This is a genomic window from Ochrobactrum sp. SSR, from assembly GCF_030067775.1.
Classification (GTDB): Bacteria; Pseudomonadota; Alphaproteobacteria; order Rhizobiales; family Rhizobiaceae; genus Brucella; species Brucella teleogrylli.
The window spans coordinates 1,027,672-1,085,342 of sequence record NZ_CP125970.1 but is presented as its reverse complement, the minus strand read 5'-3'; the positions used below and the strand labels follow the sequence as shown (position 1 = coordinate 1,085,342).

Here is a 57,671-nt window from a genome sequence, read left to right as displayed (position 1 = left end):
AAGATGCGTCTGGGGCGCTGGCTGAAGCTGATCGCGCCGCGCGTGGTGGACCGCATGGCGCTCAAAGCGCTGAAGCCCGAATTTCGGCCGAAGCCGATCAAACCCGCGCAATAAAAGCTGGCTATTCCGGTTGCGGATTGACCATTTCATCTGTCTGTACTGAATATACCGGTTTCAGATCTGGCCGGAAGGAAGCAACTTGCGATGTTTTCCTGCGGCAGCAGATGCATGCTGACAGGTGAACTATGCCAACCGACGACCGTAAGAAAAGCCGGGTTACGCTTCTTGACGTGGCGCGCCATGCGAATGTTTCGCGGGCCACGGCATCGCTTGTCATCCGCAAGAGCCCGCTTGTCGGCGCGGCAACGCGGGAGAAGGTCGAGAAGGCGCTGCAAGAACTCGGCTACGTCTATAATATGGGCGCGGCGAGCTTGCGCGCCGACCGGTCCAACACAGTCGGCGTGATCGTTCCGACACTGGGCAATCCGTTTTATGGCGAGCTTCTGGCGGGCATCGACCGCGTGGTGGGCGAGGCCGGTATGGTCGTTCTTTTGGCCAACAGTCATGAAAATTTCGCCAATCAGAACACGCTGATGCAGCGCATGCGCGAGCATGGCGTCGATGGCGTGATCGTGTCGCTGACGGCTGGAACCGAACCCGGCTTCATCGAGCAGATTGTCGATTGGGGCCTGCCAGCCGTTCAGGTGCTGCGCCACGTAACCGACCGGATTGACTATGCCGGGGTCGATTATGCAGGCGGCATGCGGCAGGCGGTCAATCACCTGTCCGGGTTGGGGCACAAGACCATCGCCTTTGCGGTGCACGGGCCGGTGCATTCCGCCTATCGCGAACGCGTCGAGGGTTTTCGCGAGGCCATGCTGGAAAAGGGGCTGGACCCGGAACTGATCGTGCATCTGCCCAGCACGATGCCGGAAATTGCCCGGGCCGCGCCGCTGCTGTTTCAGCAGGAACCGGAACCAACGGCGGCGATCTGCTTTAACGATGTGATAGCGCTCGGTCTCTCCGCCGGGCTTTATGATTGCGGGCGGAAAATCGGCGAGGATTTTTCGTTGATCGGCTTTGACGATGTCAGCAATGCCGAGGCGACACGCCCGCGCCTGAGTTCAGTCGCGACGCGTCCGGTTACGGTTGGCGAAAACGCGGCCAGAATGCTGCTTTCACGGCTTGCCGAACCGGAAAAACCGGCAGAGCGGATCGTCAGCGAGACCTATTTGCAGGTTCGCCAGTCCTGTGGACGCCCCGTGGGCTGACGGTAAATTTGATCGTCTCATCCGAATTAATGATTGACGAGACGGGTTAAACGAATTTAGATCGATCTAAATTTGGTTGGTCTGGAGGAAGACCAGTCAATTCGCCGACCGGGAGGTTCCAGCATTGTACAATTTCAATTTCGCGCCCGTGTTCGCGTCGATGGACAAGCTGCTTCTCGGCGCCTGGCAAACGATTGAGCTTTCCGTCGCCGCGATGGTGCTCGGGCTGGTCGTTTCCATTGTGTGCGCCTGGGGCAAGACATCCGGCTCGAAGCCGGTGCGCTTCGTCATCGACGCCTATATCGAGATCATTCGCAACACGCCGTTTCTGGTGCAGATTTTCTTCATCTTCTTCGGTCTGCCTTCGGCGGGCTTGCGCCTGTCGCCCAACAGTGCGGCGCTTTTGGCGCTGGTGGTGAATTTCGGCGCCTATGGCACGGAAATCATCCGCGCAGGCATCGAGTCCATCCATAAGGGGCAGGTGGAGGCGGGCACCGCGCTCGGCCTCTCGCGCCTGCAAGTCTTCCGTTACATCATCATGAAACCGGCGCTGCGTACGGTCTATCCATCGCTGACCAGCCAGTTCATCTATCTGATGCTGACGTCGAGCGTCGTGTCGGTGATTTCGGCCAATGAACTCGCCGCCGCCGGTAACGATCTCCAGTCTGCGACCTTCGCCAGCTTCGAGGTCTATATCGTCATCACGCTCATGTATCTCGTCATGTCCATCGGTTTTTCGGCGGTGTTTTCGCTGATCGAGAAACTGGCGTTCAAATATCCCCTGAGCCGATAGGAGCAAGGCCATGATCAGACCTTTCGGCTGGAACGAATTTCTCATTATCGTCTATGCGGCACAGTGGACCATCGCGCTCTCGGCCATCGCCTTTGTGGGCGGCGGCATTGGCGGCATGATCGTGGCGCTGATGCGTGTTTCGGATAATCGTGTGCTGCGCTATATCGCGCTTGGCTTCATCCGGCTGTTTCAGGGCACGCCGCTTCTGATGCAGCTTTTTCTGGTGTTCTTCGGCCTCAATATTTTCGGCCTTGGCATCAATCCATGGATTGCAGCGGCCATCGCCTTGACCCTGCATGCCAGCGCTTTCCTCGGCGAAATCTGGCGCGGTTGTATCGACGCGGTGCCGCCCGGCCAGCGGGAAGCGGCAACGGCGCTCGGCCTGCGCTACTACAACCGCATGCGCTATATCATTCTGCCGCAAGCTGCACGCATTTCGGTTGCGCCAACGGTGGGCTTCCTTGTGCAGCTGATCAAGGGCACCTCGCTTGCCGCCATTATCGGCTTTACCGAACTGACGCGTCAGGGCCAGATCATCAACAATGCAACCTTCAGCCCTTTCATGGTCTTTGGCACGGTGGCGGTTGTCTATTTCATTCTGTGCTGGCCGCTTTCGATACTAGCCCGCAACATGGAAACCAAATTTTCTCGCGCAACCGCTCGGTAATCGGGGGCTTTTGTCGAGATAAGAGCACATCCCGAAAAGTGTGAAACGGTTTTCGGATAAGATGTGCGTCAAAAAGGGATTAGAGCGCGCTCTAATCTGCCGGCGAGGAGTCCGGTCTAACAATAGGGAAGGGAAAAACATGAATATCACCAGACGTATAGCGATGACACTGATCGGCGCGGGCGCGCTTGCCACTGCCTTTGCGCCAGCCGCATTCGCGCAGACCGTCGAAGGCATCAAGTCGGCGGGCACGATCAAGATCGGCATGCTGGTCGATTTTCCGCCATTCGGCATCATGAACACCAGCAACGAGCCGGACGGCTACGATGCCGATGTGGCCAAGTTGCTCGCTGCCGAGCTGGGTGTAAAGGCGCAGATCGTGCCGGTCACCGGCCCGAACCGCATTCCATATTTGCAGAGCGGACAGGTTGACGTGCTGGTGGCTTCGCTGGGCATCACCGAAGAACGCGCCAAGAGCGTCGATTTCTCCCAGCCTTATGCCGGTATTTCCATCGGCGTTTTCGGGCCGAAGGATGCCGCAGTCGCCAAGCCGGAGGACCTGTCAGGCAAGACCATCGGCGTGGCGCGTGCCTCGACGCAGGATACCGCAGTAACCAAGGTTGCGCCGAAAGATGCCAATATCCGCCGCTTCGATGACGATGCCAGCGCCGTGCAGGCTCTCCTGTCGGGTCAGGTCGATTTGATCGGTCTTTCCAATGTCGTTGCCGCCGAAATCGAAAAGGCAGCACCGGGCCGTTACGAGCAGAAAATCCAGCTCAGCCAGCAGGTGCAGGGCATCGCGGTGCGCAAGGGTTCGACTGAAATGCTCGAATTCGTCAACAAGTTCATCGAGAAGGTGAAGGGCGACGGCGAGTTGAACAAGATCCATGAAAAATGGCTCGGTTCTCCGTTGCCGGATTTCGTTTCCAAGGCGAAGTAATTTTTGACCGGCGCCATGCCCTGCATTGGCCGGGCATGGCCGCAAACGCCGCATCAGGCGATCACGTTCAGCAAAGCGAGTTCTCGACATGACTAAGACGGCTCAGAACACGGCTCACGGGGCATCGCAGGACTCCGGTACTGCGGTGCTGATGGAAGGCGTCAACAAATGGTATGGCACCTATCACGCGCTGCGAAATATCAATCTGACTGTGGCGCGCGGCGAACGCATCGTCATTTGCGGCCCGTCCGGCTCGGGCAAGTCGACGCTGATCCGCTGCATCAACCAGCTTGAAACCATTCAGGAAGGGCGCATTGTTGTCGACGGCTTCGACCTCACGGCGGGCGGCAAGAATGTCGATATCATCCGGCAGGAAACCGGCATGGTGTTCCAGCAGTTCAATCTTTTCCCGCATATGACCGTTCTGGAAAACTGCACGCTGGCACCGATGAAGGTGCGCGGCGTCGCCAAAGCGGAAGCCGAAAAGACGGCGCGCAAGTTTCTGGAGCGCGTGCGCATTCCCGAACAGGCGGACAAATATCCTGCCCAACTTTCCGGCGGTCAGCAGCAGCGCGTGGCGATTGCACGCGCATTGTGCATGAATCCGAAGATCATGCTTTTCGATGAGCCGACTTCGGCGCTCGATCCGGAAATGGTCAAGGAAGTTCTGGACACCATGATCGATCTCGCCAGAGAGGGCATGACCATGCTCTGCGTCACCCACGAAATGGGCTTTGCGCGACAGGTTGCCGACCGGGTGATCTTCATGGATCAGGGTCAGATTCTCGAAATGGCGGAGCCGGAGGAATTCTTCGGCAATCCGAAGCATGAGCGGACAAGAGCTTTTATCGGCCAGATTTCCTGACCGCCCGAAATGATATGTTCTGACGCATGGCGCGAAAGCTATTTCCCACCTTTCGCGCTGTGTTCCCCCCAATCTGGAACTGGAGTTTGACGTGACGAACGAAATTCTGCTCGTGGAGCCGATGATGCCTGCAATCGAGGAACGCCTCGATGCGGCTTACAAGGTTCACCGGCTTTACCAGGCGGACGAAAAAGCGGCGCTCGCTGAGGCTTTGGGTTCGATCCGCGCGGTAGTGACCGGCGGTGGCTCGGGCCTGTCGAATGAATGGATCGAGCGTCTGCCGTCGCTTGGCCTGATTGCCATCAACGGTGTCGGGACGGATAAGGTCGATCTGCCCTTTGCGCGTGGCCGCAATGTGCATGTGAGCACGACCCCGGGCGTATTGACCGACGACGTTGCCGATACCGGTATTGCTCTGATGCTGGCGGTCCTGCGCCATGTAGCGCTTGGCGATAGATTTGTTCGCGAAGGCAAATGGGCTGAACGTCAGGCCTTCCCGCTGGGCACCAGCCCCAAGGGCAAGCGCATCGGCGTTCTCGGCCTTGGCCAGATCGGCAAGTCGCTGGCAAAGCGCGCCGAGGCTTTCGGCATGGAGGTGCATTACTGGAACCGCTCGCCGGTGACGGGTGCGAACTGGATTGCCCATGCATCGCCGGTGGAACTGGCTGAACACAGCGATGTTCTGGCGGTTTGCGTGGCGGCCAATGCCTCCACGGCCAATATCGTCAATAAGGATGTGCTGGCGGCGCTTGGCAACAAGGGCTACCTGATCAATGTCGCGCGCGGCACGGTCATCGATGAGGACGCGCTTCTGGCCGCACTCAAGGATGGCGTCATTGCCGGTGCCGGTCTTGATGTCTTCGTCAACGAGCCGACAATCCGCGAAGAGTTCTTCACTGCTCCCAACACCGTTTTGATGCCGCATCAGGGCAGTGCAACTGTCGAAACGCGCATCGGCATGGGTGAGCTGGTGCTTGCCAATTTGCAGGCCTATTTCGCAGGCGATGTTCCGCCCACCAAGGTAAATTGAGTTTTCCGATGATTGTCAGACAGGCTTTCTTCGAAGGCGCTATTCATGCCGGGCGCGAGGATGCGTTCAAGGCTTATGTCGCGAAAACCCTGATGCCGATGTGGCTTCAGTTTCCTGGCATCCGCGATGTGCGCGTGCTTTACGCCGTGGAACGGGACGAAGGCGCGCCATCCTACCCGATGGTGCTATGGACGGTGTATGACAGCCGGGAAGCATTGGCGGAAGCGCTTGCTTCACCCATCCGCTATGAAAGCCGGGAGGCCACCAAGGGCCTTTTGGCCATGTTCGACGGCCATATCCACCACCATGTTTTCGACCTCGCTCTGGTGGGCGAGGTGACGGGTTAAACGCACTTCGGCCAGCGCTGGATGCGCTGGCCGAGTGAGTCTCTCTTAGCTTTTTGTTATTTGTCCAAGCGGTAAAATTTGCAGTTTCGCCCCGATATTCGAGTATATGAGGATGTGATCACATAGATGTGATCACATAGACGATAGCGGGCTGGATTTGGCCATTTTCCGGCATTTGGCGGGCAGTTTCTTTACCGGAGGCGCGGCTTTGCGGCCCTGAATTCCCTCATGTTTTGCACAGCTAGGGTACAAGTTATTTGAACTGTTCTAGTCTGGTGTGTATCGAACGCTATGTTTTTCTTAATCGCGCCATGCGGTTTCATTTCAGAAAAGCATCCCTCCGTCTTACCCACCTAACTGGCAGGAAACGACAATGACTGACCTCCCCGGATATCCGAGTCGTCGCAGTTTTCTGAAAGCCTCCGCAGCAAGCGTCATGCTTTCAGGACTGGCTGTCTCAGCCCAGGCTGAACCGAAGACGCCCCCGGTTCCGCTCGAAGACCATGAACGCCAATATTTTAACGATCTCGAATGGGCATTTATCCTTGCCGCGACGGCGAGGCTGATCCCGTCGGATGGCGATGGCCCCGGTGCCCTTGAAACCCGCGTCCCTGTCTTCATCGATCTCCAGCTTGCCGGAGATTATGGCCGTGCCGATGACTGGTACATGGTTGGTCCGCACGATCCGTCGGCTGATCCGACCCGCGGCTGGCAGACCCCGCTCAACCCGGCGCAGATTTACCGTCAGGGCATCCCGGCCTTCAATGGCTGGTGCGAGCAGAAATATAGCGCCGCTTTTACCGCTTTGACCCCTGAACAGCAGGATGAAGCGCTGACCGCTCTTCAAAAGGGCGAGGTTGGTTTGCAGCCGGAACTGCGCGAGTTCTTCGCGCTGCTGCTCCAGAACACCAAGGAAGGCTATTTCGCCGACCCGATGTATGGCGGCAATCACGGCATGCAGGCCTGGACCTATATCGGCTTCCCCGGTGCGCGCGGCAGCTACAAGGAATGGGTTGAGCGCTACAATGTGGCCTACCCGCTGGGTCCGGTTTCGATCAAGGGCGAAAGGGCTTAACCATGGCACGTCAGGAAAAGAAGAAAGACGTGGTCATTGTCGGCCTCGGCTGGACCGGCTCCATTCTGGCAATGGAACTGGCGCAGGAAGGCCTTGACATCGTCGCGCTGGAACGTGGCCACGATCAGAATACCGTGCCAGATTTCAAATATCCGAACATGATCGACGAACTGAAATACGGCGTGCGTCTGAAGATGATGCAGCGCGCCAGCCAGCAGACCGTCACCGTGCGCCGCCATGCGGATGAAAACGCGCTGCCTTACCGCAGCTTCGGTTCGTTTCTGCCGGGCAACGGCGTGGGTGGTGCGGGCACGCACTGGAACGGCCTTAACTGGCGTCCGCAGGCCGAAGAACTTAGACTGCGTTCTCACGTGCGCGAGCATTGGGGCGAGCAGATCATCCCGGAAGACATGCTTCTGGGCGATTATCCTGTCACTTATGACGAGATGGAACCCTTCTTCGACCGCTTCGAGCGCGTCGCCGGTATTTCCGGCAAGGCCGGTAACATCAAGGGCAAGATCGTTGAGGGCGGCAACCCGTTTGAGGGCTGGCGTTCGAACGAATACCCAATGCCCCCGATGAAGACGACCTGGGACGGTCGCAAATTTGCCGATGCGGCAAAAGCCGCCGGTTACCACCCGTTCCCATCGCCGGGGGGCATTGCTTCGACGGCCTATGTCAATGAATATGGCATGCAGATGGGACCGTGCAATCATTGCGGTTTCTGCGAGCGCTATGGCTGCTATCAATATTCGAAGTCGTCGCCGCAAACGACGATCCTCGATGCGCTGAAGCGGATGCCAAACTTCTCCTATCGCACGGAATCGGAAGTGTTGCGCGTTGAAATGGCCCCGGATGGCAAGACCGCAACCGGCGTAACCTATTTCGACGACAAGACGCAGGAAGAAGTCTTCCAGCCTGCCGATCTCGTCATTTTGTCGTCGTTCCAGCTGAACAATGTGCATCTGGCGCTGCTGTCGGGCATCGGACAGCCTTACGATCCGGCAACGGGCGAAGGCGTGACGGGCCGTAACTACGCCTATCAGCTGACCGGCGGCGTGACGCTGTTCTTCAAGGATGAGGAATTCAATCCGTTCATCGGTACTGGCGCTAACGGCATGTGTATCGATGATTTCGGCATCAACCAGATCGATTTCGGTCGTGAGGGCTTCATCGGCGGTGCCTATTGGCGCACGGGCCAGACCAACGGCCAGCCGATCCGCAGCATGACGCTGCCCTCCGGCACGCCTGGCTGGGGCGCTGGCTGGAAGAAGGCGATTGCCGAATGGTATGGCCATTCGATGAACATCGGAACGCATGGTTCCGTCATGTCCTACAAGACCAACCATCTCGATCTTGACCCGACCTACAAGGACCCGCACGGTCGTCCGCTGATGCGCATGACCTTCAACTGGAATCCGAATGATATCCGGATGACCCAGTTCATGAAGACCAAGGCGGAAGCGCTGGCCAAGACCATGAATCCGGACCTGATACAGTCCTCCTTCAAGAAGGAAGGTGCGCAGTTCGATGTTCGTCCCTATCAGACGACGCATACGACCGGTGGGCACATCATGTCGGAAAATGCACGTGAGGGCGTCGTCAATCGCTTCTCGCAGGCATGGGACAAGCACAATGTGTTCATGCTTGGCGCGGGTAACTTCGTGCAGAACACCCAGTACAACCCGACCGGCTTGCTCGGCGGCCTTGCTTACTGGACCGCACATGCGATCCGCACGCAGTATCTTTCCAATCCGCGTCCGCTGGTTTGAGGAGAACGGTGATGAAAACTTTTCTTCGCATAATCGGTGTTCTCGTCGTTCTCGGCATCGTCGCGCTCCTGGCATTCCTGTTCGTTCCCGTGCAGCTTACCAAGCCGACGAAGGAACTGGCCGCTGACTGGAAACCGGCCAAGGGTCAGGGCGAATATGTCATGTATGCGTCCGACTGCATGGCCTGCCATACGGCCGATGGCGGCAAGCCGTTTGCCGGTGGTCGCGCCATTGCAAGCCCGATGGGCACTATCTGGACGACCAATATTACGCCGGACAAGGAAAGCGGTATCGGAAACTGGACGCTCGATCAGTTCCGCGCCGCGCTCTATGACGGTATTCGTGCCGATGGCGCGCATCTTTACCCGGCCATGCCTTACGAAAACTATCGCAAGCTGACCGAAGAAGATGTTCGTGCGCTCTACGATTACTTCATGCACGATGTGCAGCCGGTGAAGAACGACGTCCAGCAGACCGAACTGGGCTTCCCGTTCAATATGCGCTTCGGCATCCGCGCCTGGAACTGGCTCGCGCTGACGCACAAGGCTGGCTTCACGCCCGCAGGCAAGAACGAGGTGCAGGAGCGCGGCCAGTATCTGGTCGAAGGTTCGGCGCATTGTGCGGCCTGCCACAGCCCACGCAACAGCTTCATGGCGCAGGATGGTGTCAGTGCGGGCGACAAGAATTTCCTGTCGGGCGGTGTCATCGACGGTTGGAACGCGCCTGCGCTGCGCGGCCCGCAATCGGCTCCACAGAAATGGTCGGTCGAGGAAATGGCCACCTATCTCGCAACGGGTCGCAATTCCTATTCGACCGCAAACGGCGAAATGGGTCTGGTGGTCGAGCATTCACTCCAGCACCTGACGGATGCCGACAATCTCGCGATTGCTGCTTTCCTCAAGGGTGTCGATGGGGCGACTGTCGAGGTTCCGCAGAGCTTCGCGGCCAAGGTTTTCACGGCGCTTCCGGCAGCACCTGCCGATGCCGCTGGCGAAGCAACCGCGAAGATGCTGACGGAAGCCTCTCCGGACATGCCGGTGGGTGCGCGTCTTTATCTCGACAATTGCGCTGCCTGCCACTTCGTGACCGGCAAGGGTGCGCCGGGAATTTTCCCGGAACTGGCTGACAATGATCTGGTGACAGGTTCGGAAGTGAAGCCGCTGATCTCGGTCATCCTGCACGGTGCCGAAGTGCCTTCGACGGCAAAGCGTCCGATGCGTCTTGTGATGCAGGGCTATGCCGATCGCCTGACGGATCAGGAAGTGGCGGACCTCGCCTCCTTCGTTCGCTCCGCATGGGGCAACAAGGCGGGCGCGGTTTCGGCTGGTGATGTGGCTGCGGTTCGCAAGAGCGAAGCAGCAGCGCACTGATCTGTCGCAGAATTTGCAGAAGAATAGGCGGCGGCGCGAAAGCTCCGCCGCCCTATTTCTTTCGGGCTGGCTTTGCGCTGTTGAGCGTGATGGCGGCGCGAACGAGCGCGGTGAGCGCATCGGCGTCGATTTCTTCGCCTTCACGAATATCGATGGCCCGGCGCACATTGCCCTCGAGACTGGAATTGAACAGACCGCTTGGATCGTCCAGCGATGCACCTTTGGCGAAAGTCAGTTTGACGACCTGCTTATAAGTCTCGCCCGTGCAGATAATGCCATCGCGCTCCCATACGGGTACGCCGCGCCATTTCCATGTTTCAATGATTGCCGGATCGGCTTTGGTGATGATGGCGCGAACTTTGGCCAGCGTTTCGCCTCTCCAGTCGGCAAGCTCCGCGACGCGCTTATCGATCAGGCGCGAAGCGGAGATGTTTTCATCAGCTGTCGGCGTTTTGTTCATTTTCGGTCCTCCTCCATTCCACCCGCGAGGATGTTAGAACACGGGAAGCCGAAAAATGAAACGGCTTTGCATTAGGCGCCCCTTATGCTTCAGCGCCAGAATTTCTTGGCGTCGAGAACATTGTCGAGCGCCGTCTGCGCCTTTTCGATCAGCTGTTTTTTATCGGCATGGAAGATCAGCTTCTGAGCCTCCGGCGTTTCTTCAATGCCATATTGTTTCAGCACATCGTGGCCGATGGCCAGATCGTTGAGCGCACCCAGCCGGTCTTGCAGCGCTTCCATTGCCTTGTTGAAATTCTTGTACCGGCGCAGCCCCCGCTTGTCGGCAAAGAGTGGTGCGAAGAATTCTGCCGCATAACGCAATTTCTTCGCGTCTTTTCGAGCCTCATGCCGGTGTTCATCGTCGATTTCAGCAAGGTCGCGACCGTGCTTCTTGAGCTTCTTGCGCATCCGGTCGAGCGCTTTTGCGGCAAAATCTTCGACGGGCTTTCCACCGTCGGGATGTTTGGCATAGTCACCGCAGAGCAACCATTCGTTGAAGTCGAGCATCAGCGCTCGGCTGCGATCCGACGCAAGTGCTTCGACGATTTTGGCATAGCTGCCCTTGCGGGCGGTCTCCAGTTTTTCCCACAGTTCTCCATCGGCGGCCTTCAGCAGAAGCACATCCAGATTGCGGGCATCGCCGAGTGTGTTGGCCAGCCAGCGGAATTCGTCCGAAAATCGCTTTGCATTTTCATCCAGCAGGGGTTTGAAAAGTGACAGCGCCGAGCGCAGCCGCCGGATGGCAACGCGCGCCTGATGCAGGCTGCCCGCATGTCCCTTTTGCAGCAGCAAGGTCTCGTTCAGGCGAAACTGCCGAAAGCAGGAAAGCGCAATCATGCGGAAACCTTCATCCGCAGTCAGGCGCGGCTCCAGACCGATTGCTTCGGCCTTGGCGGCATTGCGCATGGCCGACAATAAACGGTAGCCGCGTTCCGATTTGGATTGAACGCCAATCTTCACCGGAACGATTGCGTTGACCTTGCGGGCGAGGGCGAAAAGCTGGCGTGGATCGCCGCCTTTCAATTCCAGTTCGATCTCGTGAAAGGGCGCCTGCCTGTCACCCGCCATGACGATTCCGGCATCGGCAGCCACTTCGATCCTGGAGGTGCCTTCAGTCAGGTTCCAGATGCGGCGGTTGGTGACAACTTCAAACTGCACGACAAGATCGCGTTCGATCGGGCCGAAGCGGTTGAGAAGTGGGCTGTTATAGTCGAACACGGGCGTGTTTGTTCGCGCCGGGGTTTCCCATTCGGAACGGGCGAAAAGCGAGGCGTTGGAGCCGGTCGCCTTTACGGTCTGGATGGTTTTCTCGCCGGAGCGGCGGATGCGCAAGGTGAAACCATTATCGAAAAGCCGGCGATCGCCAGTGTCGAAATAAACCGAGTGCAATTCCCGCGTGGCGGCAGGCTGCCCCAAAAAGCTGGAGAGAGCGATCTTTTCGAGATCGGCAGGGGAAATTTCGAGCTTCAGTTCGATTTCGGTCAATGGCGAACTCCTTATAGCCAGCCCCGACGACGCCTGTTCCGACTAACTAATAGAAACTTCTGTCAGTCTCATGACGAAGATTATGCCAGATTCACTTGAACCTCGCCTATGATGTTCTGTGTATTGGCTCTATCAGCTGTTTTCAGGAACCCGCGTGGCGGAATCTCTTAAGATCAGTTCAACCGGCCAGAGTTCGTGGATATCGGTCGCGGCGCGACCGTCGAGAATGTCCATCAGAAGGTCGGCGCAGCGTTTGCCCGCCGCCCGCATGGATGAGCGCGTGGCCGCCAGCGACGGCACCATATTTTCGGCACTGAGGAAGGAGATGACATCGTCATGGGCGATGACTGAGATATCCTTGCCGATGGTCAGCCCGAACGAGCGCGCCGCGCGATAGATGCCAAGCGCCGTCATCATCGATCCGGCAACAAAGGCGGTCGGGCGCGGGTTGCGCTCCAAGAGCTTGAGTGCAAGGCGATAGCCGATTTCGTCGGTAAAATCGCCATGCTCCACCAGATCGGGATCGAAGGGAACGCCTCTGCTTTCCAGCGCCTTGCGATAGCCTTCGTCGCGGTGGAGCGAAAATGTGAAGCCATAGCGCCCGTTGATCATCGCGACACGGCGATGCCCAAGATCCAGCAGATGCGCCGTCGAGCGACAGACCGCGCCTTCATTGTCGATATCCAGCCAGGCATGCGGAATGTCGGTTTCCGAACGTCCATGCACCAGAAACGGCATGCCGAGTTCATGCAGCAGCCGAATCCGCTCATCATTCGGCTTCGGTGAGGTCACGATGATTGCATCGACCCGGCGACTTGTCGCGAGGCGGCGGCAAATCTGAACTTCATCATCCGTACCATTGTGGGAAATTGGGCTGACGAGAATATCCACCTCATCCTGACTGAGCCGCTCGGCCATGCCGCGCATGAATTCTGCAAAATGAAATTCGCTGTTGCGCCCCATCACGACGCCGATGGCTCCGGCACGCCCGGTTGCAAGCCTGACCGCATTTTCATTGGGGCGATAACCGAGACGAACGGCTTCATCCATCACCCGCTTGCGCGTGCTCTCGGCGACTTCAGGATAGCCGCTTAATGCACGACTGACGGTCGTGGCTGAAAGCCCCAGTTGTTTGGCAAATTCACGAAGTTTCATTTGGCATGTCGAGTTGAGAGGCGGGCAAGGCGGCGGGATTATAGCCGCTTCCTTGCGATTAACAATCGGCGTGCCCGTCGCAGAGCGACGTGGCTGATTATCATTGTGCTATAAATCCAAACCGCTTTCAAGTTCGTTTCAAAAAGAAGCATCAAACCGCGTTCGCGTCAGGCGCGCAAGGCCATCGTCCGACGAACGTGTCTTTCTCAAGATATTGAAAGATATAGAGATATATGAAGAGGTCCAAACCCTGTTCATTTTGCGAGAATCTGTTGCTTGACAGAAATGCGGTCCTCTGCAACTTTTTGCTATCCAAACCGTTTTCGATTTTGAACAACCGCTTACAGAATGGATGGGAGGAGGGAACAATGAAATCAATAAAGGGAATGCTCGCGGCCTGCGTGGCTTTGGGCCTTGCGACAGTCAGCGCACAGGCGGTGGAAATTTCGCTCGCTGCCAATTCGACGGGCAACAACATCAAGTTCTTGCAGGACCAGATCGTCAAATTCGAGAAGGATACCGGCAACAAGGTCAATATCGTTTCGATGCCGCCGTCATCGAGCGAGCAGTTCAGCCAGTATCGCCTGTGGCTGGCGGCAGGCAATGCAGATATCGACGTCTATCAGACCGATGTGGTCTGGGCACCGCAATTGTCCGACCAGTTTGTTGACCTCACCGAGGCAACGAAGGATGTTACTGCTGCGCATTTCCCATCGATCATTGCATCGCAGACCGTCAATGGGAAGCTGGTCGCGCTGCCGTTTTATACGGATGCGCCCGCCTTGTTCTACCGCAAGGATCTTCTCGAAAAATACGGCAAGACGGTTCCCAAAACCTGGGATGAAATGACGGCGACCGCCAAGGAAATCATGGATAAGGAGCGGGCCGACGGCAAGTCCGATCTCTGGGGGTTTGTCTTTCAGGGCAATGCCTATGAAGGGCTGACCTGCAACGCGCTTGAATGGATCAAGTCGTCGGGCGGTGGCCAGATCGTCGAGGCCGACGGCACGATTTCGATTAATAATGAGAAGGCCGCCGCAGCCATCGACCGCGCCAAGGGCTGGATCGGATCGATCTCGCCGCAAGGCGCGCTGGCCTATCAGGAAGAGGAATCGCGCGGTGTCTGGCAGACCGGCAATGCGGTCTTCATGCGCAACTGGCCCTATGCCTATGCGCTGGGCAACAGCGCCGATAGCGGCGTGAAGGGCAAGTTCGACGTTGCTCCACTGCCTGCTGGCGCCGATGGAGATGCTCCATTCTCCACACTTGGCGGCTGGAATCTTGCAGTGTCCAAATATTCGACCAAGCAGGAAGCAGCCATCGCTCTGGTGAAATATCTGGCCTCGCCGGAAGTGCAGAAGGTGCAGGCGGTCGAGATTTCGCGCCTGCCGACCATCGAAGCGCTTTACGACGACAAGGATGTCATTGCGGCGCAGCCTTTCATGGCCAATTGGAAGCCGATTTTCCAGAATGCCGTGCCGCGTCCGTCGGCTGCGACGAAGGTGAAGTATAATGAAGTGTCGTCAAAATTCTGGACGGCGGTTCACAAGACACTCTCCGGCAACGGAACGGCTGCGGAGAATCTCGAAATGCTTGAGGTCGAGCTGACCGAGCTGGAAGGTTCCGGCTGGTAAGGACCGATCAAGCCGCGTTCGGGTTGTCCTCCCAAGCCCCGCCCATCCCCTAGGTGGGCGACCCGAACGCTCATATTCCTCTGGGCAGGACCAAGAGCTGGATCATGACAGAGACTTCTTTCGATCGTGCGGAGGCCGCGCCGTCAAAGCTGCGCGTGCATTCCGATCTGCGCAGCCAGCGCATCCGGTCTGCATGGGTGTTTCTCGCCCCGACATTGTTCGTGCTGGCGCTGGTGGCCGGTTGGCCACTGCTTAGAACCATTTATTTAAGCTTCACCAATGCCTCGCTGACCAGCCTTGGCACAGCAGAGTTTGTCGGCTTCAATAATTATCTGTCCTGGGTGACGCTCAAGAGCGGCCGTACCATCTATCGTGGACTTTTGGCCGACCCGGCATGGTGGGGCGCGGTCTGGAACACGGTAAAATTCACGCTGCTTTCGGTCAGTCTGGAAACGGTGTTCGGACTGATCGTGGCGCTGGTGCTCAACGCCAATTTTCCGGGGCGCGGTCTGGTGCGCGCGGCGATCCTGATCCCGTGGGCGATCCCCACAATCGTCTCGGCCAAGATCTGGCACTGGATGCTCAACGACCAGTTCGGCATTCTCAATCACATCCTGCTCAATCTCGGGCTTATCAGCCAGAAAATCGCCTGGACCGCCAATCCGGACACAGCAATGATCGCGGTTTTGATTGTCGATGTCTGGAAAACGACGCCCTTCATGGCGCTGCTTATTCTGGCCGGTTTGCAGATGGTGCCGACGGATATTTATGAAGCGGCCAGGATCGATGGCGTGCATCCGCTGAAAGTGTTCGGGCGCGTGACGCTGCCGCTGATCCGCCCGGCGCTGATGGTGGCGATCATCTTCCGCATGCTGGATGCGCTGCGCATATTCGATCTTATCTATGTGCTGACGCCCAACAATGCGCAGACAAAAACCATGTCGGTCTTTGCGCGTGAAAATCTGTTCGATTTCGACAAGTTTGCCTATGGCGCGGCGGCATCGACAATGCTGTTCCTCATCATCGCTGCCATCACCTTGCTCTACATGTTCTTCGGGCGTGTGAACATCACCAGCAGGGGAGACTAGAAGATGCGGTGCATAAAGTTAGCTGGCTTCTATCTTCTTGTGGCGATCATTATTCTGGTTGCAGTGTTCCCGTTCTATTATGCAATTATCACCAGTGTGAAATCGGGAACGGCGCTATTTCAGGTCGATTACTGGCCGACCAATTTCTCGATTGAAAACTATACCAGCGTGCTGACGCAGGGCAGCTTTCTGCGCAGTCTCGGCAATTCGCTGCTGGTGGCAACAGTTGTGGTGGCGATCTCGCTTCTGTTGGCGATAACGGCGGCCTATGCGCTGGCGCGGGTTCGCTTCAGGGGCAGGGGGCTGCTGCTGCTCACCATTCTTTCGGTGTCGATGTTCCCCCAGATCGCCGTGCTGGCCGGTCTGTTCGAGCTGATCCGTTTCTTGGGCATTTTCAACACGCCGCTGGCGCTGATCTTCTCCTACATGATCTTCACTTTGCCTTTCACGGTGTGGGTGCTCACCACCTTCATGCGCGATCTGCCGGTGGAGATCGAGGAAGCCGCCATCGTCGACGGCGCGTCGCCTTGGGTCATCATAACGCGGGTGTTCATGCCGTTGATGTGGCCCGCCTTGGTGACGACAGGTCTGCTTGCCTTCATCTCTGCATGGAACGAGTTCCTGTTCGCGCTCACCTTCACCTCGTCCGGCGGTCAGCGCACCGTGCCAGTGGCTATCGCACTGTTGTCCGGCAGCAGCCAGTTCGAAATCCCCTGGGGCAATATCATGGCGGCTTCGGTCATCGTCACGGTTCCCCTCGTCATCCTCGTGCTCATCTTCCAGCGGCGGATTGTCTCCGGTCTGACGGCGGGTGGCGTAAAGGGCTAGGAGTATAGTCATGGCAGAACTTCAATTGCGCGATGTGCGCAAGTCTTTCGGCAACTTCGATGTCATCAAGGGCGTGGATATGGATATCCGCCCCGGTGAGTTCATGGTCTTTGTCGGTCCATCGGGTTGCGGAAAATCCACCTTGCTGCGTTTGATTGCCGGGCTGGAGGAGATCACGTCCGGCAGTCTTGCCATTGACGGAACCGTGGTCAACAGTTTCACCCCGTCGAAGCGCGGTATTGCCATGGTGTTCCAGTCCTATGCGCTTTATCCGCATATGACGGTCTATGAAAACATGGCCTTCGGCATGCAGCTTGCAGGCAAAAGCAAGGACGAATGCAAGAGCCGCATTCATAAAGCTGCGGAGATGCTGCAACTGACGCCCTATCTGGAGCGTCTGCCGCGCCAGCTTTCCGGCGGCCAGCGCCAGCGCGTGGCCATCGGCCGGGCCATCGTGCGCGATCCCAAGGTTTTCCTGTTCGACGAACCCTTGTCCAACCTCGATGCGGCGCTACGTGTGGCTACAAGGCTTGAGATCGCCAAGCTCCACCAGAGCATGGAAGACACCACCATGATCTATGTGACGCATGATCAGGTGGAGGCGATGACACTGGCCGACCGCATCTGCGTGCTGCGCGATGGACGTGTGGAGCAGGTGGGTACGCCGCTTGAGCTTTACGAAAAGCCGAACTCGCTTTTCGTCGCCGGGTTCATCGGATCGCCGAAGATGAATTTCCTGACCGGCCAACATGCCGAGCCTTTCGGTGCTCATACGGTGGGTTTGCGTTCGGAGCATCTCGCCGTTGTGTCCGAGGGCGGCCACTGGACCGGTCAGGTGATCCACACCGAAATCCTCGGTTCCGACACCTATGTCTATATCGATCTTGGCCTGGAGGAACCGCTGGTGGTCCGTGAAAGCGGTGTCGCGGTGCGCAAATCCGGCGAGACGCTCTCGGTTTCCCCCGCAGGAGACAATATTCATCGCTTCGATGAAAAGGGCCGCGCCGTTTGACGCCGACCTCCCAAGCTCAATGAGATGAAACAACCGGGCCGTGATGCCCGCAGCAAGGAGAATATCCGTGCCTATTCGCACAATCGTCTGGGGTGAAAACATTCACGAGCAGATCAACGAAACGGTGCGTTCGGTCTATCCGAACGGCATGCACAACACGATTGCCGATGCGTTGAATACCGACAGCGCCATTCAAGCGACGACCGCCACCTTGCAGGAGCCGGATCATGGCTTGCCGGAAGCGCGTCTGGTCGAGACCGATGTACTGGTCTGGTGGGGGCACAAGGATCACGGTGCCGTCAGCGATGAGGTGGTGGAGCGCGTGGCCAGGCGCGTCTTCGAAGGTATGGGGCTGATCGTGCTCCATTCCGGCCATTTCTCCAAAATCTTCAAGCGGGTCATGGGCACGCCCTGCGCGCTGAAATGGCGTGAGGCGGGCGAGCGCGAGCGCGTCTGGGTTGTCAATCGCGGCCATCCAATCGCGCAGGGACTGGATGAGAATTTCGTGCTCGAGAACGAAGAAATGTATGGCGAACAGTTCTCCGTGCCGGAGCCGCTGGAAACGGTGTTCATTTCGTGGTTCGCGGGCGGCGAAGTGTTTCGCTCCGGCATGACATGGCGGCGCGGCGCGGGCAATGTGTTCTATTTCCGCCCCGGACATGAAACCTACCCGACCTATCACGATGCCAATGTGCAAACCGTTCTGCGCAATTCGGTCAAATGGGCGTACAATCCGCAACCGGCATGGACGGGCATCCACGCCGCGCCGAATGTTCCGGTCGAAAAAGCGCTGGAGCCGATTGTCGAGCGTGGACCCAAGCTGCACAAGGCCGGTGAAGCCGGCTATCGCTGAGGTGCAAGATGCGTCTTCTTATTCTGGGTACTGGCGGCATGGCGAAAAACCATGCCGAAGCCTTCGGGGCGATCCATGGCGTAGAGGTTGTCGCGGCCTGTGATGTGTCGGCGGAGCGCGTCGATGCGTTTTCGGAAAACCACGACATTCACAACCGCTTCACGCGGCTTGAGGATGCGCTGGAATGGGGCCGTTTTGATGCAATCGCCAATGTGACGCCCGACGCCATTCATCACCCGACCACGCTGGCGCTGGTCGGCGCGGGCAAGCACGTCTTTTGCGAAAAGCCGCTGGCGGAAAGCTATGAAAAGGCCGCCGAAATGGCCGATGCCGCCGAGCAGGCCAATGTCGTCAATATGGTCAATCTGACCTATCGCAATGTTGCGCCCTTGCAGAAGGCGCGCGAAATGGTGCTGGCCGGAGAAATCGGACAGGTGCGCCACTTCGAGGCGTCCTATCTGCAAAGCTGGCTGGTGTCGAAGACGTGGGGCGACTGGAAGACCGAGAGCAAATGGCTCTGGCGGCTTTCCACGCGCCATGGGTCGAATGGTGTTCTGGGCGATGTCGGCATTCATATCCTCGACTTCGCATCCTATGCCATCGGCAGCGATGTGCAGCGGGCGTCCGCTCGGCTCAAAACTTTCGACAAGGCGGAAAACGACCATATTGGCGAATATGTGCTGGATGCCAATGACAGCTTCGTCATGATGGCGGAATATGCCAATGGTGCGCTGGGTGTCATTCATGCCAGCCGCTGGGCGACCGGCCATCTGAACGAGCTGCGCTTGCGCATCCATGGCGACAAGGGCGCGCTGGAAGTGCTCCATACACCCACCGGATCAAGCCTGCGCGGTTCTATCGGCGAGGATATCGAAACGCCGGTCTGGCGGGATATCGATGCCGGTATCGTTGAGACGAACTATCAGCGCTTTGCCCGTGCCGTGGCTGACGGTGTCGGGCTGGAGCCGAGTTTCCGCCATGCCGCCAACCTGCAACGCGTGCTCGATCATGCCATGGTCGTGGACAAGCCCTTGCCGGAAGTGGTCGAAAACTGACCATCGTAACGCCGGTCTGTCGCAAACAGGCCGGCGTTTTGCGCCTGGCAATCTCTCTACCGCAGAGTGCGGGATATTTCCGCCTGTGCCGCTTTCAGCGCGGGAAGGTAACGTGTGATGACGTCGGCCATCGGTTCATCGGTCAAAGCCAGGCCGACATTCAGCGCCGCAACCACCTTGCCATGAAAATTGGTCAGCGGCACCGCCATGGAGCGCAGGCCGATTTCCACTTCCTGATCAATGCCTGCATAGCCCTGCTCGCGGACGCGGGCCAGTTCTTCCATGATGCGTGCCAGATCGGTTTCCGTCCGGGGTGTGCGGGCGATGCGCTGGCTCGCATTCAGCGTTTCAAGCGCCTCTTCATGAGGCAAGGCCGCCAGCAGCACCCGCCCCATCGAGGTGCAATAGGCTGGCAATCGCGATCCCGGCATCAGCATCACCGACATGACGCGCTGCTGCGCCGCACGGGCGACATAAACGATTTCCGTCTCATCAAGAATGGAAACGGACGTGCTTTGGCGGATTTCGTCCGACAGGCGGTCGAGAAATGGCTGCACGATACGCGGAAGCGGCATCGAGGCGAGGCATCCTGTGCCAAGCCGCAGGATGCGCGGTGTCACCGTAAAATATTTGCCGTCATAGGCACAATAACCAAGCTCGGCCAATGTCAGCAGGCAGCGCCGCGTTGTGGCGCGATCATAACCGGAAATCTCCGCTGCATCGGAAATGCTGAGCCTCGGATGATCGAAGGTGAAAGCCTCGATAACCTTCAGGCCTTTGGCCAGCCCGCCCATCATGTCGCGATCCTTGATCTGCACGCAGGCAATCTCCGTATTTGTGCGATTATCGAACAAAGTAAGCATAACGCACAAACCTATTGTGGTCGAGGGGGCATCGTTTTATTCAATCTCGAGCGCATTTTTGAAAGACGGTTCCCCAATTTTCGGCATGCGTACTGCCCGGCCCGAGTTTGGCGCTGCGGTCGTCTGAGGAGAAAAATATGGACAAGACAATAGGAAGCCTTGCGGAAGCGGTTGCTGGGATCGGCGATGGCGCGACCGTGATGATCGGCGGGTTTGGTGGATCGGGCGCGCCGATTGAACTCATTCACGCGCTCATCGACAAGGGGCCGAAGAACCTGACGGTCATCAACAACAATGCTGGTAACGGTCGCATCGGCATTGCCGCCATGATCGACGCGGGACTGGTCAGGAAGATGATCTGTTCGTTTCCGCGTTCGTCCGATCCGCGCGCCTTCACGGACAAATATCTGGCTGGTGAAATCGAGCTTGAGCTGGTTCCGCAGGGAACGCTCGCCGAACGCATCCGCGCTGGTGGCGCTGGCATCCCGGCCTTCTATACGCCAACTGCCTATGGCACTGAGCTTGCCGAGGGCAAGGTGATCGCTGAATTCGATGGCCGCTCTTATGTGCAGGAACGCTGGCTGAAGGCCGATTTCGCGCTGATCAAGGCGCACGTGGCTGATATTCACGGCAATCTCAATTACCGCATGGCGGCGCGCAACTTCAATCCGCTGATGTGCATGGCTGCCGGCAAGACCATCGTGCAGGCGTCGCAGATCGTGCCGCTCGGCGGCATCGAGCCGGAGAACATCATCACGCCGGGCATCTTCGTCGACAGCATTGTCGAGGTTACAAACCCGCAGCAGGAAGAAGAACTCATTCGGGCAGGAGTGGCCTACGTATGACCGTCGATACTCGTGAGGACATCAAGCTTTCCAACGCCCAGATCGCCTGGCGCGCGGCGCAAGATATTGCCGATGGCGCTTATGTGAATCTTGGGATTGGTTTTCCTGAAATGGTTGCCCGCTATCAGCCGGAAGGCCGCGAGGCGATCTTCCACACCGAAAACGGCATTCTCGATTTCGGCGAAGCGCCGCCGGAAGGCGAGGAAGACTGGGATCTCATCAACGCAGGCAAAAAGGCGGTTACGCTGAAGCCAGGTGCTGCCTTCTTCCACCATGCCGACAGCTTTGCCATGGTGCGCGGCGGCCATCTCGATGTGGCGATCCTCGGCGCCTATCAGGTTGCGCAAAACGGCGATCTCGCGAATTGGCGCGTCGGCGCCAAGGGTGTGCCTGCCGTCGGCGGCGCGATGGACCTCGTCCATGGTGCCAAGCAGGTGGTGGTCATCACCGAGCACGTCACCAAAAAGGGCGAGCCGAAGCTGGTGGAAAAATGCGCTTTTCCGCTGACGGGCGTCGGCTGCATCACGCGCATCTACACCAGCCATGCGGTGATTGACGTTGATAAGGGCCGTTTTGTGCTGCGCGAAAAGCTTGCCGCGATGACACTGGAAGAGCTACAGGCTATGACCGGCGCTAAGCTGCATATCGATGGCCCTGTCGCCGATCTCGTTGTTCCAGAATTGTGAGGCCTGTCATGACCGAAGCCTATATTTGCGATTATATCCGTACTCCCATTGGTCGTTATGGCGGCGCGCTTTCTGCAGTCCGTGCCGACGATCTCGGTGCCGTTCCGTTGAAAGCACTCATGGCGCGCAACACGTCGGTCGATTGGGAAGCCGTCGATGATGTCATCTTCGGTTCGGCCAATCAGGCAGGCGAAGACAACCGCAATGTCGCGCGTATGTCGCTGCTGCTGGCCGGTTTGCCGGTTGGCGTTTCTGGCACCACGATCAACCGTCTGTGCGGTTCGGGCATGGATGCGGTCGTCGCCGCTGCCCGCGCGATCAAGGCAGGCGAAGCGGAACTGATGATTGCCGGTGGCGTGGAAAGCATGAGCCGCGCGCCTTTCGTCATGCCAAAGGCTGATAGCGCCTTTTCGCGCAAGGCGGAAATCTTCGATACCACCATCGGCTGGCGCTTCGTCAATCCGTTGATGAAGAAGCAATATGGCGTCGATTCCATGCCGGAAACCGGCGAGAACGTTGCCGAAGACTATAAGGTCTCGCGCGCCGATCAGGATGCTTTCGCCGTTCGCAGCCAGAACAAGGCCGCTGAGGCGCAGGCCAATGGCCGTCTGGCCAAGGAAATCGTGGCGGTCACCATTCCGCAGCGCAAGGGTGATCCTGTCGTCGTGGACAAGGACGAGCATCCGCGTGCCACCAGCATCGAAGCGCTGGCCAAGCTGCCGACGCCTTTCCGCGAAGGCGGCACGGTCACGGCGGGCAATGCGTCGGGCGTCAATGATGGTGCGGCCGCATTGATCGTTGCTTCCGAAGCGGCGGTAAAGAAATATGGCCTCACGCCTATCGCCCGCGTTGTGGGTGGCGCGACGGCTGGTGTGCCGCCGCGTGTGATGGGCATCGGCCCGGCTCCGGCAACCAGGAAGCTCAGCGCCCGTATCGGCATTGCGCCCGATGCTTTCGACGTGATCGAGCTGAACGAGGCGTTCGCTTCGCAGGGCCTCGCCGTGCTGCGCGAACTGGGCATTGCCGACGACGACAGCCGCGTCAATCCGAATGGCGGCGCGATTGCGCTTGGTCACCCGCTCGGCATGTCGGGTGCGCGCATTGCGGGCACCGCGGCGCTGGAACTGTCGCTGAACGGCGGCAAATATGCGCTGGCTACCATGTGCATCGGCGTCGGTCAGGGCATTGCCATCGCGCTCGAACGCGTTTGATCGAACTTCTTCATCTCCAGCGAAGTTGTGAAGCAGCTTTGCTGGAGATGTGCGGGAATGATGGCGGAAGGAAATGGGGGTCGAACCCACCAGAGACCGTCTATCAGCCCCTCCCGGATTTGAAGTCCGGACATGCCACCGGGCATGCATCCCTTCCAGATATTGAATTCGTCCCATACTTTCGCACGGGCTAACTGTAGTAACGGGTTATCACCGCGTCAATCTGCGCCGCAGCGTTGGGTGCTATTTGTGCTAGTGCCTTCGCGATAGATAGCAGCATGGAATATTCAGAAGATGGAATGGATTCCTGTATTCTTGATAGCGTTCAAGGTTCTCGTGTTGGGCGTGGCTATGTTCTTCGCCATCAAGTTTCACTACGACGAAGATAAAAAGAAGAAGAATAGCGAGAAACGCGGGACGTAACGCCCACTTCAGCTGGGCCTGCCCGGTTTACCTCAATCACTGAATGATGCACGTCCCCGGCCAATCGCGGCACGAGCGATTGGCGCAACCGGTGAGGGCTGCCGCCACGATCAGTATGCAAATAGCTGTCGCCAGTGTCTTCATGTTTCGTCACTCATGATCGCTAGGGGGGATTGTTGCCAAACCTCATTGCCAGACTTCGCTGACACTGGGCGTAACGCTACACCAAGCAAGCGTTCCCACCAAGTCTTGATGGCATCCGCGCAGCATGGAATTGTCTGGCTTAAGGGTCCCGCGCGTTACTCACTCAATCATTCGAACGGTCGGGATAAGGTTCTTTGGGAACCTGGATATGCGGGTTGCCCGGCGCATTTTATTGTTCATGAGTGGGCTTTTCCTGATGGTCACTGGGTTCAACAGGAGATGGATCGATAGCTTCTTTCTCTCGTACCAGATCCGGGTCGGACCACGGATTTCGCTTTTGTGCCATTTTCTTCCCTCCTGGGTCATTGGTCTTGCCGGTTGACGTCGACTTCTTGTTGTCGGGACAGATATCTGGCGCTTGCAATGCCCGCTGCCAGATCAGCGATATATGTCTGATTACGCAATCCGCTCTGGTAGAGACTGATGATACTGGATGCCAGGTCCGAAGCTGAATAGGCGTTGCCGCCTGCCTCGAGCTTCTCGCTGGCTTCGGTAAAACATCTGCGCATCAAATCGACTTCTCCCGGCGCGTATATACGGCTCGCTTCATTGAAGAGCGGCATAGAACCCTCCTTTCAGCCACCAATCAAAAGCCTGCAAGATGCAGTAAAACGGCCATTGAATGCACCAGAGCAAAAATGGTTCCGTTAAAAATGCCCTGTCTTGCGTGGGCAAGACAGGGCGGGCGCCAACTTCCCGAGCTTGGTCTGAGCGGCAATTGACACCAACGACACCGAACTTCGGACGCACGCGAAAGTTCCCCGCCTTTTGGTCCCAGCTATTCGTCGGCCCGGATTTGGGCGTGCGAAATCAGCCCGAAGATGAATGTGCCCCCGACGATGTTACCAAAAAGCGTGGGCAGACCGAATTTGAAGATGCTGTCGAAAGCGGAAACTTCGCCGATGAACAGCAAGAAGAGCACTTCAATCGACCCGACCACGATATGGGTGAGATCACCGATTGCAATGAGATAGGTGATCAGGAAAATAAGAAAAATATGGCCTTGCTTGGTGCTGTGCAGCATCCAGACCAAAGTCGCAATCAGCCATCCAGACATGATGCCTTTGCTGAATAGCTCATTACTTGTGTTCTCCATAAGATGCTTGCCCATATCTGTAAATGTGCGCGTAACCTCAACGGAGAAGATGGGCATCAAGACTATGACGAGGGCGGCAATCGCTCCTCCGATCAGATTGCCCAAAAGAACGATGCTCCACAGCCTTATCATCTTGAAAAAGTGAGACGCAGTCGGCTCTGTCATAAAAGGCAGAACCGGGGTGATCGTGTTTTCGGTGAACAATTGCTGGTTGGCGATGATCACAATTATAAAGCCAACGGTATAGCCGGCTGAACTGAGCAGAAAGAACAGGTTCCCGTCGGGAAGGTAGGCCTCCAGAATGCCTCGGGCGATCATCGAGGTACTCATCGAAATACCACCGGCGATTGCCGACCAGAACAGCGCCATCGCCTCTCTGTTCATTTCCTTTTCGCCTTCGCGGCGAATGAGTTCATGAATAGCAGCGGCTTTGGAGGGAAGACTTTCCTTCAGGACCTCCGCTGATTGGCCGTCTTCTTTCGGTTCAGGCATGAAGGCGTCTCCTCGTTGCGCCCTGTTGTTGCGTCGTTTTGGAACGCATCAGTGGGTAAAAATTAACTAGGGCGCGGATTTTCTGCGTCCAGAGCGCTCAGCCCTCCCGAAATACGACAGATGCCGTATAGCGCCCGGGCAAAATCTACCGTTTCCTGATGGGGGATTGTGTAACAACGCCTGCATGATCTCATCAAATTTCGGCGTCCATACTGGCGAGACCAGTAGAGGAGGAATGATGAAGACCATAGCCGTGTTAGCGATTGGGGCATTCATGGTGTCGGGAACAGCATTTGCGTCAGCGCCCGCTGTGTCGACCACCAAGCAGACTATCAAGCAAGATCAGACATCCGGTCCGGTGGTGGCAGGTGGCCCAGGCAAATTGGGTCGCGTTTCCACATCGACCGGTGGCAAGCGCTTTATCTTTTAAGGCGGATGGTTTGCCCCGTTCAGGCGGGGCATTCATCCGTGAGTCGGGTCTCAGCGAAATCGCCGAACAAGTCCAGCTTGCGACGGTTTAGCCGCCGCAAATCTCCGCGCCGGATTGTGACGCTGTTGCGATCAAAGAACTCAAGGATCTGGATCGCCACCTTGCGGCCACTGTCCACACGATCGCGAAAACGCGCGGCGATAAACCAGCCGCTGTCGAATTCTTCATCCATCACCGAGAGTATGCCGATCATCTCGGCAATCGTATCACGCTTGAAAAAATGATCGTGCGCCACTTCATGCACACGACCCATCCGACCGCCAAGCTTGAGAATGCGGCGGATGTCTTCCTCCTTTTCGCCCACCAAACCGGCAATGTCGCGCACGCGCGGCGGGCGAAAGCGCGCTTCGCCGCCAAGCATCGGCGCGATCCGCTCCCACAGTACCGCGTCGGCGTCACTCATCGTCACCTCATGCTCGCTGAGCCGAAGCCAAGCGCCGTCGAGCTTCACCAGTTGCAAATCCGTCAACGCGGCTATCGCAGCCCGGAAGGCGCTTGCAGGCAGGCGCGGTTTTAAAAGCAGACGCAGTCTTTCCACGCCCATGCCGATCAGGTCCGGGTTCTCGTCATGGAAAATGCCGAGCCGCTCAAGAATGGCATTCCGCAATGCATCCCAGCGCTCCGGCAACAGCAGCAACCGCGCCTGTCCTTGCGGCAGAACCGTCGCATCGAGCGCTTGCGCCAGATATTGCGGTCCATGGCTCAAAGCACGGTCGCGCAGAAAAGCGGTTGCATCCAGATAAAACGGATCGACGGACAGCAGCGCCCGGGCCGCTTGTACTGGGTCATCAATGGCATGGGCGTCGAGTTGCGCCATGCGTTCAGGGCTACGGCGCTTGCGCTGCGGCGGGCGCAGATCAAGAAAGCGACCACCGCCGATTGTCCGCTGCGCGGAGACATCGCGAACGACAAAACGATCACCCGATGCGGCTGCAATCGGGCGATCCAGCACCAGTTGCACACGTCCATGCGCGCCCGGCGCGAGCGCCTCGTCCTGCAAAAGCACGATGCGCGCACCCACTTCCGCCGACGCATGGTGCAGCCGTACTGGAAACCACTGGTCTATCGGCTTGCGTTCCGATGGCAGGATTGAAAGCGAGGCGTCGATACGATCTGTCGGCAGGTGCAAGTCGGGCGACAACACCATGTCGCCACGACTGACAGCGTCCTTGGAGATGCCCTCGCCTGCCAGATTGAGCGCGCAACGGTCGCCCGCCTGTGCAGTTTCGCGTGGCCGGTTTTGCGCATGGATTGTGCGCACGCGCACCGGTTTTCGCGAAGGGCTGATAGTCAGTTGATCGCCGATCCTGGCCGTGCCGGAAAGGACGGTGCCTGTCACGACAGTCCCCGCGCCCTGGATGGTGAAGGACCGATCCACAGCAAGGCGAAAGCGTCCATCGGCAGGGCGATGCGGAAAGCTTCGCGCCTCGGTTTCGAGCGTCGCTTTAAGCTGGTCCAGTCCTTCGCCAGTCACCGTGGACACCGGCAATATGACAGCATCGGCAAGCGGTGTTGCGGCCAGAATGTTGCGGATGTCGGCTTCCAGCTCACTCACGCGCGCGGCTTTGACAAGATCGCACTTGGTGATCACAACGATGCCGCGTTTGATCCCAAGCAGATTGACGATGGCCAGATGTTCGCGTGTTTGCGGCATGATGCCGTCATCGGCCGCCACCACCAGCAGAACGAAGTCGATGCTGGCCGCGCCCGCCAGCATGGTATGCACGAATTTTTCATGCCCCGGCACATCGACGAAACCGAGGATTTCCTGTTCGTCGCCTGTCAGGGGCAGATAGGCAAAGCCAAGATCGATGGAAATGCCGCGTGCCTTTTCTTCCTTGAGCCGGTCAGTGTCGATTTGCGTGAGCGCACGGACGAGGGACGTCTTGCCGTGGTCGATATGTCCAGCCGTGCCGATAATCATGGGCGGCGGCCTCCGGCAGCGCGCGTTTCGGCTGTTCTGCGCTCATCGTCATCCAGCTGTTCGCGAGCCGCTTGCAGAAAGGGCTCGGCAAGGGCGCTGCCTTGGGAACGAGCGCGTAACAGGTGTTCATAAGCCGACAAAGCATTTCGCTCCACACCCATGCCGAGATGAAGCGCGGCACCCAGCATGGCTTCGCCATCGGCATCGCCAGCGTCCGCCGCCTTGCGCCACCAGAACACGGCTTGCGCTGGATCGCGCGGCACACCGAGTGCGTTATGATAGATCATACCAAGCCGCGTCATGGCGGCGGCAACACCGCTTTCGGCGGCTTTCAGCGCCCATTCGCGTGCTTCCACCGGGTCGGCGACAATGGCGTCGCCTTCCAGCAGCATCCAGCTCAGCATGTCCTGCGCTTGCGCGTCGCCCTGTTCGGCAGCCAGCCGATAGAGTCTTGCCGCTTCGGGATAGTTGGGGTCGATGTCCTCGCCCTTGAACAGAAGCGAGGCGAGATTGCGCTGGCCGGAGGCGTCACCCGCCTTTGCAGACAAGGCCAGCCATTGATGCGCGAGATCGATATTTCTTTCGACCCCCATGCCGCCCGCAAAACAGGCACCGATATTGTTCTGGGCGCGGGCATTGCCCTTGCGCGCCAGCGGTTCCCATATCGACAGGGCGGTGGCGTAGTCCCCTGATTTCGCCGCGACAAGCGCCTGTTCCAGCGACTGCGCGTCACTGTCTGGCTTTGGCTTGCGGGAGAAAAGATCAGCGAGCCGCATAGGAAGCCAGGTTCCTGACGAAGCGGGTCTCATCATCAAGGCAGCGCAGATCGAGAATGAAAACGCCTTTTTCGATGCGCCCGATCACCGGCAGCGGCAATTGTCGGAGCGCGGTGGCCAAAGAGGTGAGCGCGGAGCCACTGCCGTTTTTCGGGGCGATGGACAATCCGGCGCTTGGGACGGTTGATAATGGCAGAGCGCCGGAGCCGATCTGGCTGGCGCAATTCGTCACTGTCACATCAAAAGCTGAACCGAGCACCTTTTGCAGTTCCGGCTGCAATCGGGTCGCTTGAATGGCAATGTCGCTTTTCGACCGCGCCAGATAGCGCAGCGTCGGCAGCTTTTCGGCCAGACGTTCGGGATTGCGATAGAGCTTCAGCGTTGCTTCCAGCGCGGCGAGCCTGATCTTGTCCACGCGAAGGGCGCGCTTCATCGGGTTTTTGTTGATGCGGGCGATCAGATCGCGCCGGCCGACGATGAACCCGGCCTGCGGTCCGCCGAGCAGCTTGTCGCCGGAGAAGGTAATGATATCGGCCCCTTCGGCCACCGCTTCGCGCACGGTCGGCTCATGCGCCAGACCGAAAACCGTCAGATCGGCGAGTGTGCCGGACCCAAGGTCGTTGACCAGCGGCACACCGCGCGCCTTGGCGATTGCGGCAAGCTCCGCCGCCGTTACTTCCCGCGTAAAGCCTTCAATGCGGTAATTGGAGGTGTGGACCTTCAAGATCAGCCCCGTATCCGGCCCAATGCCGCCTTCATAATCACGAGGATGGGTGCGGTTGGTGGTGCCAATCTCAACCAGTCTGGTGCCTGCGCGGGTCATGATATCCGGCATGCGGAACGCGCCGCCGATTTCGATCAGTTCGCCGCGTGAAACGACAGACTCCTTGCCCGCCGCAAGGCTGTTTAGCACGATCAGCACGGCGGCGGCATTGTTGTTGACGATGGTCGCATCTTCCGCGCCGGTTAGTTCGCAGACCAAAGCGCGCAAATGGTCGTCGCGTTCGCCGCGTGCACCGGTGGAAAGATCAAACTCCAGCGAAACGGCTTCGCGCATGGCTGCCGTCGCAGCCTCGACGGCCGCTTCGGCCAATATGGCGCGTCCGAGATTGGTATGCAGAACCGTTCCCGTCAAATTGAACAGCGGGCGCAGGCTCGATTGCTCCGAGGCTTCAAGCAAATCAATAACGCGTTGGGTAATCTCTGCGCTGTAGGACGGTGCAGCACCGGATTTCACGGCTTCGCGCACTTCGGTCAGAACAGTGCGGATGGCTTCGGTCAGCGCCGGGCGACCAAAGCGTTCGAGCCCGGGACCAAGTTCCGGCATTTGCAGGAGTGCATCGACGGAGGGCAACTGCCGCAGGTGAGACCGGGTCTGATCCATCGTGCCTCACAATCCTGCAAGCAAGGCCGCAAAACCGCCGCGTCGATAGGGCGTTTCGCGCATCAGCATATCAAGGCCGAGGCTTGCCACATCGTCGGTCATCGGGTCTGCATCGGTGGATTGCTGCTGGTAGATGATCTTGGTCCAGCTTTGGCATTCGTCGCAGGTTTCCGCCTTGATGACGCCGCCGCCGTCTTCAACTTCCTTATAGCCGACGCCCTTGGTGGAGCCGCAGCAGACGCACTTGATGCGGACATAGTGCCAGAGCGTGTTGCAAACCGAGCAGGAACAAAAGCGCGCACCATGTGCGCCTTTCCAGCCCACCACGATTGACCCGGATGGCATGCTGCCGCAAGTGGGGCAGACGCCATCGGCAACGGGCAGCACGGCTTTCGGATCAAGCGCGGATGCAAGCCGCGTGAAATGCAACTGAAGCCCTGCCCAGATATAGATATGTTCGGCAATCGCATCCGGCGGCAGCATACCGGTAAAAACCGCATCAATCATGCTGCGGCGCTCTGCCGGGCTGGCTGCGGCCACACGTGCCAAGGCATCGGCGGCATCTTGCGGTTTGACGATATGGTGCACGCGATCAAACAAGTTGTCGAAGGTTGAATTCAGGGTGCCATCCGATGCTGCCACATCGCGGTCAATGCAGGGCATTTCAGGTTTCCGGCTGGTGTCGCTTGGCGAAACCGGGCCGAGCTCTTTTTGAACCGCAGCCTGCGCACCGCTCAGATCGGCCAAAAATTCGAGATAGGGTTTGAGTGGGCTGACCGAACCCAGCAGCCGCAGGCGCGCGGCTCTTCGGGAAAACAGGTCGTCGGGATCAGGCAATCGTACAAAGGGTGGAGACGATATTTCGCCAATCGCCGTCGGGTCCGGCGCTAGATCTGTCTTACCTGCCATTCTACTCCCTCACGAACCCGCCGGGCCACGTGGACCAGTGCAACCATATTCATTCTCGGTCGATCGCCAGATTTTTCAACCCGGCGATGCGTAAAATCATGCTGCCGGTTTGCCGCTTGCCTGCTTCGCCTTGCGTTTGGCGTTCAACTCGCGCAGCCATTTGCGATGGTGCCGCCATGCCCAGCCGCCGGTCACCGTGCCGCGCGTCATGGCGCTGAACGTGCCTCTGATCCAGATTGCGGCATAGACATGCACGATCCAGACGCAGATGGCGATGACGGCGGCCATGGAGTGGATAAGCAATGCCCAGCGTTGCTGGTCGATGCTGACGATAAAGCCGAAATATTCGTTCCAGATGGCGAGGCCTGAGACGATCAGGATGATGATCAGCAATGACATTGACCAGAAAACGAGCTTCTGCCCGGCATTATATTTGCCGATTTCGGGCAGTTTCTCCTCATTGCCAGCGATCACATCATCGACCTGACCGAGCCAGCGCGTGTCCTCGCGCTTCCAGAGATTGGCGCTCCAGAAACGCACGAAAAGACCAAAGAAGCTGAAGAACAGCACGACGCCGATCCATGGATGAATCGTGCGCGTCCACTGACCGCCGCCGAAAAGACCGGACAGGAAAAACAGCCAAGGGTGGAACATGGCAAGCCCGGAAAGCGCCAGCAGCACGAGGCTGATGGCGGTGATCCAGTGATTGATGCGCGCGCCGCCGGAATAACGATGCACGCGGACCGGCTTGCCCGGTTCTATGTCATCGCTGGCGGAAACATCGTCAAAGTCGGTCTTGCTCATGAGCTTTTTTCTCCCGTGAGCTTTTCGGCCTCTTCCTCATCATGTTCGGTCACGACATTCGGACCCTTGAAAATATAATGCAGGAAGCCGGTGGCGACGGCCAGCCCCATTACCGCCATGCCTGCATATTTGGAGACGCCTTTCCAGACTTCGACAACCGGGCTGATGCGCGGATTGTTCGGCAGGTTGGCGTAAATTTCCGGTTTGTCGGCGTGGTGCAGCACATACATGACGTGTGTGCCGCCGACTCCCGGCGGATCGTAAAGCCCGGCATTTTCAAAGCCACGGGATTTCAGATCCTTGATGCGTCTATCGGCCCATTCCTTCATTTCGTCCTTGGTTCCATAGACGATGGCCTGAGTAGGGCATGCTTTTGCACAGGCCGGGCCTTGTCCAACCGCAATGCGGTCGGAGCACAGCGTGCATTTATAGGCCTTGTGGGTCACTTCCGAGATGCGCGGGATGTTGAACGGACAGCCCTTGATGCAATAGCCGCAGCCAATGCAATTATCGTGGATGAAATCGACGATACCGTTGGAATATTGCACGATGGCGCCAGGCGCCGGACAGGCCTTGAGGCAGCCGGGGTCCTCACAATGCATGCAACCATCCTTGCGAATGAGCCATTCCAGATTGCCGGTGTCGGGATTATCCCATTCCGTATAGCGCATCAGCGTGAAGGTGTTGGGCGTCAGATCATGCGGGTTGTCATAGACCCCCACATTGATGCCCACCTCCTCATGCGTATCGTTCCATTCGGCACAGGCCGACTGGCACGCCTTGCAGCCGATGCATTTCGACACGTCGATCAGCTTGGCCACTTCTGTCTGGCGTTCAGCAGGTGGCGTCACGGATGACGCCGACCGCCGCATCAGGTCACTGTCACCGAAGCGCGGAGCTTGCGGCTGGACACTGGGATTGGGAACGGGTGGAAACATTCTTCAATCCCTTCTAAGCAACAGGCGCGCTGCTGCGCTCGATATTGACCAAAAACGCCTTGAATTCTGGCGTCTCGATGTTTGCGTCACCGACGAACGGGGTCAGTGAATTGGGGCCGAAGCCCTTGCGGGCAGCGCCCATGAAGCCCCAGTGCAGCGGAATGCCGACCACATGCACCGTCTTGCCGTCGCAGATGAGCGGCTTGATGCGTTTGGTCACCACCGCCTTGGCCTTGACCGAGCCGCGCTTAGACCAGACGCGCACCCAGTCGCCCTTGGCGATGCCCTTTTCCTTGGCCAGTTCTTCCGAAATTTCCACGAAGAATTCCGGCTGCAACACGGCATTCACATGCACATGCTTGGTCCAGTAGTGGAAGTGTTCGGTCAGGCGATAGGAGGTCGCCGCATAGGGGAACTCCTCGGATGCGGTATCGGCGAACTGCTTGAAGTCGTTGTTGAAGACGCGGGCCACCGGATTGCCCCGGACATTTGGCGCAACCACATTGGCGATCGGCGATTCAAACGGCTCGTAATGGGCCGGGAACGGACCATCCCGCATCATGCCACGGCAGAACAGGCGCGACGAGCCTTCCGCATTCATGATGAAAGGACCGACTTCTTGTGGCTTGGCGGTCGGCGCGATGTCCGGCACGTCATAGCCTGTCCATTTGGTTCCGTCCCACTCGATGAGCTTACGGCTCGGGTCCCATGCCTTGCCGTTGAGATCGGCGGAGGCACGGTTGTAGAGGATGCGCCGGTTGGCAGGCCACGCCCACGACCAGTTGAGATAGGCACCGGTCTCGTCAGGATCGTGATTGTCGCGGCGCGCCATGTTGTTGCCAGCCTCGGTGAAGCAACCCGAATAGATCCAGCAGCCCGACGCGGTGGAACCGTCATCGCGCAGCACGGCAAAACCGGGTAGCAGTTTTCCTGCCTCCAGCACCACCTTGCTCGGGTCCGTCGGGTCCATCAGCGTGGTCAGGGCGCTGCCGTTGAGCTCCTTTGCCAGTTCTTCGGCGGTCGGTTCTTCCGGGTCCTTGTACTCCCAGACCAGATTGAGAATTGGATCGGGGAGTGCGCCGCCTTCCTTGCTATAAAGCGCTTTCAGCCGCATGAAGATCTGCGCCATGATCCAGTTGTCGGTCTTCGCCTCACCGGGCGGTGTCGCCCCCGGCCAGTGCCATTGCAGCCAGCGTCCGGAATTGGTCAGCGAACCTTCGTCCTCTGCAAAGCAGGTGGATGGCAGCTGGAACACTTCCGTCTGGATTGATGCGGTATCGACGTCGTTATACTCGCCGTGATTTTCCCAGAAGCGCGATGTTTCCGTTTCAAGCGGGTCCATCGTGACGAGGAATTTCAGCTTCGATAGGGCCGCGGTCAGCTTGTTGCGGTTTGGCACAGCCATCAGCGGATTGAAGCCCTGACAGACATAACCGTTGACCTTGCCATTGTTCATCATGTCGAAGATGCGCAACACGTCATAATTCGGCACGTCCAGCTTCGGCAGCCAGTCATAGGCAAAGTCGTTTTCTGCTACAGCGGCGCTCCCCCACATGGACTTCTGGAAGCTCACGAAGAACTTCTTGTAGTTTTGCCAGTAGCTTGTCTGGTTCGGGCGCAGCGGCTTGAAGCTGCGCGTCGACATATAGGTGTCGAGGTCGATCTCCTTCTCGACCGGGATATTCATATAGCCCGGCAGAAGATTGGACATCAGGCCGATATCGGTCAGACCCTGAATATTGGAGTGACCGCGCAGCGCATTCATGCCGCCGCCCCGCACGCCGATATTGCCAAGGATCAGTTGCAGCATCGCCATGCCGCGAATGTTCTGCGCGCCCTTGGAATGTTGCGTCCAGCCCAGCGCATACATGGATGTCATAGTCTTGGTCGGCGAGGAGCATTCGCCGATCATCTCGGCCACTTTCAGGAATTTCTCCTTCGGCGTGCCGCAAATGCGCTCGACCATTTCCGGCGTGTAGATGGACACATGCTGCTTCAGCAGGTTCCACACGCAACGCGGATGCTGCAACGTATCGTCCACAACGGCATAGCCGTCATCGCCGATCACATAATCCCAACTTGAGCGATCATAGTCGCGTTTTTCCTCGTCATAGCCGCTGAAAAGTCCGTCCTTATATTCGAAGCCATCCTTGACGATGTAGCTGGCATTGGTGAAATGCTTCACATATTCCCACTGCACCTTGTCATTCTGGATGCAGTAGTTGATGACGCCGAGCAGGAAGGCGATATCCGACCCCTGACGGATCGGCGAATAATAATCCGCCACCGATGCCGTGCGCGTGAAACGCGGATCGACGACGATCAGCCGGGCGCCACGGTTGGCCTTGGCCTCCGTCACCCATTTGAAGCCGCACGGATGCGCTTCCGCCGCATTGCCGCCCATGACGACGATGAGATCAGTGTTCTTGATGTCTGTCCAGGCGTTGGTCATTGCGCCACGGCCAAATGATGGGGCGAGACTCGCCACCGTCGGGCCGTGTCAGACGCGTGCCTGATTATCGAATGCGACTATGCCTGTGCTGCGCACCACCTTATAGGTGAGAAACGCTGTTTCGTTGGTGGTTGCGGATGCGGCGAGAAAGCCCGTCGACGTCCAGCGGTTGACGGTGACGCCCGCCTCGTTCTTCGCGATGAAATTCGCGTCACGGTCATCTTTGAGGTGGCGCGCGATCCGGTCCAGCGCGTCCTCCCATGATATCCGCTTGAATGCACTGGTGCCCGGTTCGCGCACCATCGGATATTTCAGGCGTGTCTCCGCCTTGACAAAATCCTTGAGCGCCGCGCCCTTGGGGCACAGCGTGCCGCGATTGGTCGGGTGGTCCGTATCGCCCTCGATATGGATCAGGTCGGATTTCTCGCCCTTGCGCAGATCACCCTTGGAATAAAGGATGATGCCGCAGGCTACGGAGCAGTAAGGGCAGGTATTCCGGGTTTCGGTCGTATTGGCCAGCTTGAAGGGGCGGATGGATTCGGCATAGGCGGTTTCCACCGCACCGAAGCCGAAAGAACCGAGCGCCGAAGCCGCTACCACCGCTCCCGTTCCGCCCAGAAACTGGCGGCGTGAGAGCTCCACATTCATCGTGCGATACCTCCCTGATGATTAGAACCGACGTGCAGGGGAAATTTTCCCGGTCACGTTGTCGGGCAGGCTTGACTTTCACTTTGGCAGTTCACCGCAATAAGACGAAGTTGTCAACCGAACCGAAGGGCGAAAAATATAATAACAAAGCCCATTTATATATAACATGACAGGCGTACTCAAGTATTAATACATGAATGTAATCTTCACGATGACTTTCTCTTGTTCGATGGTTGATTGACGGAGTTAAACAAACACGGCAGACTGCGCGTGTGACTTCTTCCGCTGCTCCCGAGTTTCGGGGCCTTGATCACAGATCATTCCTGGCATGCGCTGGTCTTTCGAGGTCGGGCGCAACAGCAGCGCTTTCTCCGCATATTCGTAAGAAACAGAGCTCATGGCTCCTAAAGAGGGGCCACGAAAGGGGATCGTCATGAATCGTCGGGAACTCCTCAAATCCGGCGCGGCCTGCGCCGCCCTCAGCCTTCTGCCGAGCTTCGCCACGGCCCCTGCCTTTGCCGATGACGGCACGTTTACGCCCAAGCCATCGAACTGGCGCAGTTTCGAGATCAGGACAACTGTGAGCCCGACCGCATCCAAGGATGTCATTCGGGCATGGGTGCCTTTGGCCGGTTTTCAGGCGGATGACTGGAACCGCCCGGAAGGCAATCGGTGGACGACAAATGCCAGGGTTGCGCAGATCAATCGCGATCCACGCAGCGGGGTAGGCCTCCTCTATCTCGAATGGGCGCCGGGTGAAGAAACGCCGACTGCGGAAATCATTAGTCTCATCTCGACCCGTGACCGCGCCAGCAGCCTTGAGGCATCGGCGACCGCCGTGCCGCTGACACAGGCCGAGCGCGCAAAATATCTGGCTGGAACACGGCTGGCACCAGTGGATGGCATTGTTCGGGAGACCGCAAACAAGATTGTCGGCGACGCCGCAAGTGATCAGGATAAGGCCCGCCGCATCTATGACTGGGTTGTCGCCAACACCTATCGGCGCGCGTCCACGCGCGGCTGCGGCGACGGCGATATCGTCGCCATGTTGAGGAGCGGTGATCTTGGCGGCAAATGCGCCGATCTCAACCCGCTGTTCGTGGCGCTGGTGCGCTCTGTTGGCATTCCCGCGCGTGACCTTTACGGGGTGCGGGTGGCGCCGTCCGCTTTCGGTTACAAGAGCCTTGGCGCAAAGAACGAGGTCATCACCAAGTCGCAACATTGTCGTGCTGAAATCTATCTCGATGGCGTCGGCTGGGTGGCGACCGATCCGGCCGATGTGCGAAAGGTCATGCTTGAAGAAGAGAAGGACGGTTTGACAGCGGACGATCCGCGTGTGGTTGCCGTTCGTCAAAAGCTCTTCGGCGCATGGGAAGGCAACTGGATTGCCTTCAATGATGGCAGCGATATCGATTTGCCATCTGCGCAGAGCGGGGAGCTTGGCTTCCTGATGTATCCGCAAGCCGAGGTCGCCAGCATGCGGCTCGATTGTCTCGACGCGGACGCTTTCCGTTATAGCATGACGGCGCGCGAGATCACGATCTGATACGAAATAGCATCACGGGAACCGCTTTCGGTTCAGGAGGACCTATGGATATCGCATCGCCCATCCGTCTCAGCACTCTGGCGCATGGCGGCGGCTGTGGCTGCAAGCTGGCGCCTGCCGTGTTGCAAAATCTGCTTGCTGATCAGCCCGCCATCCAACCTTTCAAGCAGCTGCTGGTCGGCCCCGAGACCGGCGACGACGCAGCGGTCTGGCAGCTTGACGATGAGAACTGTGTGATCGCCACCACCGACTTCTTCATGCCGATGGTGGACGATCCGGTCGATTTCGGGCGTATTGCGGCAACCAATGCCATATCCGACGTCTACGCGATGGGCGGAACGCCCATCATGGCGCTGGCGATCCTCGGCATGCCGGTGAATCAAATGCCTGCCGAAATGATCCGCCATATTCTGAAAGGCGGTTCCAGCATCTGCGCAGAAGCCGGAATTCCGGTGGCGGGCGGCCATTCGATCGATGCGCCGGAGCCGATCTACGGGCTGGCGGTGGTTGGCACTTGCAAGCTTGCCAATCTGCGCAAGAATAGCGGCGCGAGGCCGGGCGATGCGCTCATTTTGACCAAGGGGCTCGGTGTCGGCATCTATTCCGCAGCGTTCAAGAAACAGGTTCTTGATGGTGCCGGTTACGATGAGATGATGGCCTCCGTCACTTTGTTGAACCGGGTCGGCGCGGAACTTGGCAAGGATGAAGCTGTGCACGCGGTCACCGATGTGACGGGCTTCGGCATTCTCGGTCATGCGCTTGAAATGGCGCGGGGGTCCAATGTCGGCATCACGCTTCGATACAGTGATCTTCCGTTTTTGGCTCAAGCCGCACGTCTTGCGGAACAAGGTTTCATCACCGGCGCTTCGACCCGCAACTGGGCGAGTTATGGTGATGACGTGCGACTGGCGGACGATACTCCGCTCTGGAAGCAGCAATTGTTGACCGATCCGCAAACGTCGGGCGGGCTGCTTGTTTCCTGTGCACCGGATGCGGCTGAGCGCATTCTCGCAATGATCCACTCTGCGGGTTATCCGGCGGCAACTATCATCGGCACGATTGGCGGAGCGCCAAAAGTCGTGACGGTGGTTGACTGACGCCTGATTGAATTGCCAGTAAAATTCGAGCGTTCCTTGAGCGGCGACCCAGCCTCATGCATAGTGTTCCTGTAAAAATAAGAGTCGCAACCCGCGATAGGGACAAGCATGTATTGGGCTGATGTTATCGGTATCGTAGCGGTTCTTCTTCTGGTGGCTGCTAACGGTTTCTTCGTTGCCGCTGAATTTTCATTGGTCGCGGTCCGTAAAAGCAGGGTGGCTGAACTGGTCGCGGCAAAGCGCACCAACGCTTCTGCCCTTATGCGCGCGGTTGATCATCTCGACGCCAATCTGGCGGCCACCCAGCTTGGTATCACCATTTCATCGCTCGCGCTTGGCTGGATCGGCGAACCGGCGCTTGCGCATCTCATAGAACCCGCTTTGGGCGCATTGCCAACCAACTGGGTAAGCTTCGGTTCCCATGCCATCGCGGTTGCGATTTCCTTCATCATCATTACGGCGCTGCATATCGTGCTAGGCGAACTTGCGCCCAAAAGCCTCGCCTTGCAGCGCAGCGAGGGCACGGCGCTTTTTGTCGTCCGCCCGCTCGGCGCGTTCACCTTCATCTTCTGGCCCGCCATTTCGACGCTTAACGCTCTGGGCAATCTGGTGCTGCGCCTGTGTGGCTTGCAGCCCGGCAACGGAGAGGGTTCGACTCATTCTCCCGAAGAAATCAAGCTGCTCGTTGCAGCCAGCCAGCAGGCCGGGCTGATCGAAATGACACAGCGCGAGGTGGTGGCGCGCGCGCTGACCATCGGTGATCGTCGCGTTGGCGATATCATGACGCCACGGCGCGAAATCGACTGGATCGATGCCGATGACAGTCAGGAACAAATGCTCAAGACCATCCGCGACTGTCGCCACGAACAATTGCTGATCGCCCATCAGAGCATTGATGAACCCATCGGCATGGTTCTCAAGAAAGACCTGCTGGATCAGGTACTCGACGGTCATGCGGTCGATCCACTGAAGGCGATCCGCGAACTCGTCGTGGTGCACGAAGCAACGCCGATTTTCCGCGTGCTGGAAATCTTCAAGAAAAGTCCGGTACGGCTGGTCGTGGTGGTTGACGAATATGGTATCCTCGAAGGCATTGTCACGCAGTCTGACCTGCTTGAAGTCATCGCGGGCGATATACCCGATATTGATGATGAAGAGCCGGATATCGTGACCCGCACGGACGGTTCGCTTCTGATCGACGGTTTGATGTCAGCCCATGAAGCCTTTCATCGGCTGGGCTTTACGGAAATCCCGGAAGATCGCGGCTATCACACGATTGCCGGTTTTGCGCTGTTGCAGCTGGGCGATTTGCCGTCCGTCGGCGACAGCTTCGAATATGACGACTGGCGCTTCGAAATTGTCGACATGGATGGTCGGCGCATTGATAAGATTCTGGCGCAGAAGATATAGATCAGGCCACGGTCAGCGGTGCGTAACACTTTCGCTTATGGCTGATAATAGCTTATTGCCCGCAACAAATGATCGGGCTAGCATGGTTCCCATTACAACTACGGCAGGATGAACCTGTCGAAACAAATGGGGAAATAAAATTATGAAAATGGCACGCCTTGCCTATGCCGGTGCACTTCTTGCAACTGTGGCCGGTTTTCATGCCGCGCCTGCTGCCGCGCGCGATCTGACCGTCGTCTCCTGGGGCGGCAACTATCAGGATGCGCAGCGCGAAATCTATTTCAAGCCGTTTTCGGAAAAGACCGGAAAGCCGCTGCTCGATGAATCATGGGACGGCGGTTACGGTGTCGTTCAGGCCAAGGTGAAGGCTGGCAAGCCCAATTGGGATGTGGTGCAGGTGGAAGCCGAGGAACTGGCGCTCGGCTGCGCCGATGGTCTTTATGAAAAGATCGACTGGGACAAGCTTGGCGGCAAGGACAAGTTCCTCGACAGCGCGGTCAATGATTGCGGTGTTGGCGCCATCGTCTGGTCCACGGCCATTGCCTATAATGGCGACAAGCTGAAGGACGGCCCCAAGTCCTGGGCGGATTTCTGGGATGTAAAGAAGTTCCCCGGCAAGCGCTCGTTGCGCAAGGGCGCAAAGTACACGCTGGAATTCGCTCTACTCGCCGATGGCGTCAAGAAGGATGAAGTCTATGATGTGCTGGGCACGCCAGAAGGCGTTGACCGCGCCTTCAAGAAGCTCGAAGAGCTGAAGCCGAATATCGTGTGGTGGGAAGCAGGGGCGCAGCCGCTGCAATTGCTGGCTTCCGACGAAGTTGTAATGGCTTCGGCCTATAACGGTCGCATCACCGGCATCAACCGCGCCGAAGGCAAGAATTTCAAGGTTGTATGGCCGGGCAGCATCTATGCCGTCGATAGCTGGGTCGTCCTGAAGGACGCCGAAAACAAGGACGCAGGCATGGATTTCATCGCGTTTACCAGCGAACCGGAAAATCAGGTCAAGCTGCCGAAATATGTAGCCTATGGTCTGCCGAACAAGGACGCCGCGAGCAAGGTTCCGGCGGAATTCGCAGCCGATCTGCCAACGGCGGAAGCCAATATGACGGATGCGATTCCGCTCAATGTCGATTTCTGGATCGACAATTCGGAAGAGCTGACGAAGCGCTTCAACGCCTGGCTGGCGCAGTAAACGGGTTAGCCTGAGAACACCCATCGCCATCCCGTCTGCCGAGATAACAAAGAGATAGAGCGGTTCCGTTAAAACTGGACCCGCTCCATCGGGTGGACGGGATATTCCGATGCCGGCAACTGGAGTGATTCATTGACGGACTATCGAATTCGATTTGAGAATATCAGTAAATCCTACGCCGATTTCAAAGTCATAGACGGGCTCAACCTCGATATAGCACGCGGCGAGTTCGTCAGTTTGCTTGGGCCATCCGGTTCGGGCAAGACCACGCTTTTGATGATGCTCGCTGGCTTTGAAAGCCCGAGCGGCGGCAAGCTTGTCGTCGATGGCAAGTCGATCAACGATGTTCCGTCCTACAAGCGCAATATGGGCGTCGTGTTCCAGAACTATGCGCTGTTTCCCCATATGAGCGTCGGCGAGAACATCGCATTCCCATTGCAGATGCGCGGGCTTGGCAAGGCGGAGATATCCGACAAGGTCGCAAAAGTGCTGGATATGGTGCAGCTTTCAACCATGCGCGAGCGCAAGCCGTCGCAGCTTTCCGGCGGGCAGCAGCAGCGTGTGGCTTTGGCCCGTGCGCTGGTTTTCGAACCGGGCGTGGTGCTGATGGACGAGCCGCTTGGCGCGCTCGACAAGCAATTGCGCGAACAGATGCAGCTCGATATCCGCGCGCTCCACAACCGCCTCGGTTTGACCATCGTTTTCGTGACACATGACCAGAGCGAGGCGCTGACCATGTCGGACCGTATCGCCGTGTTCAACAAGGGACAGATCGAACAGATCGGCTCGCCGCGCGAAATCTACGACGAGCCGAAGACCCGTTTCGTGGCAGAATTCATTGGTGAAACCAATCTGGCCGAAGGCAAGGTGGAGCGTGTCGATGGAACGAAAACGTTGATCCGCCTCAAGAACGGCGCCGAGTTGAACGCCTCATCATCCGGCGCGCTGACGCCGGGGCAAGATGTGCTGCTTTCCATCCGCCCGGAGCGGATCGAACTGGGCGGCGAGGCCAAGGCCGACAATAATCTCAGCACACGCGTGACCGATAGTGTTTATCAGGGCGATCATCTGCGCATCCAGCTGGATGACAAGGCGCATCATTTCATTGTGCGCCTCGACCGTAAGGCGCGCGAATGGCAACCGGGCGTCGATGTGGTGGCGCATTTCAATGCAGCCGATTGCTGGACAATTGTCGCATGACGGTTCTCTCCGCCAAAAGCACACGCTCGGTTCTGCTCATCGCGCCGCTTTTGATCTTCATTGCGCTGTTTTTCCTGTGGCCGCTTGGCGTGATGATGAAACAGGCAATCTCCGACACGGCGGTGCTGCGGGTTCTCCCGCAAACGGCGGAGGCCGTCGCCGGTTGGGACGGTCAATCGGGTCCGACACCGGAGATGAAACAGGCGCTAGTTGCCGATCTCAGGGCATCCACCGATCAGCAGGCGGTCGGCGATATGGTGCGGCGCCTGAACAGCGCCCAGTCGGGCTTTCGCACATTGATGAGCAAGACGCTTACAGCCATCGAGAAAGACGATCCGGCGCTAGATCTGGAAGCAGTCGATAAACGCTGGAGCCAGCCACAATATTGGCGGGCCATTGCCAATGCGCTGTCCCCCACCACAGACCGCAATCTGCTGGCGGCGGTGGATATGGAACGCGACAGTTCAGGCGAGATTGTTTCCATGGCCGCGGGCACGTCGGCCAATCGCGCCATCATGCTGCGCACATTCTGGATCGCCGCACTGGTCACGCTGGCCTGCGCCGCCATCGGTTATCCCTATGCGGTGTTGCTGGCTTCCGCCACGGGCTGGGTGAAAAGCGCCCTTTTTGCAGCCGTGCTTCTGCCGCTCTGGACATCGCTTCTGGTGCGCACGGCAGCATGGTTCATTATGTTGCAGGACAAGGGGTTGATCAACGACACGCTGATCTGGCTCGGTCTCACCAACGGGCCACTGCCGCTGATCTTCAACCGGATGGGCGTGATCATCGCCATGACGCATGTGCTTTTGCCGTTCATGGTTCTGCCGATCTACAGCGTGCTGGTGTCCATCCCGAACAATCTGATGCCTGCCGCCGCTTCGCTGGGTGCGCCGCCATGGCGGGCGTTCCTGCGTGTTCTGCTGCCGCTCAGCATGCGGGGCATCCTGTCCGGTATGTTGCTCGTCTTCATGAGCGCCATTGGTTATTACATCACACCGGCACTGATCGGCGGTCCGAGCGACCAGATGATCAGCTCGATCATCGCCTATTATGCCACCGGCTCGGCCAATTGGGGCATGGCTGGCGCGCTGGGTATGGTGCTGCTGGTTGTCTGCCTGCTGCTCTATGCGGTCTATGGTCGCCTGACCAACGAAAAGCGGGGGAGGGCATAACCATGGGACGCTCCGTCAAGATCGTGTTCGGCGTGGCCGCTGTCCTTTTTCTGGTCGCGCCCTTATTCGCCATCCTGCCGCTGGCCTTCACGTCGAGCGTGTTCCTCACCTATCCGGTGCCAAGCTGGTCGATGCGCTGGTTCGAGGAACTGGCAACAGCCGATGCCTGGCGACGCGCCATCGTCAACAGCCTGATCATCGGCTTTGGCACCATGACGCTGGCGACGGTTCTTGGTACTATGGCAGCCCTTGGCCTGCGCAATCGGGCGCTGTTCCTGTCCGGTCCAATCCGCACGCTGTTTCTGCTCCCGATGGTGGTGCCTGCGGTGGTGATGGGCGTCGGCATGCAATTGCTGTTCGTGCGGCTCGGCATCGCCAATTCCTATTTCGGGGTCATCGTCGCGCATACGGTGGTGTCGATCCCCTTTGTGATGGTGAGCGTCACCGGCGCACTTGCGGGCATTGACCGGCGAGTGGAGCTTGCGGCGGAAAGTCTCGGAGCATCGCCGCTGACTGTGTTTCGCCGGGTGACGTTGCCGCTCGCCATGCCGGGCGTGGTTTCGGGCGCGGTGCTGGCCTTTGCCACGTCGCTGGATGAGGTTGTGCTGACGCTGTTCGTCGCCGGTCCCAACCAGCGCACGCTGGCGCGACAGATGTTTTCCACCATCCGCGAAAACATCAGCCCGGCGATTGCCGCCGCAGCCTTCCTGTTCATCGCGGGCACGCTGATCCTCGGTCTGGCTGCCGTGCTGTTCAAACGGAAAACGCCGCGCATGGCGTGATCGGAAAACCGCATAAGCTAGCGGATAAGATTGTGGAATTGTGGAACTTTTGACGGGGTATTCGGTTTGGAACCTATGCACCTCTCCACGATCCATTCAGAGAGAATTTCGCTTGCGGCATTATCGCCGGAGCATTCCGGTTATGCGCTTTTCTTCGATATCGACGGAACTCTGCTGGATATCGCACCAACGCCGGACGGCGTCGTTGTCGATCCCGCGTTGGTGACCGCCTTGGAAAAATTGCGCGAGCGTTTGTCCGGCGCAGTGGCGCTGATGACGGGCCGTCCGCTGGATTTCGTGGCAAAGCGTTTCCCTTCCTATTCAGGCGCTATCGCGGCATTGCACGGCACCGAGTTCCGGCTGCCGTCGGGGCAGGTCGAAAAGCTGGAGCCGGGCGAAGAATTCGCGCGCGCCAAGGATTTTATTCGTGAGACGCAATCCGGTATTGCCGGGCTTCTGCTGGAAGATAAAGGCAATGCGATCGCAGTTCACTTCAGGCTTGCGCCCGAGAAGGAAGACATTGCGCGTGAATTGATCGATGCGGCGGAAAAACTGGCCGGTCCCGACTGGCGGGTTCAGGCTGGGAAATTCGTTTTCGAACTGCGTTCGCGTCATGGCGACAAGGGCGTCGCTCTGCGCCGCCTGATGCAGAGCAAGGCCTTTGCCGGGCGTCTTCCGGTCGCGTTCGGGGACGATCTGACGGATATACCGATGCTGCAAGCGGCGATGGATTTGGGCGGAATGGGCATTGCCGTGGGCGAAGCGATCAGCGACCTGTCCACGGACGCGGTTGCCTCGCCGAAAGCCTTGCGGGCTTGGGTGATCAAAATGGCGGGCACGCAATAGAGCACATCCCGAAAAGTGTGAAACGGTTTTCGGATAAGATGTGCGTAAAAACAAAAATGTTAGAGCGCCGATCTGCTTCAATCAGATCGAAACGCGCTCTAACACGATGAAAGGAGAATGGAGTGGGACGCCTTGTCGTGGTTTCCAACCGCGTTCCCCTGCCGGATAAGCAGGGAAAAGCCCCGGCAGGAGGATTGGCCGTCGCCTTGCAGGCGGCCTTGAATGTCAGAGGGGTGTCTGGTTCGGCTGGTCCGGTGAAACACTGTCCGGCAGAGAGACACATCAACTGGAAACGAAACAGGTCGGGCCGATCAGCTATGCGCTGCTAAGCCTGCAAAAGAAAGATATCGACGAATACTACGCCGGCTTCGCTAATCGCATGCTATGGCCGCTCTGCCATTACCGGCTGGACCTCATAGACTATACCCGCAAGGATATGGCGGGCTATTTTCGGGTCAACCGGCTGTTCGCGCAGCAATTGCTGCCGCTAATCGAGCCCGACGACACAATCTGGGTGCATGATTATCACCTGATCCCGCTGGCCGAAGAATTGCGGCGCTGCGGGGTGGAAAATCGCATCGGCTTTTTCATGCATATTCCATGGCCTCCAGCCGATCTGCTTTTGACGCTTCCGGTGCATGAGGCGATCATTCGCGGTTTGACCTATTACGATCTCGTCGGTTTCCAGACGGAAAACGATGTGGAGAATTTCATCGGGGGTCTGCGGCGGGAAAAGATCGGCAAACAGATTGAACCCCGGCGGTTCGAGGCTTTCGGGCGAAGCTTCAGCGTGGACAGTTTTGGTATCGGCATCGAAACCGAAGCCTTTGCCGAGATTGCGATGAAGACGCAAAACAGCAGTTCCGTAAAGCGCATGCGCGACAGCATGAGCGGGCGCGATCTGATCATCGGCGTCGACCGGCTGGATTATTCCAAGGGGATCACCAACCGGCTTGAAGCTTTCGAGAATTTTCTGAAAATCGATCCGGTCAATCGCGGCCATGTCACCTTTTTGCAGGTGACGCCGAAGTCTCGCACCGAAGTGCCGGAATATAAGGATATGCAGCGGGAAGTGGCGGAAATGGCCGGGCGCATCAACGGGGCGAACGCCACCTTCGACTGGACGCCGATCCGCTATATCAACCGGTCTCTCAATCGCGATGTGCTGGCCGGGCTTTATCGTCTGGCGAAAGTGGGGCTGGTCACGCCGCTGCGCGATGGCATGAACCTCGTGGCAAAGGAATATGTCGCGGCGCAGGACCCGGATGATCCCGGCGTGCTTGTGCTTTCACGCTTTGCCGGTGCCGCGCAGGAACTGGATGGTGCGGTTCTGGTCAATCCCTATGATACGGAAGCCGTTGCCTATGCGATTGCGCGGGCGCTGTCCATGCCGCTGGAAGAACGGCAGGAACGCTATAACGACATGATGGATTTTCTCAAAACCCATGACGTCACACGCTGGTGCGACGATTTTCTGGCGCGGCTTGCGCCGGGAAAATAGACCAACAGCTTGCGCCGCAAGGCGCAAGCTGTTCCGAGAATTAGGCGACAGCCTTGCCGTAAGTGCGTACGACATTGCGGACGGCTTCGACCATCAGCGCATGCGGCGTGGCTTCGACCGCACCCGAGGCGACAGCCGGATAAAGCGTGCCGAGATATTGGCTGATCAGCGTTTCGGGTATCTTGCGACCTTCCAGGCGCTTCAAAAGCGAATCGACGGCGGCGGTTGCCACCGGGTGCGGCCAGTAATAGCGAATGCGGTCGCTATAGGAGAAATGGCGTTGCAGCCGCAGCTCTTCCGCGTCGCCGTGGTAATATTTTTCCCAGTTCTTCGGCTCGGCCAGAAGTAGCGCTTCCATCTTGCCGCGCAGGGTTTCTTCATACGGCAGCTTGTCGAGGAATGCCGCAATCTGGTCGAGACCATAAAGAGCCTCGCGCAGTGCAAAAGTCAGGCCGGGGCCGACTTTCAGAATAGCGAAACCGTCGTGCACGAGATCGGAAAGCGCTTCCACCGGCTGGTAATCGGTCGAATGGGCTTCGAACACGAATTGCGGCATTTCGCTCAGAACAGCGCTTAAAGCCGTCGCTTTTTCGCTGTTGTAGAAGACGACATTCTCATTGCCGAATTCGACACCCGGCTGCACCACAACGCCGATGGCGCGGGCAAAGGCGTCTTCCAGTCCGAGTGCTGCAAAAGCTTTGCGGTGAATGGCGACGGTTTCGACGGCAGCGCCCGGCTTGGTCAGCTCCAGCTCTTCGATTTCTTCCATCGCACCACCGGGAATCGGGACTTCCGTGCCGATGATATAGACCGGCAGGTCGTATCCGGCTTCGCGGGCCGCCGTTTCGGAAACCTTGGCGAGACGCGCAGCGCGCTCGGCGGTGACGGTATCAGGCAGCGCGACTGGCTCGCCAGCGCAGCCCATCGACGTATCGAGATGGATTTTGGTGAAGCCTGCGCGCACGAAGGCGTCGATCATGACATCCGACTTCGCAAGGGCTTCTTCGGCTGGCAGATGTTTCCACGGGTTGGGGCCGAGATGGTCGCCGCCCAGAATAAGCCGCTTGGTGTCGAAGCCGACGCGCGCGGCGATGTCTTCCACGAAGCGGCGGAAGTCGGCAGGCGTCATGCCCGTATAGCCGCCATCCTGATTGACCTGATTGCAGGTGGCCTCGATCAGCACGTCGGTCTCGGTCGCGATGCCTTCGAGGAGGGCTGCTTCGATCACCAGCGGATGCGCAGAACAGATCGACGTGATGCCACCGCGAACGCCGCTTGCATAACGGGCGGGAAGTGCGCTCAGAACGTTCGTGCCGCTCATGCTGGAACTCCGTTTTTCTGCAGAAAGGCAACAATTTCAGCCATGGTCGAGGTGCCTTCCATCGGTCCCTTGACGCCGACGGCGCGTGCGCCGGTGGCGTTGGCGATGACAAGAGCTTCCTTCGGGGCCATGTCGCGCAGCCAGCAGGTTACGAATGCCGCGCCAAAACTGTCGCCCGCGCCGGTTGGGTCGATTTCATCGACCTTGAAAGCAGGCGCGAAAACTTCGCCGGACTGGTCGAAATAGCTGGCGCCTTCCGCGCCGCGCTTGACCACAACGGCCTTGACACCCCGCGCCAGCAACTCTTCCACAGCTGCCTTTTCCTCGGTCGCCTTGGTGAAGAGGAAAATTTCCGGGCCGCTCGGCATGAACAGGTCGGTGTTTTCCAGAGCATGGGCCAGCGCCTGACGCATGCCCGGCAATTCCAGCATTTCCTTGCGGATATTCGGGTCGAAGGACACTGTGCCGCCCTTCGCCTTGATGCGGATTGTCGCCTCGTGGATCGCCGAGACGATGCCATCGGAGAACAGGGCCGAACCCATGATATGCAGATGATCGGCGGTCTCGATCAGCGTTTCAGCTTCTGGTGTCAGGCCAATCGCGCTGCATGCGCTGTGCTTGATGTTGAAGATGAAGTCGCGATTGCCATCAGGGCGATAGCGCACGAAGGCGCTGCCGGTAGCGGCTGTCGGATGCACGCCGATGGCCGATACATCCACGCCGTCGTTTTGCAGGCGCTCGACATTGAGCGCGCCGAAATCGTCATTGCCGACCGCGCTGACCATGCCGCAAGGCTGGCCCATCTTGGCCGCCTGATCGATGAAGATCGCGGGCGCGCCGGAGGCGAACGGGCCGATCAACGGGATGGCGGATTTGAAACCGTTGCCGGTTTCCACGGCCATGATCTCGACGACGATTTCGCCGATAGTGATGATCTTTTTCATATGCTGCACCGATTACGTCCGTACGGATTTCGAGCGCACATCGAGCCAGACCGCGACCAGAATGACCACGCCCTTGACGATGAGCTGATAGAAATAAGGCACAGACAGCATGTTCATGCCGTTATTGATAACGCCGATGATGAGCGCGCCGAGAATGGTGCCGACCATGGTGCCGACGCCGCCCGCAAGCGAGGTGCCGCCCAGCACGACCGCCGCAATGGCGTCGAGTTCGTAGCCCATGCCCGCATTAGTCTGCGCCGAGGACAGGCGCGACGAGAGCAGAATGCCGCTGATCGCAGCCATGACGCCGGAGAGCATGAAGACGATGATCTTGATGCGGTCGACGCGGATGCCCGAATAAATCGCCGCTTCCTTGTTGCCGCCCGACAGATAGATGCGGCGACCGAACACAGTCTTCGACAGCAGGATATAGTTGAAAATGAACAGGACGCCGACAATCCAAATGATGATCGGCAGGCCGAGCCAGTTTTCCGACCCGATGGCGAGCCAGGTATCGTTTTCGATGATTTCCGGCGCGCCATTGGTCGGCAGGCTGACCATGCCGCGATAGATGCCCATTGTCGCGACCGTCACGATGAAGGAGGGCAGCATCAGCTTTGCCGAAAGCACTCCGTTCAGGCCGCCCATGATGGCGCCCGCCGCAAGGGTGAAAACCACGGTTGGCACAAAGCCGAACCCCATGGAGAAGGCTTGCGCCGCCACCATTCCGGAAACGGCGATGATGGAGCCAATCGAAAGGTCGATCTCACCGAGCAGGATCACATAGGTCATGCCATAGGCGGCAACGGCAATCACCGCCACCTGCTGCATGATGTTCATGAAGTTGTTGAAAGCCAGAAAGCGCGGGTTCAACACAGCGAAGACCACGCAAAGCACGGCCAGCGAAACAATGATGCCGCCATATTGGCGAACCAGCGGGGAGGAGAAAAGCGAACGGCGGACTTCTGCGTCCACGGCTTTCTTCTGGATATTTTGGGCGTTGCTCATAGGTGCATTCCTGCTGCGTAGCTCATGACGGTTTCGGGCGTAAGGCCATCGGCATCGACAATGGCGGCGACATGCTTGTTATGCATGATGACCACCCGGTCGCTGAGGCCCAGCACTTCCGGCAGTTCGGAGGAAACCATCAGAATCGCCGCGCCATTGGCGGCAAGTTCACGGATGATGCGATAGATTTCGAATTTCGCGCCGACATCGACACCGCGTGTCGGTTCGTCGAGAATGAGGATGCGCGGCTTTGTCTGCAGCCACTTCGCCAGCACGATCTTCTGCTGGTTGCCGCCGCTGAGCGATCCGGCAACCGTGTCGATGGAAGCGGTCTTGATGGCAAGGCGCAGCACTTCCGCCTTGGCGGCGGAGCGTTCCGCGCTGGAACGCATCAGGCCGAAAGGCCCCGCCAGCTGGCCGAGCCCCACCATATTGATGTTGCGCTCGACGCTATGCGGAAGAACAAGGCCTTCTTCCTTGCGGTTCTCGGTCACGAAGGCAATGCCGTGGCGAATGGCATCGGTCGGCGAGGCAAGCGTGATGGCTTCGCCTTCGAGCCTGATTTCGCCCGTTGGCCGCAGCATCCCGAACAGCGCCTTCATTACATCCGAACGGCCAGAACCGACCAGTCCGAAAAGCCCAAGGACTTCGCCGGGCTTCACATCGATGGAGACCTCGTGGAACTTGCCCGGTACGGACAGGTTCTTTGTCGCGAGAATCGGCGGAACGGCGTCCGAAGGGCGCGGCGCTTCACGCGGCGGGTAAATGTCGTTCATCTCGCGACCGACCATGAGCGCGATCAGGCGCTCGATGCTGGTCTCGCTCTTTTCGGTGGTCGTGACATATTCGCCATCGCGAACAACCGTAATGTCGTCGGAAAGCCGCATGATTTCTTCCATGCGGTGCGAGATATAGATGACGGCAGTGCCCTTGGCCTTCAGGCGCTCGATGATTGAAAACAGGATTTCCGCCTCGCTGTCGGACAGCGATGAAGTCGGCTCGTCCAGAATGACGACATCGGCAGGCTGGCTCAAGCCCTTGGCGATTTCGACGAGCTGACGCTGGGCAATCGAAAGATCGCCGACCTTGGCGCGCGGATCGACCGGAAGTCCGAGATCGGCAACGAGTCTGGTCGCTTCCGCGTTCAGCTCGCGCTCGCGGATGAAGCCGAAGCGGCTCGGCTCGTGGTTCGCGAAAATATTCTCGGCAACGGTCAGGTTGCGGGAGAGGCTCAATTCCTGAAAGACGATGGCGATCCCGCTGGCGCGTGCATCGCGCGGGTTCTTCGGCGCATAGGCCGCGTCTTTGAGCAAAATCGTGCCCGAGGTCGGCTTGAACACGCCAGCCAGAATCTTCATCAGCGTGGATTTGCCAGCACCGTTTTCACCGAGCAGCGTATGCACGCGCCCGCGCCGCACGGTCAGGTTCATGCGCTTCAGCGCGATGACCGGGCCGAATGACTTCGCAACATCGCGAATTTCCAGAACCGTATCCGCTGCCGTCTTCTGTTCGGATTGGGTTGCTGTCACAGGATCTGTCACTTTTGAGGCCTCCACGCTCCGTTTGCTGCAGTCTGCCACGAACCGGATATGGCCGGGTCCGCACAGCCGTGCTGTCTAAAGGGATGCGGTGGCGGCCCGGAAAGGGGAGGCTTTCCGGGCCGCCACCGCAAAAAGGAAACAGCGACTGGGAGGAGTGTCGCTGCTTCACGCGGTCTTACTTGGTTTCGCCGTCCTTGGTGACGACGCCCGGAACGATTGGCTGCTTGGCCGGAACGCTCTCGCCCTTGATGACCTTGGCGGCGGTTTCAACCGCAACCTTGCCCATTTGGTCTGGATATTGCGCGATCACGCCGACCATGATCGGGTCGTTTTTCACGGCGTTGCGGGCTTCTTCCATGCCGTCAAAGCCGATCACCTTGACCTGATTTTCAAGCTTGGCGGCTTTCACAGCCGATGCGGCGGCAAGTGCAGCATCATCGCCGAAGCCGAAGATGCCGACGATATCCGGGTTGGCCTGCAAGATGTTCTGCGCGGTCGCCAGTGCTTCCGGACGGGTGATGCCCGGCTGGATCGCCACGATTTTGATGTCGGGATACTTGGCGATGCCCTTCTTGAAGCCTTCAACGCGGTCAACAACTGACTGAACCGTCGGGTAATCGATGACGGCGACATTGCCCTTTTCGCCGATGGTCTTGGCCATCAGTTCGGCAGCGCGTTCGCCACCGGCAAAGTTGTCGGTGCCGACGAAGGAGGTCACGTCCACATTGTTGGCAGGCACATCGACCGTGATGACCTTGATGCCAGCCTTTTCAGCCTTGTTGATGGCCGAGCGCACGCCCTTGCTGTCAACCGGCGAAATGATGATGACATCGACGCCCTTGGTGATGAAATCTTCCACATCGGCGAGCTGCTTGCTCAGGTCCTGATTGGCGATAGAAATTTCGAGCGGCACGTTTTCTGCCTGCGCTTCCTTCTTCATCGCGTCAGCGAGCGAGATGTAGAACGGATGCTGCTGGGTGAGAAGCGATGCGCCAACGCCTTCGGCAGAGGCAGAACCCGCCATCATGGCCAGAGCGACGCCGGAAAAGAGAATGCGGCCGAGAGAAGTGCGAAACATGATTTCCTCCGTATGAACCGGCGTCTGCCGGGCTGTCCTTCTAACAGGGACATGAACGATGACTTACCTGCTGGTTCATCGGACCGCAGCACTTTGCGTCGGTCTTCAAATCTCCCGGAAGGGCAGGTGCCTTCAGCCCATTATCGAGCTTCATTAGACATGATGGAGCTTGTTCAACGTGTCAATATATAATTTTTCACGTGTAAAAATTATAACGATTTAATTTCGCCCGAATAGCGGCGGGAAAAACAGTTGTGTTGCCTTATATCAGCATTTTCTGCGGTAATAAGGGCTGGCACCGGTGAAATTCAGGTTGCTTCTGTGAAAAAATAAATTTACGCATGGAAAAATCTTGAGGCGTGGAGTGGGCGCCGATCGGGACTGGCCCGAGGAAAGCGGAGCATGGCTGAAAACAAGATCAGGACGATGGAGGAGTTCGCCGTGGCAAGCGGCTTGTCGCGTCCTACGGTCTCGAAATATTTCGATAATCCGGAAAGCGTAAAGCCTTCCACGCGCGCCCGCATCGAAAAGGCGCTGAAGGATTACAACTATCAGCCCAATATTTTCGCCGTCAGCCTCAACCGCAAGAAGCCGAAGAATATCGGCGTCATCGTTCCGCATATTTCCGATCCGTTCTATGCCGAAATCATTCGCCAGATCGAATTGCGATGCCTTGCGGAAGGTTATTGGACCATCGTTCTGTCGTCGCATGGCGAGCGCAAGCTTGAAGCACGCGCCATGCGCTCGCTGATGTCGCTTAAGATCGCCGGTGTCCTGATGGCGCCGCTCGGTTTTGAAACCGACACCAAGCTTCTGTCCAGCCTTTCCGATTCGATGCCGGTGGTGTTTCTGGATAGCCGTATCGGCGAGGACCAGCCCTTTGTCGGCACCGACAACCGCGTCAGCATCGGCAACATTACCGAATATCTATGCAGGACCGGCGAGCATCCCTGTTTTCTGGAAATGCCTGCCGTCAACCAGAACGCGCTGGAGCGCCGCGCAGCCTATATCGCCACGATGGAAAGGCTCGGTATCGAGCCCATCGTTTTGCCGATGACCCCGAAAAACTGGAGTTTCGAGGAGCTCGGCTATCAGGAGGCGGGGCGTATTCTCGACCGCGGCGGTTTCCCGACGCGCACGGTTCTCTGCGCCAATGATCGTCTGGCCTTCGGCGTGATTTCGGCAGCTTTTGAACGCAGGCGTCATGTCGGGCGAGAGGAAGGCAGCGATCTGCGTGTCGCCGGTCACGACGATCACCCACTGAGCCGCTTCACCTGCCCGCCTCTGACGACGGTTGCCCAGGATTACCGCCAGATCGCGCAGCTTGGTCTGGATATGCTGTTTTCACGCATCAATGAGCAGGACAGCAGCAGCGCGACCGGCGAGGATATTCGCTATCTCGACAGCCATCTGATCATGCGCAGTTCGGCGTGATTGCTGCCGATAATTGCGTATTCAAGCTGACATTCTCAGCTTGATCTCAGCATTCAGCAGGATGCGGTTGCTTTCGGGCAGTTCGAGCCGATCTTCGGAATCTTCGCCCAATGTACGGAACAGAAGCTCAATCGCCAGCCTGCCGATTTCGTTATAATCCTGTGCGACCGTAGTGAGCGGCGGGCAGGTATATTCCGACAGCGGATTGTTGTCGTGACCGGCCACGCGGATATCGCAATCCTTGAGCCTGCCGATTTTCAGTCCCGCCTGCCAGAGCGCGCCCGTAACGCCAAAGGCGATGCGGTCGTTGGAGCAGAGCACCGTCGAGGTCGGAAAACTTGCCTTCTCGCGCATGATGCGCGCCGTCTGTTCAAAGGCATATTGTTCGAAATCCCAGCTGCGGCTCGGTTCCAGTTCGATGATGCGTGGCTCGTGACCGAGCTTTTCCATTGCCGTCGTATAGGCTTCGCGCCGTTTGAGAGCGTTGTTGTTCACAATCGGCATCGAGAAATAGCAAGGCTCGCTGCCAGAACGGCAGAGATAATCGACGATCAGGTGGAAGGATTTCTGGTTGTCGGTGCCGACGAAAGGCGTGGTGCTGTCGAGCGGCGAATCCACATAGACGATGGGGACGTCGTCGGCGAGACGCGCCAGCGCGGAATGCTGCGACTGTTCGCCAAGCGGTGCGATGATGGCGCCCGCGACATTGAGCGAGCGAAGCGTTTCAATCGCGCGCTTTTCCAGTTCCGGCTTGCCATCCGACGACAGAACGACAGTCAGATAACCCCGTTGCTCGGCCAGCGTTTGCAGCCTGCGGGTCATCGCCATGTAGAAATGATCGAGCTGGTTGGGAATGATGATTCCCAAAATTGTCGTGCGACGACGATTAAGGTTCACCGCGAAAAGATTGGGACGAAAGCCGGACTGCTTGACGGCCGCTTCGATGATCTCGCGGGTCTTCGGGCGGACGGATGATGGGTCGTTGAAATATTTGGAAACTGTGGGGCGCGACAGCCCGACGAATTCCGAAAAGTCTTCCATGGTGCGTATGGTTTTGCGCACGTTTCTCTGTCCTGTCCGTCAGCTGCCCGCTGCAATTTCTTGCAGTGACAGCTCACATTCTCCTGCTATCGGTCGGGTCCAGATGCGCTGGCCCATAGATGCGCGACACATCGTCTGCAGCTTGTTTTCCAATAATTTCAGGATGTTCCTCCAACCAGACCCGCCATGAAATTTTTCGCGGCGGGCCCAAGTCAAACTGTCAAAGGCTGAAGCAAAGGTCAAGCGAACAATGACGAACATCTGGAACGATGCAGCGCATATTTGAATGTGCTAAGATAATCGCGGGGTCAGATCGCGCGGTGAAAAATCCGTTGTTTCGGCCAGGAAAACAATCGAATGAATGGTCTTTTCAGCGCGCAAATCAAAATCAAAAACCGTGCTTGACAAGCTACGGAGAGCCGCGCCATAAATTTTACATATGTAAGAATTTTGCTATGCATTCGTAAAGGAGGAGACGAAATGCGGACCAAAACTTATGTGACAGGGCTTATTGCGTCTGCCGCTGGCGTCGCAATGTTTTCGGGTTCGGCGTGGGCGGAGGAGCTCACGATCGCAACGGTCAACAATGCCGATATGATCATCATGCAGAAGCTTTCGCCGGAGTGGGAAAAGGCCACCGGCAACAAGCTCAACTGGGTGGTGCTCGAAGAAAACGTGCTGCGCCAGCGTGTCACGACGGACATCGCAACCAAGAGCGGCCAGTTCGACATCATGACCATCGGCGGTTATGAAACCCCGATCTGGGGCAAGGCCGGATGGCTTCTTGCGGTCGATGATCTGGGCGACGATTACGACTATGACGATCTTATCAAGCCGGTGCGCGCCGGTCTGACGGTCGATGGCAAGCTTTATGCCGTGCCGTTTTACGCGGAAAGCTCGTTCACCCTTTATCGAAAGGATCTGTTCGAAGCCGCTGGCCTGAAAATGCCGGATGCGCCGACCTATGCCGAGATCAAGGAATTCGCGACCAAGCTCACCGACAAATCGAAAGAACAGTACGGTCTTTGCCTGCGCGGCAAGCCGGGCTGGGGCGAAAACATGGCCTATCTTTCCACCCTGGTGAACACATTTGGCGGCAGCTGGTTCGATGAGAGCTGGAAGCCGCAGATGAGCTCCGATACCTGGAAAAAGGCCATCAACTACTACGTCGATCTGATGAAGGAAGCAGGCCCTCCCGGAATCACCTCGAACGGCTTCAATGAAAATCAGGCGCTGTTCTCCACCGGCCATTGCGCCATGTGGATCGACGCCACCTCAGCTGCGGGCCGCATTTACGATCCGAAGCAGAGCCAGGTTGCCGACAAGGTGGCCTTCACCAAGGCGCCTGTCGAAGTGACGCCGAATGGCTCGTCCTGGGCCTGGTCGTGGAACCTCGCCATCCCGGCATCGACCAAGAAGGCGGAAGCCGCAAAGTCGTTCCTGAAATGGGCGACCTCGAAGGGCTACGTCGAACTGGTCGGCAAGTCGGAAGGCTGGGTTGCCGTTCCGCCGGGTACGCGTCAGTCGACCTACGCCAATGAAGAGTACAAGAAGGCCGCGCCTTTCGCCGAGACGGTTCTCAAGGCGATTGAATCGGCCGACCCGACCAAGCCGACCAAGGACCCGGTCCCCTATACCGGCATCCAGTTCGTGGCGATCCCTGAATTCCAGGCGATCGGCACCATTGTCGGTCAGGCAATCTCTTCGGCTGTCGCCGGTCAGCAAAGCGTCGATGCGGCGCTCGATGGCGCACAGAAGCAGGCCGAACAGATCATGACGCAGTCCGGTTACATCAAGTAATCCGGTTACCATCAGCCTGCTGCGCTCCTGAGTGAGAGCAGCAGGCTCGATTTTCGCGCGATCCGCCGCACCTTTTCGGGCGCGGTGGATGTTGAAGCGGGAAGGGGAGGAACGTCAGACATGCCAGCAAACCCGGCCTTGGCCACAGGCACCAAATCGCGCTTTGCCGCAAAATCGCGCCGCAGCGTCCGCACCGGACCTCTGCTTGCACCCGCCGTCATCCTGCTCTTGCTATGGATGATCGTTCCACTGGCGATGACGCTCTGGTTCTCGTTTCAGTATTACAATCTCATCAATCCCTTCGTGACCGGTTTTGCCGGTTTCTCGAATTACAAGTTCCTGCTGTCCGATCCGGGGCTCTGGTCGGCCATCACGAAGACGCTCATTCTGTTGGGCTCGGTTCTGGCCATTTCGGTGGTGCTGGGTGTTTTGTTTGCGGTGATTTTCGATCAGGATTTCTGGGGCAAGAACATTGCGCGACTTCTGGTCATTGCGCCGTTCTTCGTCATGCCGACGGTGTCGGCGCTGATCTGGAAAAACCTTCTGATGCACCCGGTCAACGGGTTGTTCGCCTTTATCTCGCGCAGTCTCGGACTGCCTGTCATTGACTGGTTCGGACAGTTTCCAATGGCGTCGATCATCATGATCGTATCCTGGCAGTGGGTGCCTTTCGCGACGCTTATCCTGATGACCGCCATGCAGTCGCTCGACCGCGAGCAGATGGAAGCGGCGCGGCTTGATGGCGCCAAAGGGCCGGTGATGTTCTTTTATATCGTCCTGCCGCATCTGCTGCGCCCGATCTCGGTCGTCATCATGATCGAGACGATCTTTCTCCTGTCGGTCTTCGCGGAAATCCTCGTCACTACCTCCGG

At 58.1% G+C, this 57,671-nt stretch carries 51 protein-coding genes, 1 tRNA gene and 1 pseudogene (2 of these 53 only partly in view); 33 read left to right on the top strand and 20 right to left on the bottom strand.

Going from position 1 to position 57,671, the window contains the following annotated elements; all coding sequences use genetic code 11:
- The 11 genes from QLQ11_RS16545 to QLQ11_RS16495 all read left to right on the top strand — a co-directional run.
- On the top strand, positions 1 to 114 hold the 3' end of the coding sequence (locus tag QLQ11_RS16545) for an SDR family oxidoreductase (protein WP_109366896.1). The gene continues 717 nt to the left of window position 1, outside the view; only the last 114 of its 831 coding nucleotides appear in the window; its start codon lies off the left edge, out of view; the stop codon is at positions 112 to 114.
- A gap of 131 nt (positions 115 to 245) precedes the next feature.
- Entirely contained in the window at positions 246 to 1,271 is a 1,026-nt protein-coding gene (locus QLQ11_RS16540) for a LacI family DNA-binding transcriptional regulator (protein WP_109366897.1), read from the top strand.
- A gap of 124 nt (positions 1,272 to 1,395) precedes the next feature.
- Entirely contained in the window at positions 1,396 to 2,064 is a 669-nt protein-coding gene (locus QLQ11_RS16535; protein WP_109366898.1) for an amino acid ABC transporter permease, read from the top strand.
- Positions 2,065 to 2,074: 10 nt separating this feature from the next.
- Positions 2,075 to 2,731, top strand: coding sequence for an amino acid ABC transporter permease (locus QLQ11_RS16530; RefSeq protein WP_109366899.1), 657 nt, complete (start codon positions 2,075 to 2,077; stop codon positions 2,729 to 2,731).
- A gap of 139 nt (positions 2,732 to 2,870) precedes the next feature.
- On the top strand, positions 2,871 to 3,671 hold the full coding sequence (locus QLQ11_RS16525; RefSeq protein WP_109366900.1) for a transporter substrate-binding domain-containing protein: 801 nt from the start codon (positions 2,871 to 2,873) through the stop codon (positions 3,669 to 3,671).
- Positions 3,672 to 3,759: 88 nt separating this feature from the next.
- Positions 3,760 to 4,536 (top strand): amino acid ABC transporter ATP-binding protein, encoded by a 777-nt coding sequence (locus QLQ11_RS16520; protein WP_109366901.1) that lies wholly within the window; start codon positions 3,760 to 3,762, stop codon positions 4,534 to 4,536.
- A 79-nt stretch (positions 4,537 to 4,615) separates the two neighbouring features.
- Entirely contained in the window at positions 4,616 to 5,566 is a 951-nt protein-coding gene (locus QLQ11_RS16515) for a 2-hydroxyacid dehydrogenase (RefSeq protein ID WP_109366902.1), read from the top strand.
- Between the two features lie 8 nt (positions 5,567 to 5,574).
- A complete protein-coding gene (locus QLQ11_RS16510; RefSeq protein WP_109366903.1) occupies positions 5,575 to 5,913 on the top strand; it encodes a hypothetical protein in 339 nt (112 codons plus the stop codon).
- A gap of 373 nt (positions 5,914 to 6,286) precedes the next feature.
- Complete coding sequence (locus QLQ11_RS16505; RefSeq protein WP_109366904.1) at positions 6,287 to 6,988, top strand: gluconate 2-dehydrogenase subunit 3 family protein; 702 nt, start codon at positions 6,287 to 6,289, stop codon at positions 6,986 to 6,988.
- 2 nt (positions 6,989 to 6,990) lie between these two features.
- Positions 6,991 to 8,760: a GMC family oxidoreductase gene (locus tag QLQ11_RS16500; protein ID WP_109366905.1), complete on the top strand. Its 1,770-nt coding sequence runs from the start codon at positions 6,991 to 6,993 to the stop codon at positions 8,758 to 8,760.
- 11 nt (positions 8,761 to 8,771) lie between these two features.
- Positions 8,772 to 10,130 carry a cytochrome c gene (locus QLQ11_RS16495; protein WP_283736229.1) on the top strand — a complete coding sequence of 453 codons (1,359 nt, stop codon included), beginning with the start codon at positions 8,772 to 8,774 and terminating at the stop codon, positions 10,128 to 10,130.
- Positions 10,131 to 10,182: 52 nt separating this feature from the next.
- Here QLQ11_RS16495 and QLQ11_RS16490 read toward each other — a convergent pair whose 3' ends face one another.
- The 3 genes from QLQ11_RS16490 to QLQ11_RS16480 form a co-directional block, all read right to left on the bottom strand.
- Positions 10,183 to 10,590 (bottom strand): DUF1801 domain-containing protein, encoded by a 408-nt coding sequence (locus QLQ11_RS16490; RefSeq protein WP_109366907.1) that lies wholly within the window; start codon positions 10,588 to 10,590, stop codon positions 10,183 to 10,185.
- An 89-nt stretch (positions 10,591 to 10,679) separates the two neighbouring features.
- A complete protein-coding gene (locus QLQ11_RS16485; protein WP_235858970.1) occupies positions 10,680 to 12,116 on the bottom strand; it encodes a CYTH and CHAD domain-containing protein in 1,437 nt (478 codons plus the stop codon).
- Between the two features lie 132 nt (positions 12,117 to 12,248).
- Positions 12,249 to 13,271 (bottom strand): substrate-binding domain-containing protein, encoded by a 1,023-nt coding sequence (locus QLQ11_RS16480; protein ID WP_109366909.1) that lies wholly within the window; start codon positions 13,269 to 13,271, stop codon positions 12,249 to 12,251.
- A gap of 368 nt (positions 13,272 to 13,639) precedes the next feature.
- On the opposite strand from QLQ11_RS16480, the gene QLQ11_RS16475 reads away from it, so the two are divergent.
- From QLQ11_RS16475 to QLQ11_RS16450, 6 genes are all read left to right on the top strand, one after another.
- Entirely contained in the window at positions 13,640 to 14,905 is a 1,266-nt protein-coding gene (locus tag QLQ11_RS16475; protein ID WP_121538456.1) for an ABC transporter substrate-binding protein, read from the top strand.
- 104 nt (positions 14,906 to 15,009) lie between these two features.
- Positions 15,010 to 15,993 (top strand): carbohydrate ABC transporter permease, encoded by a 984-nt coding sequence (locus QLQ11_RS16470; RefSeq protein WP_283736228.1) that lies wholly within the window; start codon positions 15,010 to 15,012, stop codon positions 15,991 to 15,993.
- A 3-nt stretch (positions 15,994 to 15,996) separates the two neighbouring features.
- Positions 15,997 to 16,821, top strand: a complete 825-nt coding sequence (locus QLQ11_RS16465) for a carbohydrate ABC transporter permease (RefSeq protein ID WP_124915320.1) — start codon at positions 15,997 to 15,999, stop codon at positions 16,819 to 16,821.
- Positions 16,822 to 16,831: 10 nt separating this feature from the next.
- Positions 16,832 to 17,833, top strand: coding sequence for an ABC transporter ATP-binding protein (locus QLQ11_RS16460; RefSeq protein WP_109366912.1), 1,002 nt, complete (start codon positions 16,832 to 16,834; stop codon positions 17,831 to 17,833).
- A gap of 67 nt (positions 17,834 to 17,900) precedes the next feature.
- Positions 17,901 to 18,686, top strand: a complete 786-nt coding sequence (locus QLQ11_RS16455; RefSeq protein ID WP_109366913.1) for a ThuA domain-containing protein — start codon at positions 17,901 to 17,903, stop codon at positions 18,684 to 18,686.
- A gap of 8 nt (positions 18,687 to 18,694) precedes the next feature.
- Positions 18,695 to 19,741 carry a Gfo/Idh/MocA family protein gene (locus tag QLQ11_RS16450; RefSeq protein WP_109366914.1) on the top strand — a complete coding sequence of 349 codons (1,047 nt, stop codon included), beginning with the start codon at positions 18,695 to 18,697 and terminating at the stop codon, positions 19,739 to 19,741.
- 56 nt (positions 19,742 to 19,797) lie between these two features.
- Here QLQ11_RS16450 and QLQ11_RS16445 read toward each other — a convergent pair whose 3' ends face one another.
- Entirely contained in the window at positions 19,798 to 20,604 is an 807-nt protein-coding gene (locus tag QLQ11_RS16445) for an IclR family transcriptional regulator C-terminal domain-containing protein (RefSeq protein WP_371831098.1), read from the bottom strand.
- 137 nt (positions 20,605 to 20,741) lie between these two features.
- On the opposite strand from QLQ11_RS16445, the gene QLQ11_RS16440 reads away from it, so the two are divergent.
- Genes QLQ11_RS16440 through pcaF form a run of 3 tightly spaced genes read left to right on the top strand, consistent with a single transcriptional unit; the run spans position 20,742 to position 23,346 of the window.
- Positions 20,742 to 21,449, top strand: a complete 708-nt coding sequence (locus tag QLQ11_RS16440) for a 3-oxoacid CoA-transferase subunit A (RefSeq protein WP_109366916.1) — start codon at positions 20,742 to 20,744, stop codon at positions 21,447 to 21,449.
- A complete protein-coding gene (locus tag QLQ11_RS16435) occupies positions 21,446 to 22,135 on the top strand; it encodes a CoA transferase subunit B (protein WP_109366917.1) in 690 nt (229 codons plus the stop codon). The genes QLQ11_RS16440 and QLQ11_RS16435 overlap by 4 nt, the downstream gene beginning before the upstream one ends.
- 8 nt (positions 22,136 to 22,143) lie before the next feature.
- Positions 22,144 to 23,346 carry a 3-oxoadipyl-CoA thiolase gene (pcaF, locus tag QLQ11_RS16430; RefSeq protein ID WP_109366918.1) on the top strand — a complete coding sequence of 401 codons (1,203 nt, stop codon included), beginning with the start codon at positions 22,144 to 22,146 and terminating at the stop codon, positions 23,344 to 23,346.
- Between the two features lie 61 nt (positions 23,347 to 23,407).
- On the opposite strand, the gene QLQ11_RS16425 is transcribed toward pcaF, so the two are convergent.
- The 3 genes from QLQ11_RS16425 to QLQ11_RS16415 all read right to left on the bottom strand — a co-directional run bounded on the left by QLQ11_RS16425 (position 23,408) and on the right by QLQ11_RS16415 (position 25,561).
- Positions 23,408 to 23,503 (bottom strand) — tRNA-Sec (locus QLQ11_RS16425).
- Between the two features lie 772 nt (positions 23,504 to 24,275).
- Positions 24,276 to 24,536: a hypothetical protein gene (locus tag QLQ11_RS16420; protein ID WP_109366920.1), complete on the bottom strand. Its 261-nt coding sequence runs from the start codon at positions 24,534 to 24,536 to the stop codon at positions 24,276 to 24,278.
- A gap of 215 nt (positions 24,537 to 24,751) precedes the next feature.
- Positions 24,752 to 25,561, bottom strand: a complete 810-nt coding sequence (locus QLQ11_RS16415; protein WP_109366921.1) for a formate/nitrite transporter family protein — start codon at positions 25,559 to 25,561, stop codon at positions 24,752 to 24,754.
- A 235-nt stretch (positions 25,562 to 25,796) separates the two neighbouring features.
- Here QLQ11_RS16415 and QLQ11_RS16410 point away from each other — a divergent pair, with 235 nt between their 5' ends.
- Positions 25,797 to 25,991, top strand: coding sequence for a hypothetical protein (locus QLQ11_RS16410; protein ID WP_124915321.1), 195 nt, complete (start codon positions 25,797 to 25,799; stop codon positions 25,989 to 25,991).
- 19 nt (positions 25,992 to 26,010) lie between these two features.
- On the opposite strand, the gene selB is transcribed toward QLQ11_RS16410, so the two are convergent.
- The 7 genes from selB to fdnG all read right to left on the bottom strand — a co-directional run bounded on the left by selB (position 26,011) and on the right by fdnG (position 35,886).
- Complete coding sequence (selB, locus tag QLQ11_RS16405) at positions 26,011 to 27,975, bottom strand: selenocysteine-specific translation elongation factor (RefSeq protein ID WP_109366923.1); 1,965 nt, start codon at positions 27,973 to 27,975, stop codon at positions 26,011 to 26,013.
- Positions 27,972 to 28,751 (bottom strand): tetratricopeptide repeat protein, encoded by a 780-nt coding sequence (locus QLQ11_RS16400; RefSeq protein WP_109366924.1) that lies wholly within the window; start codon positions 28,749 to 28,751, stop codon positions 27,972 to 27,974. The genes selB and QLQ11_RS16400 overlap by 4 nt, the downstream gene beginning before the upstream one ends.
- Entirely contained in the window at positions 28,738 to 30,135 is a 1,398-nt protein-coding gene (gene selA / locus QLQ11_RS16395) for an L-seryl-tRNA(Sec) selenium transferase (protein ID WP_109366925.1), read from the bottom strand. Before selA ends, QLQ11_RS16400 begins: the two co-directional genes overlap by 14 nt.
- A 6-nt stretch (positions 30,136 to 30,141) precedes the next feature.
- Complete coding sequence (fdhE, locus tag QLQ11_RS16390) at positions 30,142 to 31,044, bottom strand: formate dehydrogenase accessory protein FdhE (RefSeq protein WP_121539511.1); 903 nt, start codon at positions 31,042 to 31,044, stop codon at positions 30,142 to 30,144.
- A gap of 96 nt (positions 31,045 to 31,140) precedes the next feature.
- A complete protein-coding gene (locus tag QLQ11_RS16385) occupies positions 31,141 to 31,848 on the bottom strand; it encodes a formate dehydrogenase subunit gamma (RefSeq protein ID WP_109366927.1) in 708 nt (235 codons plus the stop codon).
- A complete protein-coding gene (fdxH, locus tag QLQ11_RS16380) occupies positions 31,845 to 32,786 on the bottom strand; it encodes a formate dehydrogenase subunit beta (protein WP_109366928.1) in 942 nt (313 codons plus the stop codon). Before fdxH ends, QLQ11_RS16385 begins: the two co-directional genes overlap by 4 nt.
- A gap of 13 nt (positions 32,787 to 32,799) precedes the next feature.
- Positions 32,800 to 35,886, bottom strand: a complete 3,087-nt coding sequence (fdnG, locus tag QLQ11_RS16375) for a formate dehydrogenase-N subunit alpha (protein ID WP_109366929.1) — start codon at positions 35,884 to 35,886, stop codon at positions 32,800 to 32,802.
- 433 nt (positions 35,887 to 36,319) lie between these two features.
- Between fdnG and QLQ11_RS16370 the strand changes: the two genes are divergently transcribed.
- The 9 genes and pseudogenes from QLQ11_RS16370 (at position 36,320) to otsA (ending at position 46,632) form a co-directional block, all read left to right on the top strand.
- A complete protein-coding gene (locus QLQ11_RS16370) occupies positions 36,320 to 37,432 on the top strand; it encodes a transglutaminase-like domain-containing protein (protein ID WP_109366931.1) in 1,113 nt (370 codons plus the stop codon).
- 44 nt (positions 37,433 to 37,476) lie between these two features.
- Complete coding sequence (gene selD, locus QLQ11_RS16365) at positions 37,477 to 38,529, top strand: selenide, water dikinase SelD (protein ID WP_283736227.1); 1,053 nt, start codon at positions 37,477 to 37,479, stop codon at positions 38,527 to 38,529.
- A gap of 108 nt (positions 38,530 to 38,637) precedes the next feature.
- Positions 38,638 to 39,939 (top strand): hemolysin family protein, encoded by a 1,302-nt coding sequence (locus tag QLQ11_RS16360; protein WP_121539508.1) that lies wholly within the window; start codon positions 38,638 to 38,640, stop codon positions 39,937 to 39,939.
- Between the two features lie 142 nt (positions 39,940 to 40,081).
- Positions 40,082 to 41,131, top strand: coding sequence for an ABC transporter substrate-binding protein (locus QLQ11_RS16355; RefSeq protein ID WP_109366934.1), 1,050 nt, complete (start codon positions 40,082 to 40,084; stop codon positions 41,129 to 41,131).
- 132 nt (positions 41,132 to 41,263) lie between these two features.
- Positions 41,264 to 42,331 carry an ABC transporter ATP-binding protein gene (locus tag QLQ11_RS16350; RefSeq protein ID WP_109366935.1) on the top strand — a complete coding sequence of 356 codons (1,068 nt, stop codon included), beginning with the start codon at positions 41,264 to 41,266 and terminating at the stop codon, positions 42,329 to 42,331.
- Complete coding sequence (locus tag QLQ11_RS16345; protein WP_283736226.1) at positions 42,328 to 43,503, top strand: ABC transporter permease; 1,176 nt, start codon at positions 42,328 to 42,330, stop codon at positions 43,501 to 43,503. The genes QLQ11_RS16350 and QLQ11_RS16345 overlap by 4 nt, the downstream gene beginning before the upstream one ends.
- 2 nt (positions 43,504 to 43,505) lie before the next feature.
- Positions 43,506 to 44,285, top strand: a complete 780-nt coding sequence (locus tag QLQ11_RS16340) for an ABC transporter permease (protein WP_121539506.1) — start codon at positions 43,506 to 43,508, stop codon at positions 44,283 to 44,285.
- 75 nt (positions 44,286 to 44,360) lie between these two features.
- Positions 44,361 to 45,131: a trehalose-phosphatase gene (gene otsB / locus QLQ11_RS16335; RefSeq protein WP_109366938.1), complete on the top strand. Its 771-nt coding sequence runs from the start codon at positions 44,361 to 44,363 to the stop codon at positions 45,129 to 45,131.
- A gap of 122 nt (positions 45,132 to 45,253) precedes the next feature.
- Positions 45,254 to 46,632 (top strand): annotated as a pseudogene (otsA, locus tag QLQ11_RS16330) (alpha,alpha-trehalose-phosphate synthase (UDP-forming)).
- 40 nt (positions 46,633 to 46,672) lie between these two features.
- On the opposite strand, the gene QLQ11_RS16325 reads toward otsA, so the two are convergent.
- From QLQ11_RS16325 to QLQ11_RS16305, 5 genes are all read right to left on the bottom strand, one after another.
- Positions 46,673 to 47,953, bottom strand: coding sequence for a D-tagatose-bisphosphate aldolase, class II, non-catalytic subunit (locus tag QLQ11_RS16325; protein ID WP_109366940.1), 1,281 nt, complete (start codon positions 47,951 to 47,953; stop codon positions 46,673 to 46,675).
- Positions 47,950 to 48,897 (bottom strand): sugar kinase, encoded by a 948-nt coding sequence (locus QLQ11_RS16320; RefSeq protein ID WP_109366941.1) that lies wholly within the window; start codon positions 48,895 to 48,897, stop codon positions 47,950 to 47,952. Before QLQ11_RS16320 ends, QLQ11_RS16325 begins: the two co-directional genes overlap by 4 nt.
- A 12-nt stretch (positions 48,898 to 48,909) precedes the next feature.
- Positions 48,910 to 49,905, bottom strand: a complete 996-nt coding sequence (locus QLQ11_RS16315; RefSeq protein ID WP_167836168.1) for an ABC transporter permease — start codon at positions 49,903 to 49,905, stop codon at positions 48,910 to 48,912.
- Positions 49,902 to 51,446, bottom strand: coding sequence for a sugar ABC transporter ATP-binding protein (locus tag QLQ11_RS16310; RefSeq protein WP_109366942.1), 1,545 nt, complete (start codon positions 51,444 to 51,446; stop codon positions 49,902 to 49,904). Before QLQ11_RS16310 ends, QLQ11_RS16315 begins: the two co-directional genes overlap by 4 nt.
- A 175-nt stretch (positions 51,447 to 51,621) precedes the next feature.
- Positions 51,622 to 52,524, bottom strand: coding sequence for a substrate-binding domain-containing protein (locus QLQ11_RS16305; RefSeq protein ID WP_109366943.1), 903 nt, complete (start codon positions 52,522 to 52,524; stop codon positions 51,622 to 51,624).
- A 402-nt stretch (positions 52,525 to 52,926) separates the two neighbouring features.
- Between QLQ11_RS16305 and QLQ11_RS16300 the strand changes: the two genes are divergently transcribed.
- Positions 52,927 to 53,958, top strand: a complete 1,032-nt coding sequence (locus QLQ11_RS16300; RefSeq protein WP_109366944.1) for a LacI family DNA-binding transcriptional regulator — start codon at positions 52,927 to 52,929, stop codon at positions 53,956 to 53,958.
- A gap of 21 nt (positions 53,959 to 53,979) precedes the next feature.
- Here the strand turns inward: QLQ11_RS16300 and QLQ11_RS16295 are convergent, their stop codons facing one another.
- Positions 53,980 to 54,999 carry a LacI family DNA-binding transcriptional regulator gene (locus QLQ11_RS16295; RefSeq protein ID WP_109366945.1) on the bottom strand — a complete coding sequence of 340 codons (1,020 nt, stop codon included), beginning with the start codon at positions 54,997 to 54,999 and terminating at the stop codon, positions 53,980 to 53,982.
- A 480-nt stretch (positions 55,000 to 55,479) separates the two neighbouring features.
- Between QLQ11_RS16295 and QLQ11_RS16290 the strand changes: the two genes are divergently transcribed.
- Complete coding sequence (locus tag QLQ11_RS16290; protein WP_167836167.1) at positions 55,480 to 56,799, top strand: sugar ABC transporter substrate-binding protein; 1,320 nt, start codon at positions 55,480 to 55,482, stop codon at positions 56,797 to 56,799.
- A gap of 120 nt (positions 56,800 to 56,919) precedes the next feature.
- On the top strand, positions 56,920 to 57,671 hold the 5' portion of the coding sequence (locus QLQ11_RS16285) for a carbohydrate ABC transporter permease (protein WP_109366946.1). The gene runs 166 nt beyond the window's last position; only the first 752 of its 918 coding nucleotides appear in the window; it begins with the start codon at positions 56,920 to 56,922; its stop codon lies beyond the right edge, outside the window.

Excerpts from the sequence above, each read along its gene's own strand:
- QLQ11_RS16325 (WP_109366940.1), bottom strand. The coding sequence starts at position 47,953 with ATGAGCGGCACGAACGTTCTGAGCGCACTTCCCGCCCGTTATGCAAGC.
- QLQ11_RS16435 (WP_109366917.1), top strand. The coding sequence starts at position 21,446 with ATGACCGTCGATACTCGTGAGGACATCAAGCTTTCCAACGCCCAGATC.
- QLQ11_RS16400 (WP_109366924.1), bottom strand. The coding sequence starts at position 28,751 with ATGCGGCTCGCTGATCTTTTCTCCCGCAAGCCAAAGCCAGACAGTGAC.
- QLQ11_RS16345 (WP_283736226.1), top strand. The coding sequence starts at position 42,328 with ATGACGGTTCTCTCCGCCAAAAGCACACGCTCGGTTCTGCTCATCGCG.
- QLQ11_RS16450 (WP_109366914.1), top strand. The coding sequence starts at position 18,695 with ATGCGTCTTCTTATTCTGGGTACTGGCGGCATGGCGAAAAACCATGCC.
- QLQ11_RS16355 (WP_109366934.1), top strand. The coding sequence starts at position 40,082 with ATGAAAATGGCACGCCTTGCCTATGCCGGTGCACTTCTTGCAACTGTG.
- QLQ11_RS16420 (WP_109366920.1), bottom strand. The coding sequence starts at position 24,536 with ATGCCGCTCTTCAATGAAGCGAGCCGTATATACGCGCCGGGAGAAGTC.
- QLQ11_RS16385 (WP_109366927.1), bottom strand. The coding sequence starts at position 31,848 with ATGAGCAAGACCGACTTTGACGATGTTTCCGCCAGCGATGACATAGAA.
- QLQ11_RS16505 (WP_109366904.1), top strand. The coding sequence starts at position 6,287 with ATGACTGACCTCCCCGGATATCCGAGTCGTCGCAGTTTTCTGAAAGCC.
- QLQ11_RS16495 (WP_283736229.1), top strand. The coding sequence starts at position 8,772 with ATGAAAACTTTTCTTCGCATAATCGGTGTTCTCGTCGTTCTCGGCATC.
- selA (WP_109366925.1), bottom strand. The coding sequence starts at position 30,135 with ATGGATCAGACCCGGTCTCACCTGCGGCAGTTGCCCTCCGTCGATGCA.
- QLQ11_RS16295 (WP_109366945.1), bottom strand. The coding sequence starts at position 54,999 with ATGGAAGACTTTTCGGAATTCGTCGGGCTGTCGCGCCCCACAGTTTCC.
- QLQ11_RS16530 (WP_109366899.1), top strand. The coding sequence starts at position 2,075 with ATGATCAGACCTTTCGGCTGGAACGAATTTCTCATTATCGTCTATGCG.
- pcaF (WP_109366918.1), top strand. The coding sequence starts at position 22,144 with ATGACCGAAGCCTATATTTGCGATTATATCCGTACTCCCATTGGTCGT.
- QLQ11_RS16480 (WP_109366909.1), bottom strand. The coding sequence starts at position 13,271 with ATGAAACTTCGTGAATTTGCCAAACAACTGGGGCTTTCAGCCACGACC.
- QLQ11_RS16415 (WP_109366921.1), bottom strand. The coding sequence starts at position 25,561 with ATGCCTGAACCGAAAGAAGACGGCCAATCAGCGGAGGTCCTGAAGGAA.
- QLQ11_RS16360 (WP_121539508.1), top strand. The coding sequence starts at position 38,638 with ATGTATTGGGCTGATGTTATCGGTATCGTAGCGGTTCTTCTTCTGGTG.
- QLQ11_RS16320 (WP_109366941.1), bottom strand. The coding sequence starts at position 48,897 with ATGAAAAAGATCATCACTATCGGCGAAATCGTCGTCGAGATCATGGCC.
- QLQ11_RS16470 (WP_283736228.1), top strand. The coding sequence starts at position 15,010 with ATGACAGAGACTTCTTTCGATCGTGCGGAGGCCGCGCCGTCAAAGCTG.
- selD (WP_283736227.1), top strand. The coding sequence starts at position 37,477 with ATGGATATCGCATCGCCCATCCGTCTCAGCACTCTGGCGCATGGCGGC.
- selB (WP_109366923.1), bottom strand. The coding sequence starts at position 27,975 with ATGATTATCGGCACGGCTGGACATATCGACCACGGCAAGACGTCCCTC.
- QLQ11_RS16525 (WP_109366900.1), top strand. The coding sequence starts at position 2,871 with ATGAATATCACCAGACGTATAGCGATGACACTGATCGGCGCGGGCGCG.
- otsB (WP_109366938.1), top strand. The coding sequence starts at position 44,361 with ATGCACCTCTCCACGATCCATTCAGAGAGAATTTCGCTTGCGGCATTA.
- QLQ11_RS16440 (WP_109366916.1), top strand. The coding sequence starts at position 20,742 with ATGGACAAGACAATAGGAAGCCTTGCGGAAGCGGTTGCTGGGATCGGC.
- QLQ11_RS16305 (WP_109366943.1), bottom strand. The coding sequence starts at position 52,524 with ATGTTTCGCACTTCTCTCGGCCGCATTCTCTTTTCCGGCGTCGCTCTG.
- QLQ11_RS16315 (WP_167836168.1), bottom strand. The coding sequence starts at position 49,905 with ATGAGCAACGCCCAAAATATCCAGAAGAAAGCCGTGGACGCAGAAGTC.
- QLQ11_RS16410 (WP_124915321.1), top strand. The coding sequence starts at position 25,797 with ATGATGAAGACCATAGCCGTGTTAGCGATTGGGGCATTCATGGTGTCG.
- QLQ11_RS16340 (WP_121539506.1), top strand. The coding sequence starts at position 43,506 with ATGGGACGCTCCGTCAAGATCGTGTTCGGCGTGGCCGCTGTCCTTTTT.
- QLQ11_RS16460 (WP_109366912.1), top strand. The coding sequence starts at position 16,832 with ATGGCAGAACTTCAATTGCGCGATGTGCGCAAGTCTTTCGGCAACTTC.
- fdxH (WP_109366928.1), bottom strand. The coding sequence starts at position 32,786 with ATGTTTCCACCCGTTCCCAATCCCAGTGTCCAGCCGCAAGCTCCGCGC.
- QLQ11_RS16465 (WP_124915320.1), top strand. The coding sequence starts at position 15,997 with ATGCGGTGCATAAAGTTAGCTGGCTTCTATCTTCTTGTGGCGATCATT.
- QLQ11_RS16475 (WP_121538456.1), top strand. The coding sequence starts at position 13,640 with ATGAAATCAATAAAGGGAATGCTCGCGGCCTGCGTGGCTTTGGGCCTT.
- fdhE (WP_121539511.1), bottom strand. The coding sequence starts at position 31,044 with ATGGCAGGTAAGACAGATCTAGCGCCGGACCCGACGGCGATTGGCGAA.
- QLQ11_RS16490 (WP_109366907.1), bottom strand. The coding sequence starts at position 10,590 with ATGAACAAAACGCCGACAGCTGATGAAAACATCTCCGCTTCGCGCCTG.
- QLQ11_RS16300 (WP_109366944.1), top strand. The coding sequence starts at position 52,927 with ATGGCTGAAAACAAGATCAGGACGATGGAGGAGTTCGCCGTGGCAAGC.
- QLQ11_RS16500 (WP_109366905.1), top strand. The coding sequence starts at position 6,991 with ATGGCACGTCAGGAAAAGAAGAAAGACGTGGTCATTGTCGGCCTCGGC.
- QLQ11_RS16445 (WP_371831098.1), bottom strand. The coding sequence starts at position 20,604 with ATGCTTACTTTGTTCGATAATCGCACAAATACGGAGATTGCCTGCGTG.
- QLQ11_RS16510 (WP_109366903.1), top strand. The coding sequence starts at position 5,575 with ATGATTGTCAGACAGGCTTTCTTCGAAGGCGCTATTCATGCCGGGCGC.
- QLQ11_RS16540 (WP_109366897.1), top strand. The coding sequence starts at position 246 with ATGCCAACCGACGACCGTAAGAAAAGCCGGGTTACGCTTCTTGACGTG.
- QLQ11_RS16290 (WP_167836167.1), top strand. The coding sequence starts at position 55,480 with ATGCGGACCAAAACTTATGTGACAGGGCTTATTGCGTCTGCCGCTGGC.
- QLQ11_RS16370 (WP_109366931.1), top strand. The coding sequence starts at position 36,320 with ATGAATCGTCGGGAACTCCTCAAATCCGGCGCGGCCTGCGCCGCCCTC.
- QLQ11_RS16520 (WP_109366901.1), top strand. The coding sequence starts at position 3,760 with ATGACTAAGACGGCTCAGAACACGGCTCACGGGGCATCGCAGGACTCC.